The following is a 56,629-nucleotide window of genomic DNA, read 5'->3' as shown; positions in this document are numbered from 1 at the left end:
GCGCTGCGTCAGGTCTACCGTAGCCGCGCTGGGTTGCTTCTCGATGCTCAAGATGACGGCCGGCTTGCCGTTCACGCTGCCGTCGCCGCGCTTGAAACGGGCACCAAATTGCACCGTAGCTACCTGCGCCACCGTGATGGGCGAGCCTTCGCGGTAGCCGACCACAATGTTCTCGATTTCGTCGACGGAGCGTAGCCGACCCAGGTTGCGGATGAGCACCTCGGAGCCCTGTCGGTCGAAGAAGTTGCCGGTAGTGTTCAGGTTCGACTGCCGCAGCGCCTCTTCCACCTGGTTGATGGTCAGCCCCGTGGCGTTCAGGCGGTTCAGGTCCACCAGCACTTGGTACTGGCGCGTGTCGCCGCCGATGGGAATGACCTGAGCGACGCCCGGAATCGAGAGCAGGCGCTGGCGTACGGTGTAGTCGGCCAGGGTGCGCAGGTCGGCATTCGATGTCTGCCCGCCGCTGGTCATGCCGACGAGCATGATCTGGCCCATCACCGAGGAGATGGGGCCGAGCACCGGCGAGACGCCCTGGGGAAGTTGCTCGCCCACGGTCTGTAGCTTCTCCGACACGATTTGTCGGGCGGTGAAGATGTCGGTGCCGTAGTTGAACTCCACGAACACCATCCCGAGGCCGATAGCCGAGTTGGAGCGCACGGCGGCCACGCCAGTGGCTCCGTTGAGTGCGGTTTCGACCGGCAGCGTCACCAGCGCTTCCACTTCTTCCGGCGCCATACCGGGCGACTCCAGGAACACGGTCACGCGGGGCCGGTCCAGGTCGGGCAGCACGTCCACGGGCAGGTCGCGGGCGGTAAACAGGCCCGCCACGATGAGCGCTGCCGCAAAGGCCAACGCCAGCAGGCGGTTCTGCAGCGCAAAACGAATGATTTTATCGAGCATGGTCCGTAAGAGAGCGGCCACCGACCAGGGGCGGCGGGCTCACCTTATTGGTTGAGGTAGATGGACTTGAGTTGGTAAGTGCCCTGCGTGACGACCCGGTCGTTTTCGTTGATGCCGGCCAGGATGGTCGTTTGCTGGGCGTTGGCGGTGCCGGTCTGCACGTAGCGCACCTTGAAGACCTCGGGCGCCGTGTGCACGTACACCACGGGCTTGCCGTTGAGGTCGGTGACGGCCGAGGTGGGTACCATCAGTTGCTTGGCCCCACGGCTGCGGCTGATGACTTGCACGTTCACGGACTGACCGGGGCGCAGCAACGCACTGCCGGCCCCGTCCACGGCCAGGATCAGCTGCCGGGCCTGGTTCGTGGGGTTTACTATGTTGCTGTAAGACACCACTCGCGCCGACACGCTGCTCTGCTCGCCCTGCAGCCCTTCGATGCGAAACTGCGCGTCGGGCGTGACGCTGCCCAGGTCTTGGGGAAATACCTGCGCCTGCACCTGTAGCTTGCTGGGGTTGAGCACGCGCAGCAACTCGTCGCCTTGGTTTACTTGCTGGCCCACGGCCAGGGAGAAGTTATCGACGGTGCCGCTGATGGGCGAGGTGATGGTTACCCGGCGCTGCTGGCCCTGATTATTCAGGATGCCGGCGTTCTGACGCGCCTGCCGCAAGCGCAGCTCGGCGTTGATGACCTCTTTGCGGGCGGCAATGTCCTCGATGCTCTTGAGGCGGGCGTAGTCGCGCTCGGCAGCTCGTAGCTCCGCCTGCGCGTTGGCACGTTCGGTAGCCAACCCGATTTGGTCGGGTGCGGTGAGGGTCTGGTCGAGCACGGCCAGCACCTGACCGGCACGTACTTGCTGGCCCACCTGCACGGGTAGGCTCACCAGTCGACCGGTTTGCGGGGCTACCGCGCGTCCTTCGCCGCCGCTGGCCGGTGCCACCGTGCCGTAGAGCGTGGCTTGGGTAGTGAAATCAGAGAAGGCAGCCAGATTCGTGCGCACCTTGAACAGGAACTGGCTTTCCTTCGGCAGGGGCACCTCATCGGGTGCGGTAGCAGTGGCTGATGGTTTGGCGCCCGAGTCGCCGTGGTCTTCGCCGCCGTGTGCCCACACAGGCGCCGGGGGCGGTACAGCTACGGCCAGCACAGCAGTAGCCGCCGCTGCGAGGGCGAGGAGTTTACGCGGGGTTTTCATAAGCGAGGGAGTTTTGGGGGCCACGACGACGAACCAGGAGCATGGTGAGCAGCACGCCGGCCACGAAAGCACCGGCGACGAGCAGCCAGACTTTCCAGCCGCTCAACCAGCTGGTCGCGGCGGGGACGGCGGCTACGGGCAGCTCTTTGCCCACCTCGATACCTTCGAGTAGCAGCAAATCGGCCCGCTCGCCGGCCACGAGGTTGACGGTCAGGCTGTATTTCTGATTGGCGGGAAAGCGACCTTCGACCAGGTACACGCCCGGCCCTTGTCGGGTAGCGGTAAACTTCTCGTTGGGCGCTTCCGGCACGGTCAGCGTGAGTTGCGCGCTGTCGATGGGGGCATTGCTGGCGTAATCGGACACGAACAGCTGCAGATGGGCCGGTTCGCCCTTCTTCAAGGGCTGGAAGCGCAGCAGCAGCTCAAATTGCTCGGACAAAGCCGCGACAGAGAACGAGGTAGCTCCCGGCGCCGGCGCGGTGGTGCCGCCGCCGTGGTCTTCGCCGCCGTGTGCCCAGGCGCGGTTGGGCAGCAGAGGCAGCGACAACAGGAGGAAGAAAATCAGGCGCTGTATCATTGGCCCCGCAGGTAGTTGAGCTCGACCACCGCCTGCCCGTAGTCGCGCAGCGTGGTGAGGTAGGTGGTCTGAATGTCAAAAGCTTGGCGCAGGCTCTGGAACAACACCAGGTAGCTCACTTCGCCGGCTTGGAAGAGTCGTTGAGAGGCACCGATGATGGTGCGGGCCTGGGGCAGGCCGGTCTGCTGGTAGTAGTCCAGGCTGGCGTTGAACTTGCGCACGTCGGCCACGGCCTGCCGGTACTGAGCACTCAGCTCCAGGCGCTGCACGTCCAGCTCGGCTGAGGCAGCTTGTGAGCGAGCGGTAGCGGCCTGCAGCTGCGAGCGGTACGTCCAGAACCACAGCGGTACCGACACGCCCGCCTGAAAGCGGTAGCCGTACGGCGAGGTACGCTCGCCCTGGTTCATGTACCCGAGGGTAAGGGCTGGGGTGCGCTGAGCCCGTATCAGACTGATGCCCGACTGGCTGAGCCGTACGTTCTGCGCGTAGTAGCCCAGGGTTGGGCTGGCCGCTACGGCGCTGCTATCGGCGGTCGGCAGCTCTGCCAGCAGGGTAGCCCTTTCAGTGGTCAGCTGCTGACCCAGGGCGCGCAGGTCGATACCCGTAGCAATGAGCCGCGCGTCGGGCTGTCCGATGAGCAAGCCCAGCTGCTGCTGCGCGGCCTGCTGGTCGGTGCGGGCCTGCGCCAGCTGGTTGGCTACTTGTTTGGCTTCGGCTTCGGTGCTGATCTTTTGCAGCAGGTCGATTTCACCCGCGGCGTGCAGCCGACCTACGGCCGTGTACAGCCGCTGGTACAAGCTGTCCTGCTGGGTCAATTGACGCACCCGGGCCTCGGCGTACTCCAGGCTGAGGTACGCCTGCCGCACGTCGCGGCGAACCGTAGCCAGCTGCACGAGCTGATTGCGGCTGGCCAGTTCGATGCCGGCTTTTGCCTGCTGCGCCTGGCGGCGGTACACCGTCGGCGACTGAATGGTCTGCACCGCCCCGAACGTGTAGAAGTTGCCGGTCGGGGCTTCCATCAGCAGGTCGGGGTTGGTCAGGCTGAACGAGCCGCGTTTGAGCGCCCGTTGCTCATCAAGCTGGCGGGCCGCCTGGCGCAGTCGCGGGTGCTGACGCTCGGCCCGCGCGACGGCGCTGTCCAGGCTCAGCGGCAACACCGCCTGCGCGCGAGCCGACGGGGTAGCCAACGGCCACAAGCCGGTGAGTACGAGCAGCCAGCGGAAGTGTCGAAAGGCAGATGAATTCATGGGTTCTGAGACAACCGCAGCCGAAGCCGGCGCCACGTAGCAGCAGCGCCGGCCGGCAGCGGGGTGAGCGGCCGGCCATTCGGCCCGCCGCGTCGGTTACGCTTTCTTCACGAGGTCCATGCCGCAGGTGGGGCACTTGCCGGGCTTGGTGCTTTCGCTGCCCTTGCAGCCCATCGGGCACACGTAGCTGGTCGCCTTGGCTTTCGCGGCGGTGCTGGCCAGCTTGTCGAAACGGGCATTGATGGTTTCGCCGCCGCGACGCAGGGTCAGGATAGCCGTCGTCGGGGTAGCACCAGTCGGCAGCGCGCCGCGCAGCTGGTCGTCGCCGTAGGGCGTGAGCGTAACCGTCGTGGTCTTGCCGCCTTGCTGCACCATCGCCGTACCGGTCAGCCCTTTGTTGGCTAGCACCTGCTCTTTGCCGTCGAGCAGGTACGCCGTCATCTGGCCGTCTTTGAGCACCAGCTCTACGTGGTACTTGCCCGCCGTGCGCACGATGCCCCCGTGCGGAGCCGTATGGGCGTGGGTTTCGCCAGCAGCGTTGTGCCCTTGGCCGTGGCTGTGCTGGGCAGAGAGGGAAAACGGAGCGGTCAGCAACGCGGCTGCCACGAGCATTGAGAAGAACTTCATAAAAGGGGAGAAAGGGGAGAGGGTTACTTGCCGGCGCCGTGTTGGGACAGCCAGTCTTGGAGTTGCTTGATTTCCTGCTGTTGCGCGGTTATCATCTGCTGCGCCATTTCCTTCAGGCGCGTGTCGCGGCCGTGCTCCAGCTCCGCCTGCGCCATGTCGATGGCGCTTTGGTGGTGCGGAATCATCATGGCGGCGAAGTCCTGATCTACACTGCCGGACTCTTTAGGCATGTTTTTCATCATACCATCCATCGACGCCGTCATTTTGCGCTGGAAAGGGTCGTTGGGGTTGGTCGGCTGGTAGTTCGTGGGGGCATCATCCAGGCGGGTGGCTATCTGCTCCATCTCCTGAATTTCCTTCTGCTGGTCGGCGCTGATTTTCTCCGCCATCTGGCGAAGCGTGGCGTCTTTGCCTTCGCGCAGCTCTAAGGCAGCCATTTCCACGGCACCCCGGTGATGATCCATCATCATGTGGGCGAAGTCGTGGTCGGTGTTGCCCTTGGGCTTCGTCGCGTGCATCTGCGCCATCATGTTGTTCATGGTCAGCAGCATCGGGCCAGTGCTGACCTCGCCGTGGTTCATGGCCGAGTGGTCCATCCCGGCCATGTCACCACCGGCGCTGTCAGCCGATGTGGTTGAGGCTTCCGAGGTGGTAGACTCAGCGGGCTTGTTGTCGCAACCGGTCAGGGTCAATGCCCCCGACAGCAGCAGGGCAGTGAGCAGGTGAATGCGGGTTTTCATGAGGTTCTGGGTTCGGAGTCGAGGTGAATGGTGCGTTGCCGCGGGGCGCACGTTAGGCCGCTGCCGGGGCCACGTTGACGGTGAAATCGGCCGTCTGAATAGCACCTGCGTGGTTGAATTGCAGGAAGACGCGGTACAAGCCCGGCTTCTCGAAGGTGGTGTTGAAGCCCACGCGCGGCCCCTTGTCGGCCTGGTCCTGGGGGTGCACGTGCAGGTATTGCCCGCCATCTTCGCTCAGGATGACCATGTGGCCCAGCGCCCCGAGGTAGTTGTCGAGGTCGGTGACAGGCTTGCCGCCGCGGTTCACGGTCACGCTCACAGCCAGTGGTTGCCCTACTTGAGCGGGCTTGTCAAACGTGAGGTCGGCGGCGTAGCCGTTCTTCTCCCAGCGCATCTGGTCCTTGGTGAACTTCACCGCTGGTCGGCTCGGACCGCTTACTTGCAGGGTTTGCCGGCCGAGTTGGTGCGTGCCACCCTGGGGCTGGTAGTCTTGGTAAAGCAGGTAGGTGCCGCCGGTTTTGAACGTGAACGGCACGTCGTAGCGGCCCGAAGCTTTGAACTCGGGGTGCTCGTGGAAGAACTCCGAGAGGTCCTTCGAGACGATGATCAGGTGCATTTTCTTCTCGTGCACCACCGCCAGCGGTACCGGCGTTTTCTCGCTCCCAACCACTTGCGGTTGAAACGAGAGGGTCACGGGTTGGCCGGCAGCCGGCTGAGCGGGCGAAGCCGTCAGGTTCATCTGGTAGGTCTTGCCGTCCCCGGCAGCCCCGTCGGTGTGTTCCAGCTTCATGCCGCACTTGGGGCAGGTGCCAGGTTTGTCGCTCGTTACGTCAGGGTGCATCGGGCACGAATAGACGTGGCCGCCGCTGTGCTCGGCCCCAGCGGCGTGGTCGTGCTGCTCACCAGCTTCGTGCTGGTGCTCGGCGGTGACGTCGGTGGGCGTGTTGGTGGGAGAAGAGGAATCGTTGGACGAGCAGGAGGTCGTCCAGGCAAGGGTTGCCAATGCGAAGACCGGCAGCAGGTTGCGCTTCATGGGGTATGGTAAGAAGGGAGAGACGACGAGCGGGGTGGTTCAACCCCGAAATTGCTGCCACGCGACAAAGGCGAAAGCGACGGCGAGCAGGGCATAGAGCCCATAGGTGGCGAGTCGGCGCCACGGGGACGGCGGGGGAGTACCGCCGGGTTGGCAGCAGCTCTTCATGGCCGTACCAGCGAAAAAGGGGAGACGAAAGACGAGCAGGGGCCGCGAAGGGCACGCAAAAAGGTCCGGCCTCGCCACGGCATAACCGGGCGGGCGCGGACCTTACAGGGCGCGAAACGCTAAATCGTCAGGGAGCCGATGAAGATTCGGATGTCCGGTATCTTCGGCTTCAGGTGCGTGGGCGGCACCAGGGTAACGGCTTGGGTCAAGTCCCAAGTCACGAAACGGGGAACCACCACGTCATACACGGGCGGCAAGTCCAGCACCATTGGGGCGAACTTTTCCAGGCTCACCTTCGGTGGGGTACCCAATGCAGCCCACAGCGACTTCGCGTCGTCCTGGCAGCACTTCGGGTCGCTGTGCTTTTCAGCAGGCGTCGCCGCATGGGTGTGCGTGTGTTTCCCAGCAGTTGCGTGGTCGTGCTTGTGAGCATGACCGCTTGGGTGCTGATGCGGCTGCTTGCCAGCGGCCCCGTGCTGGTGCGGCGGGGTTCCAGGCGCGTGCTGATGCGGCTGGGCCTCGGCCGTCAGGTGCATTTGTGCGCAGGCAATCTGACCCACGAGTACGTGCAGAAACAGCGCTACAAACGTAGCGGCCGTAGTGCGACGGTATCGACGGATCAGTTGGAACATGGCGCGAAAGGAACGACGAAAGTAAAGTGAAAGTTTGGTGCGGTCGGTTTTGGGGACGACGCTTGAAAGCGGCTGTCAGACAGCTGTCTAGCTGAATTTGTGTAGAAAAAGTACTGTCAGACAGCTATTTGAAGCGATAAGGCTGCCGGGCTACGTCGGCCGGAGTGTACCCAAGGGGGAGAATTATATAACTCTCACGCATAATTGTGTAAGCACTTGCGCGGGCACTTACAGCCGCGACGCCCGCAGCCGCAGGCTGTTGCTCACCACCGATACCGAGCTGAGAGCCATAGCCGCGCCGGCAATCATGGGGTTGAGCAGGAAGCCATTGATGGGGTACAGCAGGCCGGCGGCGATGGGGATGCCGATCAGGTTGTAGATGAACGCCCAGAACAGGTTCTGGCGGATGGTCTGCACTGTCTTGCGCGAGAGGCGCAGGGCCTTGGGTACCAGGTTCAGGTCGGAGGTGATGAGCGTCATTTTGGCTACATCCATCGCAATGTCGGAGCCGTGGCCCATCGCAATGCTCACGTCGGCCTGAGCCAGCGCCTGCGAATCGTTGATGCCGTCGCCGACCATTGCTACCACCTTGCCCTCGGCTTGGAGCTGCTGCACGAAGGCCGCCTTGTCGGCGGGTAGCACCTCAGCGCGAAAGTGCGCCACGCCCACCTCGGCGGCCACGGCGCGGGCGGTGGCTTCGTTGTCGCCCGTGAGCATGTACACGGCAATGCCCTGCTTCTGCAACTGGGCCACGGCTTGGCGGGAGGTTTCCTTCACGCGGTCGGCAATGGCTACCACCGCCAGGACGCGCTGACTGTTGGCGAAGAAAACCACCGTCTTGGCCTGTTGCTGCAGCCCCGCTACCAGCTGCTGCACGGCGGCATCGACCGCGACATGGCTTTCTTGCAGCAGGCGCAGGTTGCCTACCAAGTATCGCTCACCCTCGAAACGGGCTTCGACACCCCGACCGGTGAGGCTGGTGAAGTCATTCAGAGCAGCGGCTTGAGCTACTGCGTTCGGCTGCAGGTAGCGCACTACGGCTTCCGCCAGTGGGTGCTCGGAGTGTGCTTCGATGGCCTGCAATACAGCCGCGTGGGCCAGCTGCTCAGCCGGTGTGCTGAGCCAGTGCAGGTCGGTTACGGCGGGCTTGCCCTCTGTGATGGTGCCGGTCTTATCGAGCACCACGGCGTTGACTTTGTAGCCCAGCTCCAGGCTTTCGGCGTCCTTGATGAGAATATTGTGCTCGGCACCCTTACCCACACCCACCATGATGGCGGTGGGGGTAGCCAGTCCGAGGGCGCAGGGACAGGCAATGACGAGCACCGTGACCAGTGCCAGCAAACCCTGCGTGAGGGCGTTGTCGCCGCCGAATACCAGCCAGGCCGCAAAGCTCAGCAGCGCAATGCCCATGACCACGGGCACGAAGATGCCGGCAATCTTGTCGACCAGCTTCTGCACCGGAGCTTTGCTGCCCTGCGCTTGCTGCACCATCTGGATGATCTGAGCCAGCACCGTGGCCCCACCGACTTTCTCAGCCCGGAAGCGGAAGGCGCCTTTTTGATTCACCGTGCCGGCAAACACCTGCGCGCCGGTCGCTTTTTCGACGGGCACCGGCTCCCCGCTGATCATGCTTTCGTTAACGAGCGAGCTGCCGCTGGTTACCACGCCGTCGACGGGTACTTTCTCGCCGGGGCGTACCACCACCTCGTGCCCGATGCGCACCTGCACCGCCGGAATTTCCTGCTCCTGCCCGTTCTCGATGATGCGTACGGTCTTGGGCTGCAGGCCCATCAGCTTCTTGATGGCCGACGAGGTGTTGGACTTAGCGCGCTCTTCCAGCAGCTTGCCCAGCAGGATGAACACGATGATAACCGTGGCCGCCTCGAAGTACACATGCGGGTGCACCCCGCGGTGGTGCCAGAACTCGGGGTAAATAGTATTGAACGTGCTGAACAGGAAGGCAATACTGGTGCTCAGGGCCACCAGCGTGTCCATGTTGGCGCGGCCGTGACGGGCTTGCTTGTAGGCACCCACGTAGAAGTTGCGGCCGAGCCAGAGTACCGGCAGCGACAACACGAGCATGATCCAGTTGGCGTAGGGCGCGTCCATCCAGAACATACCCAGCGCCACCACCGGTGCGGCCAGTACGGCCGCCCAGAGGGTCTTGCGCCGAAGCTCCTGGTAGTGCTGCTGTTGCAGCTCGGCCTGTTTGTCGGCCGCGTTGTCTTCGTCCACGATCATGTCGTAGCCGACCGACTGCAGGGCTTGCTGCAGCTGCGGTAGCTGCACCTGACTGGGGTCGAAGGCAATGGCGGCGGTTTGGGTGGCGAAGTTGACGCCCGCTTCGGCCACGCCGGGCTGCGCCTTGAGCATCGACTCGGCGCTGGCCGCGCAGGACGCGCAGCTCAGGCCGGTGATGGGAACGGTTATCTGCTTGAGCTGCCCACCTCGCGCGCCGGAAGGACGGCGGGTCGGCGAAAGGGTTTCAGTTGCCATAGTCGTAGGCGACGCGAGTCGCCGGTTGAACACTACAAAGGAAGCGCGGGGGGCAGCGCGGCTCTGTACGCAATTTTGGGTAAGAGTTGCAACATTCGGCCGGAGCGGTGCTCCCGCCGCTTACTGGGCGGTCTGCGGCGTCTCCCGTACCAGTTGGCGGTACTCCGAGGGCGTCATACCCGTCTCGCGCTTAAACTGGTTGGAGAAGTGCTGGCTGCTGCTGTAACCCAGGCGGTCGGCAATGGCGGCCAGCGTGTCTTGCGTAGCTGCGAGGTGCTCACGGGCCAGCTCGATGCGGCGGCTGATCAGGTAACGCTCCAGCGTCAGGCCCTGGGTATCGGAGAACAGCGTGCTCAGGGAGTGGTAGTTCTGGTGCAGTGCGTCGCTCACGTAAGCCGCCAGCGTCGTGTTGCGGGCCGAATCCTGCTGAATCCACGCCTCGACCAACTGTTTCAGGCGGGCAATGGTAAGGGACTGTTTGTCATCGAGCACCTCAAAGCCTTCCTCTTCCAGCTGCTCCCGGACCACGGTCAGGTCACGCGGGTACTCGTCGCCGATGCGGTACGTGAGCGAGCCAAGCTCGATGCCCATGACGGTAAAGCCTTGGTCCATGAACAGGGTCTTCACCGTTTGGATGCAGCGGGGGCATACCATGCCTTTGATGCGCACGAGGTGGTCCATAGGAGATAGGTCGACAGAACGGACTGGAAACCACAAACGCCTGAGCATTGCCCAAGCGTTTGCGTGAACGGTAGCTTCGGCGCGGTTACGCCTGGGCGGGTTCGGCTTTGAAGCCGGCTTTCTCCACCAACTCGACCACCTCGTCGGAGTTCAGGTCGCAGGTCACGGTCAGAATCTTGTCGGGGTTAGCAGTATCCACCTGCCAGTTCTCGATGGACTTCTCGCCGTTCAGGGTCGGGGTAACAGCTTTCACGCAGCCGCCGCAGTTGATGTTGGTCTTAAACTTCAGTGTGTTCATGGCTCGGGTAGTAAAAGGGATGGACCAGCGCTGAGTGCCGGTCGGGATTGAACCTATGCAAAAGTACGGCCGGGGTCGGCGGGCGGCTGTACACAATCATTGCTCGTTATTACAAGATTCGTCACCGGGGTAGCGCTGCGTCGCGGGCTTGCGTAGGTTTACCGAGAGCAGCCCTTCTTCGGGCGCTACCCGTTAGTAATGAAGTCTCCCGCCGTCACTCGTCTCATTGCTGCTCTTCCCACTTCAGTGCCTGCCGGTGCTACCCGTTTGCAGCTGCGGGGCGTCGTGTGCCCGCGTTGTGCCCGCTTGGTGCGCAACGAGTTGGAGCTCATGGGCCTGCAGGTGCTCAACGTAGCGCTGGGCGGCGCCGATGTGGTGCTTTCGCCCAGCGTGAAACTCGACGTGGCAGCCCTACGCGCTACCCTGGACCCGCTCGGCTTCGAGCTGCTGGAGAACCCGCAAGACCAGTTGGTGGAGCAGCTGAAGGCCACCGTGCTGGAGTTGATTCACTACACGCCCGTGGAGCAGTGGCCGGTGCTGAACTACTCGGTGTACCTGAGCGAACGGCTCGGACGTGACTACCACTACCTCTCGCAGCTGTTTTCGGCGCGCGAAGGCTTGACCGTAGAGAAGTACATCATCCGTCAGAAGGTAGAGCGCGCCAAGGAACTGCTGAGCTACCAGGACGATTCTGTGGCCGAAATTGCCCGCAAACTCGGCTACCGTAGCGCGGCTCACCTGACCAACCAGTTCAAGCAGGTCACGGGAATGTCGCCCACTGAGTTCCAGCGGCTCGACCCGGAGCACAGCCACCGCACGGGGCTGCACGAGGTAGCGTAGGCGGCGGCGAATCACGCAACCAGAGGCACTTAATTGTGCCAAGCGTGCGGGAAAGCGGTCCGTTAGAAGAAACACTTCGCCTACACCAAGCTGCATTCACCTTGCCGCACGTCATGGACCACTCCCATCACCATCCCGTTGCGGATTCGCACCCTGCCCCCATTTTGTCAAACGCACCAGCGGCACTGGCTTCCCACGCCCATTCGCACCAGACTGGGCACACCCACACCGACTCGGGTATGGGACACGCCGGGCACGACCACGGAGCCATGATTACCGACTTTTTATGGCGGTTTTGGGTTTGCCTGCTCTTGTCCGTCCTGATTGTTGCGCTGTCGACGATGTTTCAGCACCTGGTCGGCTATAAGTGGGCCTTCCCGGAAGCAGGTTGGGTGGTACTGGCTACTGTTATCTACCTGTACGGCGGCTGGCCGTTTCTCACCGAATTAGTCAGTGAGCTGCTGATACTGCGTCCGGGAGCAGCTTGGAGTAGTTGTGCCCCCCAAATCGAGCGTCATGTGTGCAATAGAGCGGGCGGCGGATATATGAACCAGAGTGGTTTGAGTTAAGATGTGGTACGCGTCTTTCCGAAGCACAGATGCCAGTCTGGTTTCCCCTGCTGTGCTTCAGTCTGCGGAATTTCAGTTCGTCTATCCACAAATCCCAATCTTTGCACTGCCGTCGTTCGGCTTGGTCAATAACGCCCGGTTTCCGAACCTGCCCGCAATATGGACTTTCATAAATGAGCGGTTTAACATGCAGGTGGACCGAAGCAATGAGCACAACCCATCGGTATGACGCATTCTGATCTGCAGCGACCTGGCAAAACAGCCACCGCCCGTTTTCGCCAGTGGCTGCCGGCTCTCTACGTGCTGATACCCGCTACGCTGTACTTTACTGGGCTGCACACCGAAGCTATTGGTCGCGTACAGCAACTCGGCTTGGCCACAGGACTTTTTGCGCACGCGGCTACGCGACCCACTACCCCAGTGCCTAAAGCGGACTACTCGCTACCGCTACGCACACTCGACGGGCGTCCGACAACACTCGCCGCATTGCGTGGAAAGGTTGTCGTGCTCAATATCTGGGCGACATGGTGCCCCCCCTGTGTGGCAGAGATGCCCGGCTTGCAGAAGCTCCACGACAAGACCAAGTCGGACAACATTGCTCTGGTACTGGTTTCAGTAGACGAGCAGCCGGAGAAAGCGCGTCGTTTCATAGCCCGACGCGGGTTTACCATGCCCATTTACACGTTGAATGGTGACCTGCCGGCTGTGTTCAACACCGAATCCATCCCGACGACCTTCATCATTGCTCCGAATGGGGATATTGTCGACCGGCACGAAGGGATGGGCGACTACGATAACGAACAGATGGTGCGCTTCCTCCGGCAACTGCAACGGTAATCAGAAGGTGGCTCCTGCACTGCAGATGTTCCTTGCTCTCTGCCGAGGTGCAAAGCTTGTGGAAGGCGTCCCAGGAAACGTTGATGATCGTGACAGCTCTGTTTGAAAACTCTTCTCTGCGAAAGGGGGGGTAGGTCGGTTGAGAGAAAAGGCGGGGGGATGGTTATAAAGGTACCCCTACCTCGCGTGCACATGCAGCAACTGTACCCCAGCAAAGAGCAGCGAGTCACTCAACCGGCCGGCAATAGAAGGTGAGCCTGTATGTGTCTTTCAGACCATTCCGGCCAGCCTTGTCAGTTATCCAGTCGAGGTTGAGTGACTTGTTGCCTGAGACCGTGGAGCGCCAGATAACGCTGGGTTGGCTCTGGTTTCGTACCTCTGCCGATGGTGGGCCTATCTGCCCTGTGTAGATGGCACCACCGTATGTCTCCGTCACGATGTCATCGTACGCGTGTCTGAACGGATTCGCCAGATAATCGAGCCTGTAAGACGGCGCTCCAACAGCCGTCCGGTAAGTTCCGCTGCCGGTCGTATGGTACACGAGTACTCTCGAACGACCGGTCTTCATCAGCAAGTCGACTTTCCACGTCTTCAGGTCTCGATAACCCTCGTCGAAGGAAACGAAGCGGCTTAGTGCGATTTTATACACGTGGTACTTCGCTGGGTATAACAGTTCTTGGGCCACCGAGGAGCCTGCCAGCAGCGCACAGACAGCAGTCAATATCAATTTCTTCATCGCGAAGCTGAACCGTATAGCTACCGACCCATTTTCAGGGTCAGACTGATTCCTTCGGACCCGATTGCCGCGTTCAGCTGCTCCGTCGTGGGTATGATATCGGCAGTAAACCGGCTCAGCCCTTGTCGAAGCAGGTATAGTTCAGCGTCGGCAAAAATGTGGAATCGCGCCACTACATTTCCCCCCTCCGCAGTATCACGCCAGCCGATAGAGTGAAAAACAGGCATGAAGGTGTGGTCATCTTCTTCTACATCGACGACGTGTATCGTCATGCGGCAAACCTCGTCCGTGATGCGTTGGAGCTGCTCGTAGTTGGGTGCCAGGTCAGCGAATACCTCATTCACCGGAACGATGTGGTATTCGCCAGCTTCCTTCGGTGGTTGGCGGAGGAGCGTCATAACCAGCTTCCAGGCATATTCCCTGGCAGCGAACTTCTTTGCGACAAGAACGGAACTCGACATGGCACCGACGATAATAGGGGCGGGGTGCGAAGTTAGTTATAATGACAAATATGTCATTGTGTGCGCCTTCGTAGAGACGTGACTTTGTCGCCTCATGGCGCGCAAGCACGAATCACCTTTCTTGTCAGAACTTGCTCGTCGCCTGAAGGCGCTGCGAGAAGACAGAAAGCTGACGCTGCAGGAAGTGTACGACGCCACTGGGGTGCATATCGGACGCATCGAGTCGAGTAAGGCCAACGTGACTCTCACAACGCTGCTCACGCTGTGTCGACACTACGGTGTTCGACTTGTCGATGTCGTGGAAGGACTCGATGAGTTTGCGTGACCGACATCAGGTGTAGGCGCGCAGAATGTCGATGAGTGAGTCACAAATTTTGTCGCTGTGTGTCCCAGACGCTATCTGACGTCGGGCCAAGGACAACGGAGTTTGCTATCAATAGATCATCAGTGCCCGTCTTGTGAACGGACACTTGAAAGTCTGTTTCTGAGGGTATGCGAGTACGTGCTCTTGCTCGTGCTCACGCCAAGAGCTTGGTAACCCGAGTTGAGCAACGCACGCCAAACTTGAGAACCACAGTGGCAGTCAAGTAACAAGGTGCTTCCTGGTCAACCCGACAACAGACACGACCAATTTCGCTCGCGGCTCAAGAGTTGACTTACGGTAGCCAACACGAACGTTCAGGTCGTCAAGTTTGGTAAAACGTTCAGTTGTTTTACCTATGTTTTACCTGTAAACGAAAACACCCTGTAAACGCTTGGTTTACAGGGTGTTGTACGAATTGGATGTGGTCACGTAGGGAGTCGAACCCCAAACCTCCTGGTTCGTAGCCAGGTGCTCTATCCAGTTGAGCTACGTGACCGTTTTTCCGTGTTGGTGGTGCAAAGATAACAGCCGCTTTTTGGCTTCTGCAAATGTTATCCGAATATTTCCGGGAAGGTAGTGCCGGTAGTGAGTGCAAGCCGCTGAACGTCAGGCGACATTTTTTTGCGATTTTTTTAGCGCCCGGTTCAGGGCCCGGTTGAAAAGGTAGTAGAGCCCGAATACCGACACGGCAATCAGCCCGGCCACCAGCAGCTTGCCGGCCGTGCCGCTGTCCGGGTCGCGCACGAGGTCGAATACGTCTTGCGCTTTGGTGCCAAGCCAGTAGAAAAACAGGCTGCGCGGGAGCATGCCCACCACTGAAGCGGCCAAAAAGCGCTTTTTCTCGACCCGCATCACCGCCAGCACGAAGGTCATCAGGGCGAAGGGGAGCACCGGCGAGATGCGCGTGAGCAGGATGAGCTGCCAGCTTTCCTTTTTCAGCTCCTGCATCACGGCCTCGGCCTTGGGGAAATGGTGGAGGAAGGCGAGCATCTTGCCGTGGTCGAGGGAAGTGGCTACCAGGTAGCCCACCATGGCGGCCAGCGCGTAGCTGAGCACCATGCCGGGGAAGCCCCACCAGCCCAGGTAAAAGCCCGTCACCAGCGCCACGAAGGTGGTGGGCGTCAGGGCAAAGGCCATGGTGAAGGCAATCAGTGCGAAATACACCAGCGTCTGCGCGTTGGTCAGGTTCTGCAGCAGCTGCTGGTTTTGATAAAGCACGCCACTCAGCGTGGCGCTGCCGAGCACGGGCAGGGCCACCAGCAGGCCCATTGAGAGCAGCGTAGAGGCATTGTGACGAAGTAGGTCGCGGAGAAAGCGCATGGGCAGGCGGCAAAAGAAAGCGGGCCGGCCAACCGACCGGCCCGCTACCCAGGCTCAAACGTAAAACCGGGCGCCGAAGCTACACTTCCGGCGCCGGAGTAACCCCAGGGGTGGGGCCTTCATCGGTCGGCTGCTCGTCTTCGAACGCTACGGCGCGGCCGGTGAAAAAGCGGCGCAGGGCCGTGAAGCCCGCGGCTAGCACGGCGAGAATGACCTTCCAGAACTTGGCCAGCAGGGCAAAAGCCCCCACTTTCGCCAGCACCTTGCCCGCTACCAGCCCGCCGAGCGAATAGGCTGCTACCTCGTCGAGGTCGGGGTTGAAGTCGGTGTAGCGCTGGCCGGCCGCGAAGTCGGCAGCCTTGACCACGGCCGGAATCTGGGCCTGCACCAGGGCCAGCTGCGAGGGGTCGGCCACGGCGTTGAGGCTGAGCACGCCCTTGCGGCCAAGCACGCGCACGTCGTAGTTGAGCGTGGGGCCGTCGGAGCCCTCAAACTGCAGCTTTTTGGCCCAGTGCAGGGCGTGCGTGGCTTGGTCGTAGTGCGGGGGCAAGGCCCAGCCGAGCAGCTCGCGCGTGGGGTAGCCGGCAGCTTTGCGTTCGGGGTTGCTGTCGCGGATTTCCTGCTGCATGTCGGTCAGCAGCTCGTCGTAGTCGATGTCGGCCGCGTCGTCGTCCTTGACGTAGCCCATGGCTTCGTAGCTGACCACGAACGTCCAGCTTTTTTCGTCGGCCGGGCCCAGCTTGGCCGGGAACAGCATGCCCTCCACGTCTTCGGCGGCGGTGGCGGGGTTGCCCCAGAGGTCGACGAGGACGCGGCGGCTCTGGGCCGCGTCGAGAAAGCGCATGCCGGCAGGCACGGTGAGCGTGCCAAGCCCGTTGCCGAGCGCCACGCGGCCCGTCTGGTAACGGAAGCTGGCGTTGACGGAGTCGAGGCGCGCCTGGAAGAGCGCGGCCGAATCGACGGGGGTGGGGGCCGCTTGGGCGGCGAAGGCTGGGACGAGGGCCCAGCATAGCAGGCGTAAAAGTTGTTTCACGCGGTAACAGAGAAGGTTGGGGAATAAATACAGTCGGGAACAAGTTAAGGCGCCGACCGGAGCCGGCCATGAGGAAGGCGGAAGAAAATCAGCCTGCTACCTTTGGGCCCCCTAACTTGCCCAGACCCTAAGACCCCAAGTTCCTGCTATGAAATTCGGCACCAAAGCCATTCACGCCGGCGTCCACCCGGACCCCACCACGGGCGCCATCATGACGCCCATCTACCAGACCTCGACCTACGTGCAACGCTCGCCGGGCGACCATAAAGGCTACGAGTACTCGCGCACGCACAACCCTACCCGCACCCAGCTGCAAAATGCCCTGGCGGCCCTCGAAAATGGGACGCACGGCCTGTGCTTCGCCACCGGCATGGCCGCCATCGACTGCATGGTGAAGCTGCTGGAGCCCGGCGACGAGGTGGTGGCCACCAACGACCTGTACGGCGGCTCGTACCGCATCTTCACGAAAGTTTTCGCCAAGTACGGCATCAAGTTCACCTTCGTGCCGATGCACGACGTGGCCGCCGTGCGCGCCGCCGTGACCGAGCGCACCAAGCTGGTGTGGGCCGAAACGCCCACGAACCCGCTGCTGCACATCATCGACATCAAGGCCATTGCCGAGGCGGCCCACGCCGGCGGCGCCCTGCTGGTGGTCGACAACACCTTCGCCACGCCTTACCTGCAAACCCCGCTCGACCTCGGCGCCGACGTGGTGATGCACTCCCTGACCAAGTACATGGGCGGCCACTCCGACGTGGTGATGGGCGCCCTCATCGTGAAAGACGACGAGCTGCACCAGCGCCTCTCGTTTATCCAGAATGCCTGCGGCGGCACGCCCGGTCCCCAGGACTGCTTCCTGGTGCTGCGCGGCCTCAAGACGCTGCACATCCGCATGCAGCGCCACTGCGAAAACGGCCGCGCCGTGGCCGAGTACCTGCGCCAGCACCCCAAAGTGGGCCAGGTGTTCTGGCCCGGTTTCGAGTCGCACCCCAACCACCAGGTAGCCCGCCAGCAGATGCGCGACTTCGGCGGCATGATCAGCTTCGTGCTGAAGGAAGACAAGGTGGAGGACGCGGTGGCCGTGCTGGAGAAATTCCAGCTGTTTTCGCTGGCCGAAAGCCTCGGCGGCGTGGAAAGCCTCTCGGGCCACCCCGCCACCATGACGCACGCCAGCATTCCGGCCGAAGAGCGCCGCAAAGCCGGCCTGTCAGACTCGCTGATTCGTCTCTCGGTGGGCATCGAAGACGCCGAAGACCTGATTGAGGATCTGGCCCAAGCCCTGGGCTAAGCCAGCTACAGCCTGTGAAGCCGTCATTCTGCGCCCATGCGGAGGATGACGGCTTACTTGTATCCCATTCATCCAACTGCTTATTCTACAACGATGCGTCACACTTTCTACCTCTGGCTATTAGCCGCCACGCTGGCCGGCGCGGCCACCACGGCCGCGGCCCAAACCGCCGCGCCGCGCCCCCGCACGCTGGCCGTGCGCGGCACCGCCTTTGCCGACGTGGAGCCGGAGCGCGTGGAGCTGCTCGTGACCTACCGCGTGGCCGACAATGTGAAGGACGCCGACAAGGCCAAAGCCCAGGAACAGGCCTTGCTGGTGGCGCTGCAGAGCTTCGGCGTGCCGCGCGAGAAGCTGGTGCTCGACAACCTGACGGCCTACGGCTACGGCGGCTTCTCGAAAACCTACAACGCCAACGTCTCCCTCACCAAGGTGTACCGCCTCACCCTCGACAAGCCGGCGGTGCTCAACGAGCTGATTCCGCGGCTGGTGCAAACCGGGGCTGATAACGTGCAGGTGGCCCGCCTGGAAAGCTCGCAGCTGGAGGCGCGCAAGCAGGAAGTGTTGTCCCGCGCCCTCGACAACGCCCGGCAGAAGGCCGCCCAGATGGCCCGGCAGCTCGGCCAGCAGCTCGGCGCCCCGCTAGCCGTGGCCGAGGTGGTGCCCGGCCTGACGCTGCCGGCAGCGGAGGATACCCGCTCGAATTACAAGCTGCGCGGCGCGAGCCTGGAGGAGCAGGCCGACGCAGCCGGCAGCGCGCCGCCCAACCTGCGCACCATCCGCGTGAGCAGCGCCGTCGACGCCGAGTTTGAGCTGAAATAACTCTGAGGCGTGCCCGAATCCGCTCCCTCCAACCCAAACCCGGCTTGGTGGCGCCGCTGGCCGCTGGGGCCGTATGCGGTGCCTTATCTGCTGCTGCTTGGGCTGCTGACGGTGCTGCTGCCCGAGGCCGGCTTCAAGGACGACTTCTGGCTCTGGGTACGGTGGGCGCAGTACAGCACGGCCCACGGGCTGGGCAACGTGTACGCCGTGCACGGCAACAACTATAACCCGCTCTACCACTACGTGCTGTGGCTATACGGGCAGCTGGCTGGCAGCGCGGCGGCCATCGAGGCGCACCGCTACTGGCTGAAGCTGCTCACCCTGCCCTTCGACGTGGCCGGGGCGCTGCTGGCCGCGTCATTGGCCGGCACCGACCGGCGGCGCTTCGTCGGTTCCCTGCTGCTGCTGCTCAACGTCGGTTACCTGTACAACACGCTGATCTGGGGCCAGGTCGATGCCATCTACACTGGTCTGAGTTTCGCGGCCGTGCTGCTGGCCCTGCACGGGCGAGGCACCTGGAGCGCGGTGTGCTTTGCGCTGGCCTTGACGGCCAAGCTGCAGGCGCTGATATTTCTGCCGGGGCTGCTGCTGCTCTGGGCGCCGCAGTGGTGGCAGCAGCCGCGCCGCTTCGGGGCCGCGCTGCTGGCCGGGCTGGGCACGGTGGCGCTGGTGCTGTTGCCTTTTGCCATTGGGGGCGAAAGAAGCTACCTCGACGTTATCTGGCGCATCAACCGGCAGGCTGTGGGCTACTACCCGGTGCTGTCGATGAACGCCTACAACTGGTGGCACCTCGCGGCCGACGGCCACTTGCTCACCCGCCTCGACACGGACCTCTGGCGTGGCCTGACGTTCCGGCATTGGGGTATGCTGCTGTTTGCCGGGGCAGCCACGGTGGTCTTGCTGCCGCTGCTACTGCACACGCTTGGGCGGCTCCGGCAGCCACGCCCCGCCGACCGGCCGCTGGTGCTGCTCGCGTTTGCCCTGGTGCCGCTGATCTTCTGCTTTTTCAACACCCAGATGCACGAACGGTACTGGCACAGCGCCGTCTTGTTCGCAGCCGCGTACGCCTTTGTATTGGGGCGCTACCTGGTCTTTGGCCTGAGCTGCCTGGGCTACCTGCTGAACCTGGAGGCCGTGCTGGGCTACCTGCAGCTGCGGGCGCTATGGCCCGGGTTGCTGCATCCGCCGCTGGTGGCGCTGCTGTTCGCGGCGGCCATCGGGGCTGGCATCGTGGAGCTGTACGGGCTGCTTGGCAGGCAACGCCGGGCATGGACGGCGGACCGCGTTGCGTAGCTTTGAGGCGATGAACAGGCCCTGGTTTGGACGCTACGCGCTGCTGCGGCGCCTCAGCCCGCTGCGCTACGCAGGGCTATACTTGCTGCTGTTCGGGCTGCTGCTCGCCCTGGCCGGCCGCACGGCCCACGAAGGCGACCGGGGCGCCTGGCAGGCGTGGACGGCTCACATCTTCCGCCGCGGCCTGGGCAATACATACGAAGACCTGGCCATCGACTACAACCCGCTCTACCACTACGTGCTGTGGCTCTATGGGCAGTTGCTGGGGAGCGTATCGGCTATTTACGCCTACTCGCACGGACTGAAAGCCGTCACCCTGCTCTTCGACTTTGCCGGGGCCCTGCTGGCCGCGTCGTGGCTGCGCGGCAGCTGGCGCCGCTTCGTGGGCGCGTTGTGGCTGCTGCTGAACGCCGGCTACCTCTACAACACGCTCATCTGGCAGCAGGTCGACGCCATTTTTACCACCCTCACCTTCGCGGCGGTGCTGCTGGCGGTGCGCGGCCGGCTGGTGCTGAGCGTGGTGCTCTACGTGCTGGCCCTGAACGCCAAGCTGCAGGCCATTGTATTTCTGCCGCCGCTGTTGCTGCTGTGGCTGCCCCTGGCCCGGCGCTCGGGCCGGCAGCTGCTGCTGGGGGTGGGGGCGGCGGCCGCGGTGCAGGTGCTACTGCTGGCGCCCTTCGTGTGGGGCGGCGAGCGAAGCTACCTCGGGCGCATCCTGCAAATCAACTTTACGGCCGTCAGCATTTACCCCTACACCACCGTCAACGCTTTCAACCTCTGGGTGCTGCTGATGCCCGACGCACTGTTCTGGGTGCCCGATACCCTGCGCAAGTTCGGCCTGAGCTACCGGCAGTGGGGGCTGCTGGCCTTCGGCGCGGGCTCGGCGGCGGCGCTGCTGCCCTTGCTCCAAGCCTCGTGGCTGCGGCTGCGGGCGCGTGTCATTTTCCGCCCGGCCGATGCGCCGCTGGTGCTGCTGGTCTGCGGGTTGATTCCCTTGGTGTTCTGCTTTTTCAACACCGAAATGCACGAGCGGTACTGGCACCCGGCGGTAGTGTTCCTGGGCGCCTACGCCCTGTGTACCCGCCGCTGGCTGCCCTACGCGCTGGTGTCGCTGGGCTATTTTCTGAACCTGCACACCATGTTCAGCCACTATCACCACCGGCCCACCTGGCTGGTACACCACCCGCAGATTGTGGCCGCGTTGTTTGCCCTGGCCCTGCTGGCGGGCTTCCGCTGCCTGTACCGTGAGGTCCGGGCATCGGGCCACCCAACAGCCCCGGCAGCTCCGCTGTAGAGCAGCCGCGGCAGCCGTCGGGGGGGCTACAGGGCAGCAAGCGGCTAATGGGCCTTCACCAGCCGCAGTACCTGTGCGCCGTCGAGGGTGCGGGCAAAGTACAGGCCGGCCGGCAGCGCGTCCGGCCGCCAACTCACGGAGCCGTCGGCGGCGCTCTGCAAGCGGGCCACCAGGCGGCCCAGCCCGTCGGTTATCAGCACAGGCTGCGGCTGCTGGCCCGTCAACTGAAAGCTCACCTGCTGATTAAACGGCGTTGGGTAAGCGCTGAGCACGCGCAGGTTGCGCACCGCCGCGGCAGCCGTGGGCCGCAAACCGGCCACGCGCAGCAGCACGGTGCGGTTGTCGCTGCCTTTCAGCGGGCAGGAGTTGTCGGTGGCGCGTACGCTGAAGGCGTACTGCCGCCCGGCGGCCGCGGGGGGCACCGTCCAGCCAAACTGCGCCGTGGGCGTCACCAGATTGGGCTGGAACGTGGCCCCGGGCAGCAGGTTGGCTACGTTGCTGGTAAGTAGCACCGTCTGGCCCGCGTCGGGGTCGGTGGCCGCGAAGGTGAGGTCCAGGGTCTGGCCGGGCAATACGCTGATGGCGCCGTCGAGGGAAACCGCCACGCTTCCCTGCCGGGCCGTCAGCGTGGGATTGGCATTGGGGGTGGCCCGCACGAAGTAGGTTACTTCCCGCGTCGCGCTGCCCAGGTGTATAAGCTGCCCACCCACCCGGCGGTACGAGTCGACGCGGGCGGCCACGGCGTAGAGCCCCAGCTGGGTAGGAGCGGCCAGCAGCAGGCCGGTAGCGGGGTTTAGCTCGACCCAGGGCGTGGCCACTCCGCCGCTAACGCGAAACGAGGGCAGCGGAAAGGCGCCCGAGAATTGTCCGGCCGGGTAGCTGCCCGTTTGTCCGCTGCCGGCATCGGTGACGGTACCCGCCGGGTAGGACAGGTACAGCATTGCCACGGGGCACTCGTACACGGAAGGGTTGGCGCGCGGGCTCCACTGGGCGGGCACCAGCGAATAAGCCAGCGAGTCGCCGTCGGCATCGAAGGCGGCGAAGCTGTAGCGGTTCAGGGCGTGGGCCGTGGCGTAAGGCAGCTCCGCCTCGGTGAAGCGCGGCGAATGGTCCGCCAGCGTCACCGTATTGTCCAGCGTGGTTTGCACGTGCATATCCCGCTGGTCGGGCTGAACCAGGTTGTTGCTCGAGAACGAGCGGTTTTCCTCGTCGATGCTGAGCGTCCACCGGTCGGCCGGCAGCGTTACGTCGGTTTCGGCCACCTGCACCTGGTAGGGCGCACCGGCGCCGCAGGGCGATGGTGCCGGCGTCGTGGCGGCGGTGGCCTGGAGTGGCACCGTGAAGCTGCCCGCGCCCGCAGAGGTACAGCCGGCGCCCTTGCAGACCAGGATGGTCTGGAGGTTGGTGGAAGCGCTGGACGTGGGGTCCACGTACCGCTCGACGCGTACCCGGTATTGATTGCCGCCCAAATGACGGTAGCTGATCTGCCCACCCAGGATGTGGGTAGCACGGGCGGAAAAGGACCCCGCAAGGCCCAGCAGCAGGGCCAACCCGAGGCGGCGAAAGTAGCAGTGGGTCATAATAAAGGCAGGAATCGTAGACGGTCAGGATCCAGTCCCAAACCTAACGATTCCTGCCTGTCGGTGTTGCCCGAACGGGTTATTTGCCCGCCTGCGAGTTGGCGTCCAGGATCTGGAACAGCTCGTCGAGCTTGGGCGTGAGGATAATCTCGGTGCGGCGGTTCATGGCTTTGTTCTGGGGCGAGTCATTTTGGGCCACCGGCACGTACTGCGAGCGGCCCGAGGCCGTCACGCGTTCGGGCTGCACCCCGCCCACGGTCAGCAGGCGGGCAATTTCGGTGGCGCGCAGCGCGCTCAGGTCCCAGTTGTCCTGCATGCCGGCGGTACCTTTCAGGATGGGAACGTTGTCGGTGTGGCCTTCCACCACCACGTTCACGTCGCGCTGCTCCTTGAGCACGGCGGCCAGCTTGGTCAACGCCTCCTGGCCTTTGGGGTCCACCTTCGTCGAGCCCGATTTGAACAGCAGCTGCTCCGAGAGGGACACATATACCTTGCCGTCCTTCACCTTCACCTGCAGGTCGCTGGCCTTGAAGGAGAGCAGGGCGTTGCTGACCTTGGCCCTAAGCGCATTGACGGCAGCATCCTTTTCGGCCAGGGCCTTTTCGAGCTCCGCCAGGCGCTGCTCGCGGCTTTTTACGTCGGCCGAGAGCTTGTCGATTTCGGTGCGGCTCTTGTTCAGGTTGGCCGACAGCTCGCCCAGCTCGGCCTCGCGGCGGGCCAGGTCCTGGGCTACTTTCTGGTAGTCGGCCGATTTGTTGGCCAGCACCTTCTCGTTGTTCTTGATGAGCTTCTCGTACGTATCGCTCAGCTCGCGGTACAGCGTCTGGGTGCGGCGCAGCACGTTGCCGGTCTGGGCCGAGTCACTGACGAGGCGGCGGTTGGTCAGGCGCAGTTCGTTCAGCTCATCGGTGGCCTTTTTCAGCTCGGCCACCGCCTCGCGGGCCTGCCGCTCCGCCGTGGTCTGGGCTTGCTCGGTGGCCGTCAGGCGGGCCTTCAGGTCGTCGTGTTTTTTGGCGGTTACGCAGCTTGTCAGGTTCAGGCTCACGGCGGCCAGGCCGGCCAGCAGCAGGGTAGGGGTTGACTTCTTCACAAGGCAAAATAAAGCAAAAGGACCCGGCGCACCCGTCGGGCACACGGCCCCGGCAAGGTAGCCCCGCGCGGCCGAATATGCCAGCGGAACGGCTCCGCCCGAACGGCATTTCGGTCTATATTTGGTTGCCTGCCACGCCTGCTCACCCTTTTCTCACCCCACGTCCCATGGCCTCTTCCTCCCTGCGCCTCACCGCCGACCACGAAGCCCTGCTGCAGCACGAGTGCCGCACCATTCCCAAGGAGCAGCTGCACCTGCCCGGTGCCGACTTCCTCGACCGCAGCTTCGTGCCCAGCTCCCGGGCGGCGCAGGTACTGCGCAGCCTCGGGCAGCTGTACCACCACGGCCGCCTGGGCGGCACCGGCTACCTGAGCATCCTGCCCGTCGACCAGGGCATCGAGCACACGGCCGGCGCCTCCTTCGGCCCGAACCCAATGTACTTCGACCCCGAAAACATTATCCGGCTGGCCGTGGAAGGCGGCTGCAACGCGGTGGCTACCACGTTCGGCACCTTCGGCACGGTGGCGCGCAAGTACGCCCACCGGATTCCCTTCCTCGTGAAAATCAACCACAACGAGCTGCTGACCTACCCCAATAAGTTCGATCAGATCATGTTCGGCTCGGTGGAAGAGGCCTGGAACCTGGGCGCGGCGGCCGTGGGCGCTACCATTTACTTCGGCTCCGAGGAGTCGGGGCGGCAGCTGCAGGAAGTGGCCGCGGCCTTCGAGCGGGCCCACGAGCTGGGGCTGGCCACGGTGCTCTGGTGCTACACCCGCAACAACGCCTTTAAAACCGCCGACAAGGATTACCACGTTTCGGCCGACCTCACCGGCCAGGCCAACCACCTGGGCGTGACCATTGGGGCCGACATCATCAAGCAGAAGCTGCCCGAAAACAACGGCGGCTTCAGCACCCTCAAGTTCGGCAAAACCCACCCGGCCATGTACGAGCAGCTCAGCTCCGAGCACCCCATCGACCTGACGCGCTACCAGGTGGCCAACTGCTACATGGGCCGCATCGGGCTCATCAACTCCGGCGGCGAAAGCAAAGGCGTTACCGACCGCGACGACGCCATTCGCACGGCCATCATCAACAAGCGCGCCGGCGGGCAGGGGCTCATTTCGGGCCGCAAAGCCTTCCAGCGCCCCTTCGCCGAAGGCGTGGAGCTGCTGCACGCCATTCAGGACGTGTACCTGGACGATTCCATCACGCTGGCCTGATCTTCCTTCGGTCGACTTACCTGCCGCCGAAATGCCCACGGCGGCTTTGTCGCCGCTAAATGTTTAAAGTAGCCGGGCCTACTTTACTTTTGTGCTCCGGTCCATTCGGTGGCAGGCAGCCGGCGGCGCCGTACCTTTCGGCGACGTAAGCTGGCCCGCCCCGCACCACGGACCGGCTGTGCACCCATCTTTGAACTAGTTCTTCAACCATAATGGCTTGGTTTAAACGGCAGGAAAAGGGCATCATCACGCCCACCGAGCAGAAAAAAGAAACGCCCGACGGCCTCTGGTACAAGTGCCCCGAATGCGGCACCGTGGCCGATATGGGCGAGCATCGGCGGCTGCTCTACACCTGCGCCTCCTGCAACCACCACGACCGCATCGACTCGGCCGAGTACTTTGAAATCCTGTTCGACGACAACCGCTTCACCGAACTGGATGCCAACCTCTCGTCCGGCGACCCGCTGCACTTCGTCGACACCAAGGCCTACCCGCAGCGCATTGCCTCCACGCAGCGTGCCACCGGCCTGAAGGACGCCGTGCGCACCGCCCACGGCCGCATGAACGGCGGCGAGTTGGTGGTGGCCTGCATGGACTTCCGCTTTATCGGCGGCTCCATGGGCTCGGTCGTCGGCGAAAAGATTGCCCGCGCCATCGACTACGCCCGCCAGCACCGCATTCCCTTCCTGATGATCAGCAAATCGGGCGGGGCGCGCATGATGGAGGCCGGCTACTCGCTGATGCAGATGGCCAAAACCTCCGCCAAGCTGGCCCTGCTGGCCGAAGCCGGCGTGCCCTATATTTCCCTGCTCACCGACCCCACCACCGGTGGCGTGACGGCCTCTTACGCCATGCTCGGCGACTTCAACATCTCCGAGCCGGGCGCACTGATCGGCTTCGCCGGGCCGCGCGTTATCAAGGAAACCATCGGTAAGGACCTGCCCAAGGGCTTCCAGAGCGCCGAATTTGTGCTGGAGCATGGCTTCCTGGATTTTATTGTCGACCGTAAGATGCTGAAGCAGAAGCTCAGCGACCTGCTGCTGATGCTGCGTCCGGCCCCTGTGGTGGCCGAGGCCCCCAGCCACTAAGCCGCTTCGGCATGCTTGTTGGATAACCCCGCTTGGCTACCGTCGTGGTAGTCGGGCGGGGTTGGTCGTTTTTGAACAGGCCGCCCGCCCCGGAATGTCTACTGGCTCAAGTACATGGTTCGATTAGCCCAACCTTTTCGGGCTGAACCGGGTAAAGGCCAACTGACTGTTTTCTCCCAACATTCACATACCACTGACCTCATGAAATCTTTCAAATCATTGTTTGCGCTGCTGCTGATGTTCACGGTGCTTTTTAGCTCCTGCAAAACGTCGCAGACCGCGGGCAGCAGCGACCTGCCTTCCAGCAACGGGTCGGGTGCCCGTAAAGACGGCATGAGCCGCACGGCCAAAGGCGGCGTGATCGGCGCGGGTGCCGGCGCGGCGGCCGGTGCCGTGCTGGGCCGCGTCATCGGCGGCAAATCGGGTACTGCTATCGGCGCCATCACCGGCGCGGCCGTGGGCGGTGCTACCGGGGCCGTTATCGGTCGCAAAATGGACAAGCAGGCCGAAGAGCTGCAGCGCGACATGAAGAACGCCCGCGTGGAGCGCGTCGGCGAAGGCATCAAAATCACGTTCGATGCCGGCATCCTGTTCGATACCAACAAATCGGACCTGCGCGCCGCTTCGCAGACGGAAATCCAGAAAATGGCCGAAGTGCTGAAGAAGTACCCCGACACCAACGTGCTGGTGGAAGGCCACACCGACAACACCGGTTCGGATGCCATCAACCAGCCGCTGTCGGAGCGCCGCGCCCAGGCTGTGGCCAATTACACCGTGCAGCAGGGCGTAGAGTCGGGTCGCATCACCACCAAGGGCTACGGCTCGACGCAGCCGGTGGCCGACAACACGACGGCGGAAGGCAAGCAGGCTAACCGCCGCGTGGAAATTGCCATCTACGCCAACGAGAAGATGAAGAAAGCCGCCGAGCGCGGCGACCTGTAAGCTGCTGTTGCTTCCGGTGTATCCGCTTGACGAGAGCCGCTCCTTGGGGGCGGCTCTTTTACGTTTGGCGTTCAGGATCAGGATAAAAACACGCAGCCGCGTAACCCCGGCGGTACGGCTTTACGTTTTTATCCAAGCAGCCCGCTATTGCCTCATTGCGTGGCGGGCTTTAACCAACCTGAACTGCCATGAACTTTCATAAAGGAATCGTTGCTGCCGTGCTTTCGGTAGCCTTGCTGGGCGGCGCCGCGGAGGCGCAGGCCCAATCGAAAATCACCAAGCCCCGCACTTGGAGCGGTAAGGCCAAAGGCGCCGCTATTGGTGGTACGGCCGGCGCTGCCACGGGTGCTGTCGTCGGTGGGGGTAAAGGGGCCCTGATCGGAGCTGCCGCCGGTACCGTCGGCGGGGCCGTTATCGGCCGCAAGAAGGATAAAAAGAAGGACCCTGTGCGCTACGAGCAGTATTCGCGCAAGGACTAAGCGCAGAATGTGATTTTTTTTGGACCACCAGCTCATTCGACAAGCTCAAGCTCCTCAGTGAGTTGTAAGCAAAAAGCCCTTTCGGATTCGGAAGGGCTTTTTTTTGGTGCTATATTTCGCCACAACATTCTTCGGCACCACATCGTTGAATGGGACGCTCCGCAGTCGGCAGGGTGCTAAGCAGTAGCTTAACCGGGCTGTTTTCAGCGCGGTTGCTCGGTCGCAGCAAACCGGGTAAACGGCCTAAGGTAATGGCCTCTTGCTATGCGGCGGAAAAAATTATTGCTTTGAAAGTCAGTAAATTGGTGTCGGCATGAGCCGCTCGGCACTCCTTTGGCAAGGTGGTTGCAAAACCTAGCTCAGACAGGGGCGTTCCACTGACCTACTCCTTCTCTTGCTCCTCTCTCACCATCATCAACCAGAAAACCAAGTCATGAACATGCTTCGTTCCCCCCTCGCTTTCCTGCTGGCCCTCGTGCTGCTGCTTACGTCGGTTGCCTCACAGGCCCAAACCACCACTACGACCCAGCGCAAGGGCATGAGCAAGACCGCTAAAGGCGGCATCATCGGGGGCTTGGGCGGCGCGGCCGGCGGGGCCGTGTTAGGCCGCGTCATCGGCGGCAAAAAGGGTACCGCTGCCGGTGCCATCATCGGCGCAGCCGTCGGCGGCGGCGCGGGGGCTCTTATTGGCCGCCGCATGGACAAGCAGGCCGAAGAGCTGCGCCGCGAAATGGCCGGCGCCAAAGTAGAGCGCGTGGGTGAGGGTATTAAAATTACGTTCGCCTCGGGCATCCTCTTCGCCACCAACTCCTCCTCGCTGACTTCCTCGGCCCAGGAAAACATCGGCACGCTGGCCGAAACCCTCAAGAAGTACGGCGACACGAACGTGCTGATCGAAGGCCACACCGACAACCGTGGCTCGGACGCTATTAATGATCCGCTCTCGCAGCGCCGGGCTCAGGCCGTGGCCAACTACATCATGAACCAGGGCGTGGAGCCGTCGCGCTTCGAAGTGAAAGGCCTGGGCTCGCGTGAGCCGGTGGCCGACAACACCACCGAAGCCGGCCGTAGCCAGAACCGCCGCGTGGAAGTGGCCATCTACGCCAACGAGAAGCTGAAGAAAGCTGCCGAGAAAGGCCAGATCTAAGCCGGGCCGGCCAACGCCGCTGTCCGTCGCTCATCCGGCGGCTCCCCTACTGGGGAGCCGCCGGATTTTTTTTGCCCCGGCGGCTACGCAACCCCGGCCGGGTGGCGGCGGTACACCTTTGCATGCCTATTCCCGCGCTGACCACCGCCTACGACCTGCCCGCCGCTGCCAAAACGCTCGAAGACCACCGCATTCTGCACGCTTTCTACGGGCCGGTGCCGCCGGGCCAGCGCCGTACGCCCATGCGCGAGCTGATCAGCACCGTTCTCTCGCACCGCACCACACACCGCGACGAGGAGTTGGCCTACGAGCGGATGCTGGAAGCTTTCGGCGACTGGCAGGGCGTGGTGGATGCGCCCACGGCCGAGCTGGCCCACGCCATTCGCACCACGCGCTGGCCCGACACGCAGGCGCCGCGCATCCAGGAAATCCTGCGCCGCATCCGGGCCGAATTCGGCGAGTATGCCCTCGACGCGCTGGCCCAGTGGCCAGTGGAGCGGGGCTTGGCCTGGCTTACCGACATGCCCGGCATCGGGCTCAAGACCGCGTCGCTGGTGCTGCTCTTCAACTTTCAGAAGCCCGTGCTGCCGGTGGATACGCACGTGCACCGCGTGGCTCAGCGCGTGGGCATGATCGGACCGAAAGTGTCGGTGGAAAAGGCGCACCAAGTGTTGCTGGCCCAGCTGCCGCCCGATGCTGACGTGCTGCTGAATTTTCACAAGCACAACTATTGGCTGGGGCAGCACATCTGTTTTTTTGCCAAGCCCAACTGCCCGGCCTGCCCGCTCAAGGGCCTCTGCAACTACTACCTAGAGCACTACGGCCCCGCCGACGCAGCCGCGCTGGCTGCCGTGGCGCCGGAGTGGACGGGCGAAAAGCTGCACTGACGGTTCGTTTTTCGTTGTTTTTTATTCGTTGTTCGTTGGGAGCGGCACATTGAAAACTTACAGCCGGGGCGGTGGTTAGTCCCGAAAAGTCGTTGGGCCTGAACGAAGGCCGTACCTTCGCTACCGTCTGTGGGCGCTGGTCAAGTTGCCGAACAACGAAAAACGAACAACGAACAACGAAAACGAACTCCATGCGCCTTGTTCGTCACCCGGTTCTGTGCAACTACTACGTCACCTACCGGTGCAATGCCAAGTGCTCGTTCTGCGACATCTGGGAGAAGCCGTCGCCGTACATTCAGCTGGCCGACGTAGAGCAGAACCTGCGCGACCTGAAGCGGCTGGGCGTGTCGGTGATTGACTTTACGGGCGGCGAGCCGCTGCTGCACCGGCAACTGCCCGAGTTTCTGGCCTTGGCCCACGACATGGGCTTTATCACCACGGTCACCACCAACGGCCTGCTGTATCCGAAGTATGCCGAGCGGCTGCGCGGCAAGGTGGACATGCTGCACTTCTCGCTCGACTCGTCGGAGAAGGAGCAGCACGACCGCGGCCGCGGCGTGGCCTGCTTTGATTTCGTGCTCGAAAGCATTCGGGTGGCCAAGGAGCTAGGCGAACGGCCCGACGTGCTTTTCACCGTCTTTCGCGAAAACCTGGCCCAGCTCGAGGCCGTGTACCGCGACATCACCCGGCCCAACGGGCTGATGCTGATCCTTAATCCCGCCTTTGAGTACAACGCTGTGGCTACGGGTGACCAGCTCACGGCCGAGGAGCTGGACTTTCTGTCGGCCTTTGGCAAGCGCCCGGGCGTGTACCTGAACGAGGCGTTCATTCAGCTGCGCCGCGACGGCGGCAACCACGTGGCGGCCCCCGTGTGCCGGGCCGCCAGCACCACGCTGGTGATTTCCCCGTCCAACGAGCTGGTGCTGCCCTGCTACCACCTGGGTACTAAAAGCTTCCCCATTGAAGGGCAGCTGCACGAGCTGTACCGCTCCGAGCCGGTGCAGCAACTGGCTGCCCTGGAAGGCCGGCTGCCCGCCTGCGAGGGTTGCACCATCAATTGCTACATGCAGCCCAGCTTCGCCGTGGAAACCAGCAAGTACTTCTGGCAGGCGCTGCCCAGTACGCTCAAGTACAACTGGTACAAGGGTACCTGGAAGCGGATGCTGGCGCGCTAGCCGGCGGGCGCGAGCCGGTCAAGCTCCACCAAGGCCTGCTCGACCCGGGCCGGCAGCTGCGTGCCGAGCAGCAGCTTGGTGCCATTGGTGAATTCCAGCTGCAGGCCCTGCGAACCGGCCACGGTAAGGGCGCGGTTACGGCGGAAAATCCCGCGCATGCCCCAGCCGCCGTATTCGGCCAGCGGGCGGTACTCGCGCAGGTAGGCGTAGCGGATATCGGCCCAGGAACGGTGGTGCCAGTTCAGATGGAGCGGGCTCATGCGGTAGCGCACGCCGTTTTCGTCCAGGCGTACGTCGAGCCGGATGCTCAGGACTAGGCCCACAACGAGCAAGGCAAGCGCCGGCCCCAGCCACGCCGCGAACTGCGAAGTGCCGGTGCGGTAAAGCTGGCTCAGCAGCGGCGCCACGGCCATGGCTACCACCAGCAACAACAGCCACCACCAGTGACGAACAAAGTATTGACGCTCGGTGAAAACGGCGGAATTCATGGCAGGGAGGCGGAATGGCGGGGCGAGTACGCTACTTTTGGGCCCCGCCGTAAACCTACCGGTTCCCGCTCACATCTGCCTGCCTATGCCTGCGCTCATTCTCCCCGTTCACGGCAAGCTGCCCGAAATTGGCCCCGACTGCTTTGTGGCCGACAATGCAACCCTCGTCGGTGACGTGGTGCTCGGAGCCGGCTGCACCGTGTGGTTTAATGCCGTGGTGCGCGGCGACGTGAACCGCATTCGGGTGGGGGAGAAGACCAACATTCAGGACGGAGCGGTGATTCACTGCACGTACGAGCGGGCCGCTACTACCATCGGGGCGCGCGTGAGCATCGGGCACCGGGCCATCGTGCATGGCTGCACGGTGGAGGACGATGTGCTCATCGGTATGGGCGCCATCGTGATGGACCACGCCGTGGTAGGCCGCGGCTGCATCGTTGCGGCCGGGGCCGTCGTGCTGGAGAACACGCAGTGCGAGCCGGGCTACCTATACGCCGGCGTGCCCGCCCGCAAGATCAAGCCGGTGAGCGAGGAACAAGCCCAAGGCCTGCGCCGCACCGCCGATAACTATATCATGTACGCCAGCTGGCTCCAGCCCGCGCAAGAGCAATAGGCTCAGCTGTAAAAGCCAAGCCTGCGCCCGCTGCGGCTGTAGTTCGATGGAAATCCTGAAGCACTCGACCAACCTTTCTTATACCTCCTGCCTCAAGCAGTCATGAACAAGCTTTATTCCCGCGTAGCCACGCTGTTGGTGGCTGCCGCCGCGCTGGCCTCCTGTGGCCGCTCGCAGTACGCCTTCAAATCCGGCGCCGCGTCTTACCACGAAACGGCCGCCCACCCGGCCGCACCCATCGGGGCGGAAGAGGCACCCGAGGCCCGGCCGGCCGCTGAGCTAACGGCTTCGGCGGCGCCCGTGACGGCTTCCAGCCCGGTCCGCCGGGTGGCAGCACCCGCCCCGCAACCCCGCACTGCCACGCGCGTGGCTGGCCCGGCGGAAGCAAAGGCGGCCCAGCCGCTCACGCCCGCAGCGCAGAAAGCCCTGCGACGGGAAGTCAAGCAAGCTGTAAAGCAGGCCGCCCGGCAGTCGGCCGCTGCGCCGGCCGCGGAGGGCAAAAGCCAGCTGACGGCCCTGCTGCTGTGCATCTTTCTGAGCTCCTTCGGGGTGCACCGCTTCTACCTGGGCTATACCGGCCGCGGGCTGCTGTACATCGCCCTGCTGCTCACCAGCTGGTTGATTATTCCGCTGCTGGTGCTAGCCGTCCTGACCACCATCGACCTGATTAAGATTATCACTGGCGACCTGAAGCCCAAAAACGGGGAGTACGCCAAGACGTTCAGCGACATGAATAAAGAGGCCAAGTAACGAAGGCCATTAACGGAAGACGGCCCCGCTGCGCATGCGCAGCGGGGCCGTCTTGCTTACCTAAGCGGGCAGCCTGCTTTATTCTTCCAGGTCCGGCAGCTCGTTGCCGGCGGCTTCGCGCTCGGCCGGTTCCAGCACCCGCAGCTGCACCAGCTCCACGGCGCGGCGCGAGCGGTTCAGGATGCGGAACTCGTAGTTCTCGAACACGGCCACGTCGCCAATTTCCGGGATGGTGCCGTAAATCACGTTGACCAGGCCGCCCACGGTTTCGTAGTCGTCGCCTTCGGGCAGGGGAAAGGGCAGGAACTCGTTGGCGTCGTTGATGGCCGTGGAGGCCGCCACGCGGTACTCCAGCTCCGAGACTTTTTCCACCACCGGTACCTCGTTGTCGTACTCGTCCTGGATTTCGCCCACGAGCTCCTCCATAATGTCTTCGATGGTGACGATGCCCGACACGCCGCCGAACTCATCCGAGACGATGGCCATGTGCAGGTGCTTGCGCTGAAACTGGCGCAGCAGGCGGTTGATTTTCTTGGTTTCGGGCACGAAGAAGGCCGGCCGCATGATTTGGGCGAGGTGAATAGGCTCCCCGCGCCGGATCAGGCTGAACATGTCCTTCACGTAGAGTATGCCCACGATGTTGTCGATATTCTCCTCGTACACCGGGATGCGCGAGTACCCTTCGTTGAAGGCCGCCTCCACGATTTCCTCCTCGGTGCTGTGCACGTCGATGGCCGAAATCCGGGTGCGCGGCACCATGATCTGCTTCACCATCCGGTCGTTGAACTGAAACACGTTTTCGATCAGCTCGTGCTGCGACTCCTGAATCTCGCCGCTCTGCTTGCTCTGGTCAATGAGCAGGCGCAGCTCCTCGGCGGTGTGCACTTCGTGCTCCGAAGCGGGCTGAATGCCGAACAGGCGCAGGATGGCGTTGCTCAGCGCGTTCATCAGCCGGATGATGGGCGAGAACAACGTATAGAAGTACTTCAGCGGACCGGCCACTACGAGGCTCACGGCCTCGGAGCGCTGAATGGCCAGTGACTTCGGCACCAGCTCGCCCAGCACGATGTGCATGACGGTAATCAGGGCGAAGGCGATGGGCACGGCGATGCTGTGGGCCAGGGCCGGCGTTAGCTTCATGTTGAACTGACCCAGCAACCATTCCACGCCGAGGTGCGGCAGCACCGTCAGCACAATTTCGGCCATCACTTTTTCGCCAACCCAACCCAGGGCCAGCGAGGCCAGCGTGATGCCCAGCTGCGTGGCCGAGAGATACGCATCGAGGTGCTGCACCAGGCCCAGTGTGAGCTTCGCCCATCGGTTGCCTTCCTGCACCCGCAATTCGAGCTGCGAGGCCCGCACTTTCACTAACGCAAATTCTGCGGCAACGAAGAAACCATTCGCCACGACCAACAGAAGCGTCCAAAGGATGTTTAAGCCCATATAGTCAGCGGCGGCCGGCACCCGCGGGTCCGACGCTGTATGTCACAAAAGTACGAGAATCCGCCTAAGCGGTTCGGGCGACGTGCCCAAGCGCGGGATGCAACGGTTAGCGTAACTTTGTTTCTTCTGCGGAAATTCCGAATCCCCTATGTTTTTGCGACTAATTCTGTGGCTTAGCCTGGTGCTGCCGCTGGCCGCCAGCAGCCCGGCCGCGGCCCAGCTGCTGGAGCCTACCAAGCTGACTGCCAGCGTAAACCCCGCCACCGGCAAAGTGGGCGACGAAGTGGAGCTGATCGTCAACGCCCGCATCGAGCCGACCTGGCACCTGTACGCCACCGACTTCGACCCCGACCTGGGGCCGACGGTATTTACGTTCACCTGGACCAAAAGCCCGGCCTACGAGTTGGTGGGTCCGCCAAAATCCGTCGGCGCCAAGAAGAAGTTCGACACCGTCTTTAAAGGAGACGTGACGTACTTCGAAACCACCGGGCAGATCCGCCAGCGCGTCCGCCTGTTGCAGCCCGGTGCCCTCACCATCAAGGCTACTGCGGAGTTTCAGAGCTGTACCGACGTCGACGGGCGCTGCATTCCCGGCGACGCGGCCCTGAGCTTCGGCCCGCTGACAGTTACCGGTACAGCCGCCGCAACCCCCGCAGCGGCGGCCGCAGTGCCGCCGGCCGCAAGCCAGCCCGCCACGGCTCCGGCCGGGGCCAAGGTTCCTGCCGCTTTGCCTGCCGTAGCCTCGGCCGATACTGCCGCGCCGGCAGCGGCTTCAGCCGCCACGGCCGCCGTGGATACCGCTGCGGCCGTAGCCGCGGCGCCTGTCCAAGCCCCTGAGGCAACCGGCCCGGCCACGGCTGCAGTGACCACCGCTCAGCCCGCCGGCACGGCCATGAGCCTGTGGAAGTACCTGTTGCTCGCGTTCGGCGCGGGCTTGGTGGCCGTGCTCATGCCCTGCGTGTACCCCATGCTGCCGATGACGGTGTCGTACTTCACCAACAACAGCCGCAGCCGGGCCGAGGCCATCAGCAAAGCCCTCGTGTACGGCCTCTCCATTATTGGCATCTACACCGGCGCCGGCGTGGTGCTGAGCTTGCTGTTCGGGGCCGATGCGGCCAACCTCATCAGCTCGCACTGGCTGCCCAACCTGCTGTCGTTCGTTATTTTCATCGTGTTCGGCATGTCCTTCCTGGGCCTGTTCGAAATCAATGCCCCCAGCAGCCTGATTAATAAGGTAGACGCCCGCGCCGACCAGGGCGGCTGGTCGGGCATGTTCTTCATGGCCGCTACGCTGGTGCTCGTGTCGTTTTCGTGCACGGTGCCCATCGTGGGCTCGGTGGCCATTGCGGCGGCCAATGGTGAACTGCTTCGGCCCACATTGGGTATGCTGGCCTTTTCGTCGGCTTTCGCGCTGCCCTTCGTGCTCTTTGCACTGTTCCCCACTTGGCTGAAATCCATGCCCCGCTCCGGCGGTTGGCTGAACACGCTGAAGGTGGTGCTGGGCTTCGTGGAGTTGGGCATGGCTTTCAAATTCCTGAGCTCGGCTGACCTGTCGTACCACTGGGGCCTGCTGCCGCGGCCGGTGTTCCTCGTTATCTGGATCGTGCTGGCCGGCCTGCTGGGTATGTACCTGCTTGGTAAGTTCCGTCTGTCGCACGACGGGGAGACCGTTCACGTGAGCGTGCCGCGCCTGCTGCTGGCGGCCGTGGCTTTTTCCTTTATGCTCTACATGGTGCCCGGCTTGTTCGGGGCTCCGCTCAACGCCCTTTCCGCATTGGCCCCGCCGGCCACGCGGCAGGATTACGCCTGGGTGGGCAGCAGCGGCACGCCGGCAGTGGCTACGGCGCAGGACGGTAGCACACTTTGCTCCACGCCCGCTTTCGAAGGTCGGCTGGAACTGCCGCTGAACCTGTCGGGCTACTTCACCCTGGAAGAGGCCCTGGCCTGCGCCCGGCAGCAGCAGAAGCCCGTTTTCGTGGACTTTACCGGTCACAACTGCGGCAACTGCCGTGTGATGGAAGCTACCGTCTGGAGCGACCCACGGGTACTCAAGCGCCTGCGCGAGGACTTTGTGGTGGTAGCCCTCTACGCCGACGACAAAACCGAGCTGCCGCAGGACAAGTGGTACACTTCGCCACGCGACCAGCGCGTGAAGCGCACTTTGGGCGAGCAAAACCTGGACTTCCAGATCCGCACGTTCAACATGAATGCCCAGCCGTACTATGTCATCCTCGATCCGGCCAGCACCGTGCAACAACCGCGCTCCTTGGCTCCGGCGGTGGCGTTTGAGTCGGACGTAGAGAAATTCATTGCTTTCCTGGATGCCGGCCTAGCCCAGTACAAGCGCCAACAAGCACCCGTGGCCGCCCGATAACCAGGCTTTGCTTACTTTTCCCGCCCCGCTCCCCGGCATTGCTTCCGGAGCGGGGCGTTCTGTTTTCCCCTCGCCTCATTCCTTGCCCGCGATGCAAAAACTCTTGTTTCTACTGCTGCCGGTGCTCCTGGGTACCACGGTGCCAGCAGCCCAGGCCCAGACCGCCGCCGCTCCCGACCCCTCCCGCATTACCTTGGTTATTCATGGCGGGGCCGGCACCATTACGCGTCAGAACATGACGCCTGAGAAGGAGAAAGCCTACACCGAAGCGCTGAACCAAGCTCTGCAAGCGGGCTACGCCGTGCTCAAACGCGGCGGCACTTCACTGGACGCGGTAGAGGCTTCGGTGCGCGTGATGGAAGACTCGCCCCTGTTCAATGCGGGCAAGGGAGCTGTGTTCACGCACGAAGGCCGTAATGAACTGGACGCAGCCGTAATGGATGGCCAAAGCCTTAAAGCAGGCTCGGTGGCGGGAGTCACCACCGTGCGCAACCCCATCAGTGCGGCGCGGGCCGTGATGGAAAAATCTGAGCACGTAATGATGGTTGGCCCCGGCGCTGAGCAGTTTGCCCGGGAAAAGGGGCTGGAAATAGTCGACCCGAGTTACTTCCGGACCGAAGCGCGCTACCAGCAGCTGCAAAAGGCACTGGTTACTGAAAAAGGCGCGGTGCCAGACCAGTTGAACACGCCTACCAAAGCGGTGCCGGCGGCTCCGGCCCCCAGCAAAGTGAAAGTGAAACGCAAAGCTGGTAAGCCCCAAGGCTACGCTGAGCCGCTCATCTTTACGGAAGGCCGCAAGTACGGTACTGTGGGCGCCGTAGCGCTCGATCAGTATGGCAACTTGGCCGCGGCCACCAGCACCGGCGGCATGACCAACAAACGATACGGGCGGGTGGGGGATGCGCCGATCATCGGGGCCGGCACGTACGCCGACAATCAATCCTGTGCGGTTTCGTGCACCGGCTGGGGTGAATTCTTCATCCGCAGCGCCGTTGCGCATGACATCGCGGCACGAATGGAATACGGAAAGGTACCATTGGTCCAGGCGGCCCAAGCAACGCTCGACAAAGTAGCCCGTCTAGGCGGCGACGGCGGTTTGATCGGGCTGGACCGCCAAGGCAACATCACGATGCCCTTTAACAGCGAGGGCATGTACCGGGGCTACATCAAAGCCAATGGGCAAAGCGAGGTTCTAATCTATAAACCATAAGGCAAGTCTGTGGCTCAAAGTGGCCTTCACTTGACTTATTTTATTGCGGTCATTCGGAGCACGTTACTGCCGAATTGGCAACAAAACGCTTGGACGCTCAACGGAGCTTGCAACAAAAGACGAAACAGCTTGTCATTGATGAAATGCTAGCCGCTCAAAACAGTTCAAAGCTTTCGTTGCACGCGTCCTTAAAATTGCCAACTTGCTGGCAAAAGGACACAAAAAAGGCGGCACCCACCCAGATGCCGCCTCTAATGAAGGACGCACCCACCCAGATACGTCCCGGTTTTTCCCTCCTCACAAGATCCACCCAAGTTGTAGATAAAGGAGTTGAACCTTCCCATAAGCCTTGAGCTGCTGCCGAAGCTTACAGCCGTCTTTCTACAAGATCCGCAACGCCGACTGCGTTGCTTTGAGACAAATGTAATAGCTTAAATCAAATGGTAAAATATTTTCAGTGATTATCTGGAATTATTGCATTTTTTTTCAAAAACGCCACTTTTTTTGCCACTTTCTTAAGCAACGACCTCAAAAATGTCTCGCAATTACGAACTTGACGACACCGATCGGAAAATCTTGGCTTTATTGCTCGAAGACGCCAAGATGCCTTACACCGAAATTGCCCGCCGGGTACACGTCTCGGGCGGGACGGTCCACGTCAGGATGGCCAGGCTCGAAGAACTGGGCATTGTAAAAGGGGCAACACTGAAAATTGACTATGCCAAATTGGGGTATGGCGTCAATGCTTTCTTGGGCATCTACCTGCTGAAAAGCTCTGTGTACGGTAGCGTAGCCGAACAGCTGCGCGACATTCCGGAGGTGGTGAGCATTCATTTTACTACTGGCGCGTACGGCGTATTTGCCCGCTTGGTATGCCGCGACACTCAGCACCTGCGTGACGTACTACACGACCGGATCCAACTCATCGAAGGCATCGAGCGCACAGAAACGCTCATCTCGCTGGAAGAAACCCTGAATCGGCCGATACAGCTGATGTAAGTACCAGTTATACAAGCCGTCAGTAATTCTTCGATGACGCCTTGCCTTAACCCGGCAAGGCGTTTTTTATTGTCCTTTTACAAGATAGTATGACATGTAAAAATAAATAGATGACATTCAACTTTGTTAATTTTATATAATGATAAATGGTACTATAATTACGTAAACTTGTGTTTTGGGATGCTCTACACCCCATTACACGCTTTAGGGCATCATCCGACCTGCTCGCCCTGCATTATTCCACCAACTCCACCAAGGTCATGAATCCCACCTCCATTTTTGTGCGCAACCGCTGGTTGCCTTCCCGTTATTGGTTTGGAACATTTTCGTTGTTGCTGTTGGCTACCCTGAGCCAAGCGCAAACCATAGGCGATTACCGCTCAGTAGCGGGCGGGTTGGTAAACTTTGTCAACCGGCCTAGTTGGGAGCGGTGGGATGGCAGCGCATGGGTAACCAATTCCGCGCCGCTGGACTATACCAAAACCTTCACTATAACGCACACCAAAACGATCAATGCTACTGGCATCACTTCTACTATTAATCGAATAATCGTAGAAACAGACAACGCCCAAGGAACGGCAGGTGTGCTGAACGTCAATGGACGTTTGGTGTGCAATAGCTTGGAAGTAAAGGGTGTAGGAGCTCAGGTGGTAGTAAAGAGCGACATTGTGTCGGTGGGTAGCACCAGCATTGGCGATAAAGGCAGCGTGAGTTTGCTTAGCGACGGCAACCTGGGAACCATTGCTATTGATAGCGACGCGAAGATGGACCTACTGCCGGGAGTAAGTACCGGAACAGTGGTTGGGCCCATTACCGTCAGCAACGGAGGACTGCTCACCGCTGCGGCCAATGGCCCTACCATTACCGGATTAACCCTGGCAGCTGGCGGGCAGTTGCAGATCAGCGCGCAGGTAAGGCTGGCAAAATGCTTAGTGGAAAATGGGGGCTTGCTAGTGCAGCGGCCCAGCGGCCAGCCCATGGTCATGCACGATGCCTCGCTTAGCGGCCCCGATCTGATCATGCTCGGCCAGTACCGCAACGAAAGCAATACCGCCAGCGTGACGTTTTCCGGCGGCGCCGAGATGCAAGTGGCCGCCGGAGCAGTGTATACGCACGCCGCCAATGGTGGGCAATTACCCTTGGGCACCTGGGACCCGGCTTCGACGTTAGAAATCAAAGGGGTGATAGATGCGTCTGCGTTTAGCAACGATGGACAAACCTTTGGCAACGTTATCTGGGACACACCCGATTACGGCACATCGGGTATGGGCAGCAACGTGTTCTACCTGAACGGTAGCGGTAATATGAAAGTCGCTGGCAAGCTGCTGGTGCGCAACACGGGCCTGGGCCGGCTACAGCTTACGCCAAACACAAGTGCCGGGCCGGTCACAACGCAATTGGGTTCCTACGAGCAGCAGGGCGGGCAAGTATGCGTAGCCCGTTTCGGCTCGTCGCTCACCCGAACCGTTTCCGTCAGCGGCAATTTTGTGCTGGGGAGCGGACGGTTTGAACTGAGTAATTCGTCCTCCTCGGGTGCAGGAATATTAGCGGTCGACGGGCACTTGCAATTGGACGGTGGTACCCTGCTGCTGAGCGGCGGCAGCGCCAGTGGCACCGTCAATCTGAGCGGTGACCTGTTGATGAACACTGGCAGCGACCTGCGCCGCGAGGTGACCGGCGGCGTGGCTACAGTGAATTTTGCCGGTACCCAGGTGCAGCACCTTAGCCGGGCTGGCGGCACCAGCATCAGCGGGGCCGTGGACTTTCAGGTGCTGCCCGGCGCCACCCTGGATCTGGGTACTCAAATTTTGGACGGCGAAGGGGACTTTGTGCTAAATGCGGGGGCTACGCTGCGCACCAGTCACAGCCAAGGCATTGCTGCCAAAACCCCCGTGGCATCGGCCTACACCGGCAACGTGCAGGTGACCGGAACACGTAGCTACAGTACCGCGGCTACGTACGTGTATAACGGAACTACCACGCAGCAAACCGGTACCGGCCTGCCTGCTTCCTTGGCCGCAGGCGCCGAACTGGTCATCGATAACGCAGGCAACCTCGTCGCGCTGAGCCGGGCTACTTCCCTGGCCGGTACCCTGCGGCTGCGCATGGGACGACTGCTCACCAGCACCAACCTGCTGACGCTGACACCCAGCGCAACCTGGACCGAAGCCAGCGACAACAGTTACGTGGACGGACCGCTGGCCCGTCAAACTAACAATGCCGGACTGGTGTACACTTTTCCGATAGGTGATGGAGGGCGGTTGAAGGTAGCAGGGGTGCGCCCGGGAACGGCCAGCAACGCCACGTTCCGCCTGCTTGCTTACAACGCGCCAGCCCCCAATGCTACGGCTTTGGCTGCCGGATCAGGCCTGTTCACGGTCAGCCGGCGCGAGTACTGGGAGCTGACACGCACGGCCGGCACGGCCAGCGCCGCCGTGCGCCTCTACTACACGGTTCCCTACAGCGACGTGCAGGAGACGCCCCAGGCCCGGCAGGATCTGCGCATCGCGGCCCAACTCGGTGGCGAATGGAATAACTACGGCCAGGCTGGGCTGCCCAATACTGTGGCCCGTTACCTGGATGCCGGGCTGGTGTTGGCCCTTACCAACGGTACCGCCGTCAATGTGACGTTCGGAACGACCTCGTCCCTGAACCCGCTGCCGGTTACGATGCTTTATTTCCGCGCGAAGCAGATGGGCAAAGACGTTCAACTCACTTGGCGCACGGCGCAGGAGCAAGACTGCGCCGGGTTTGAGGTGCAGGCTTCCAACAACGGAATTGATTATCAGGTATTGGATTATTACAATGGGAGGGGCACTACAGCCGTAGCCACCAACTACGCCCACCTCGATGCCAACGCCTTCCGCAGCGGTCAGCGCCTACGCTACTACCGGCTCCGGCAGCTTGATACCGACGGCAAATTTCATTACTCCATCATCGTTACCGTGGCTGCCGGTGCTGACGCAAGCGAGCCGCTTACCATCTGGCCGGTGCCAGCTACCAATTACCTGAATATAGCCTTGAAGGACAACGCACAAAACGACGTGACCATTCGCGTTGTTGATGCCCTTGGGCGAATATGCCGAACCCAACAGTATTCTGCCGCGGAGGCCCCGGATGTAGTCCGGTTACCCGTGGATCAATTGCACCGCGGGCTCTACTTCGTGCAGGTGGAGACGAAGCTGAGCCGCGTGCAGGTGCGCTTCCAAAAAGAGTGAGGCGCCCGACGCCGGCCGTGGGTGGCGCCACGGCCGGCGTTAATTTTTGTAAAAAACCGGGGTGATTGACTTTCCTTTTTCTTCGGCTGCCGTATATTTCGGAACGGGTCTTTTCATTCCGTAGCTCATGAAGGCTTGGTTGGCAGTATTATTACTTGGTGGCGCACCGGCAGCGGTGGCCCAAAGCCTGCCGGCCGTTTATCTAAACGAGCAGAACCAAACCACCGTGCCCGACAGCGCCACCCATTACCGCGTGGTGGAGCAACACCTCGAAGCTGGCCTTTACCCCATGCGCGAGTTTGCGATGAATGGCACGCTGCTGCTGCGGGGCTTCCTGGCCAGCATCGACCCGCCGCTGCGCAGCGGCACGTTTGTGGGATTTCACCCGAACGGGGCCAAAGCCAGCCAGGTGCACTTCCAGGACGATCAGCCCGAAGGCCTGTACGTGTCGTGGTACGAAGACGGCAAGGTTCAGGAGCGCGGAGAGTTTCACCGCGGCGAGCGTACCGGCCGCTGGCTGAGCGTACACCGCAACGGACAAAGACGTTCTACCGGCACCTACCTCGCCGACCGCCCCACTGGCGAGTGGCGCTACTACTATAGTTCGGGGCAGCCAGCGGCCGTCGAAGCCAGCCGGCCCGGGCAGCCCACCGCCCTCACGCTCTACAACGAGGACGGCAGCCGCTACGAGGGCATGCCCCGCCGCCGGCTGGCGCCCGAGTTTCCCGGGGGCGAGGCCGCTTTGCTAGAGTATTTGGCGCGGCACACCAACTATCCCAAGGAAGCCCGGCGCAAGGGCATTACCGGCAAAGTATACGTGAGCTACACGGTAGGCGAGGATGGCAAAGTAGGGCAGGTGCGCGTTCTGCGCGGCCTTTCGCCCGACATCGATTTGGAAGCCCGGCGCGTGGTAGCCAGCCTGCCACGCTTCCGTCCCGGCCGCGAGTACAACGTGCCGACCAGCTTTACCTACACCGTTCCTATTTACTTCGCGCCGCAGTTTCAGCTGTTCGGCGGGCCCAAGCCCCCGCCGACGCCGCCGGTGGAGGCCCGCGCCAACTGGTAGGCTTTACCTAAACACGATAAGCGGGTCCGCCGTCAAATAACTTGACGACGGACCCGCTTCTTATGTGTGTGAACGGCGACGAGCCGCTCGAACACGCTAGGCCGTTACCTGCGCGTCCAGCTTCTGAGCCAGCACGTGCTTGGGCACGGCGCCAACCTGCTTGTCAACCACCTGGCCGTTCTTGAATACCAGCAGCGTGGGGATGCTGCGGATGCCGAACTTCATCGAAGTTTGCGGGTTGGCGTCTACGTCAACTTTGCCAATCACGGCTTTGCCTTCGTACTCGCCGGCCAACTCTTCGACCACCGGGCCGACCATGCGGCACGGACCGCACCACTCGGCCCAAAAGTCCACCAACACGGGCTTATCCGAGTTGATGATTTCGTCGAAGTTGGCGTCGGTGATTTCAATGGCTTTATGTCCCATTGCAGTATGCGGTTTGTGAATGTGGATGTCGATGTTGAGTAATCTGCTTACACGGATTGGGCGTGCAAGGTAGCAGATTGGATGTCAAACATGCACCGCACCGTAAAGTTCAAGTATTCGGTGTGGGCTATGCAACAACTGGCTACGGTGGACTGAAGCCGGTACTGTACGCTGCGCAGCGCGGGATTTGCAAGCCGCGTACCGCAACCAATAGCCAGCCAAAACGGCAGCCTGAGGAATAGGCTTCCCGTAAAAGCAGCCGCCACCAAAGTTCCATGAATAACAATGGTGGCGACTTTGTATGGTCCGGATCTTTGTGGACGTAAGTGAGATGCCCGCGCCAGAATGACAGCCTGGATCTACTTTAAATCAGCTGGCAGGCGTCGATTTCCATTTCGCGCATCTTAAAGATAAACGACTTGGGTTCGATGCGGTACTTGCGGGAGTAGGTGTCCACGGTGAGGTGCTCGTGAGGCTCGGCAAACTTGATTTCCAGCTTCTTGGAGCCGGCGCATTCCTCCACCGCTTCCATGAAGCGGTCCATAAACGGCTCGGTGATGGTGCGCAGGTCCAGCTGAACCCGCACGCCGTTGGCCAGCTTCTCGGCCACGTTGAACAAGGGCTCCATGGTCATGATCTTGAACTCGAACTGGTCGGAGTCGCGGAAACGCTGGGCGTACTTGCCGCGGATAAACATGGGCGGCACCTGCTCCTTGTCGTAGTTGCGCGGGTTGATCAAGGCCGAGAACTTGCTGTAGTCGTCGCGGAACAAGGCCAGGTTGATGCTGGATTCGTAGTCTTCGATGTTGAAGGACACGAAGGGCTGCCCGGTCTTGGTGGTCTTGAACATCACGTTCGAAATCAGCCCGGCCACGTTGATGTCGCGGTTTTTGTAGGTCTCGATCTTGTCCAGCCCGCAGGTGCAGTACGAGTCGATTTCCAGCTTGAAGTCGTCCAGGGGGTGGCCCGAGAGGTAGAAGCCCACCACTTCCTTTTCGCGGCGCAGCTGCTCGGTGGCGGGCCAGGGCTCCATGTCGGCCACCTTGGGCAGGGGCATGGCCACCGCCCCGAAGGCCCCGCCGCCGAACAGGCTCTGCTGGGCCGAGTCCTGGTCGGCCTGGTACTGCTGGCCCATGCGCACGGCCTTGTCGATGAGGTTCTGGTCACCCGAGGGGGCTTCCACGAACTGCCGGCGGTGGTAGCGCTCAAACGAGTCGAAGGCCCCGGACAAGGCCAGGCTTTCGAAGGTTTTCTTGTTCACCGCCCGCAGGTTCACACGCTTGGCGAAGTCGAAGATGTCGGCGTACGGGCCTTTTTTGTCCCGCTCGGCCACGATGCTCTCGATGGCCGCTTCGCCGGCGCCCTTCACGGCGGCCATGCCGAAGCGGATCTGGCCTTTCTCGTTCACGTTGAACTTCAGCACCGATTCGTTCACGTCGGGCCCGAGCACGGCCACGCCCTGCCGGCGGGCTTCCTCAATGAAGAAGGTCACCTTCTTGATGTCCGACATGTTGTTGGTGAGCACGGCGGCCATGTACTCGGCCGGGTAGTTGGCCTTCAGGTAGCCCGTTTGGTAGGCCACCACCGAGTAGGCGGCGGAGTGGGAGCGGTTGAAGCCGTAGGCCGCAAACTTCTCCATCACGTCGAAGACTTCGTTGGCCTTCTTTTCCTTGATGCCGTGCAGCTCCGCGGCGCCTTTGCAGAATTTCTCCCGCTCCTGCGCCATCTTCTTCATGTCTTTCTTACCCATGGCGCGGCGCAGCAAGTCGGCGCCGCCCAGGGAGTAGCCGGCCAGGATCTGGGCGGCCTGCATGATCTGCTCCTGGTACACCATTATGCCCTGGGAGTAGTTCAGGATGGGCTCCAGCAGCTCGTGCGGGTATTCCACTTCCTCGCGCCCGTGCTTGCGGTTGATGAAGTTCGGAATGAACTGCATCGGGCCCGGGCGGTACAGGGCGTTCATGGCAATCAGGTCCTCGATGTTGGTGGGCTTGAGGTCCTTGAGGTACATGCGCATGCCCTCGGATTCGAACTGGAACGTGCCGATGGTGTCACCGCGCTGGTACAGCTCGTAGGTCTTCGGGTCGTCGAGCGGAATGTCGTCGATGTTGATGTCGACGCCGTGGTTTTTCTTGATGAGCGTGAGGGCGTCCACGATGATGGTGAGCGTCTTCAGCCCCAGAAAGTCCATCTTCAGCATGCCCGCCGACTCGATGACCTTGCCGTCGAACTGGGTTACGAGCAGGTCCGAGTCCTTGGACGTCGACACCGGAATGTACTTGGTGATGTCGTCCGGGGCGATGATGACGCCGGCGGCGTGGATGCCGGTGTTGCGCACCGAGCCCTCCAGCTTGTGGGCCAGGCGCAGGATGTGGCCGCGCAGGTTATCGGGCGAATCGTCGCGCACGATGTAGTCCAGCTCCGGGTTTTCGGCGAAGGCGCCGGCCAGCGTGGTGCCGGGCTTTTCGGGCACCATCTTGGCCAGCTCGTTGGTTTGCGGCAGGGGCAGCTCCATGGCCCGGGCCACGTCCTTGATGGAGGATTTGGCCGCCATCGTACCGAAGGTAATGATCTGGGCCACCTGGGTCTTGCCGTACTTGTCCACCACGTAGTCGATGACGCGCTGGCGGTTCACGTCGTCGAAGTCGATGTCGATATCGGGCATCGACACGCGCTCCGGGTTCAGGAAACGCTCGAACAGCAAGGAGTACTTGATCGGGTCGATGTTGGTGATGCCCACGCAGTAGGCCACCGCCGAGCCGGCGGCCGAGCCGCGGCCCGGGCCCACGGCCACGCCCATGTCGCGGCCCTTGTTAATGAAGTCCTGCACGATGAGGAAGTAGCCCGCGAAACCCATCGTCTGGATGATGCGCAGCTCGTATTCCAGCCGTTCCTCAATTTCGGGCATGCGCTCCGAGTAGCGGGGCGGCTTGGTCATCGTCACGATGCCCTTGCCCGCACTCGGCCCAAAAGCCCCGACGAAGGTCAGCTCGCGCAGGAACTCGTCGGCGTTGGCAAAGCCAGCCGGCAGCGGGAAGTTGGGCAACAGGATGTCCCGCGCCAACTTGGGCGGCGTGATTTTGTCGACGATTTCGTTCGTGTTGTCCAGGCTCTCGGGCACGTCGGCGAAGAGCACGCCCATTTCGGCCTGCGACTTAAAGTAGAACTGGTCGTTGGGAAAGCCGAAGCGGGAGCGAGGCTTGGGCATCTGCATTTCCTCGTCGATGCGCATGAGCTGCCGGCGCACCGCGTCGTCCTTGGCCGCGAGCGGCCGCAGCTGGTCGAGGTGGTCGTAGAGCACCTCGTTCTGGCCCGAAATCAGACGGAAGTACTTGGTCTGGAAGTCGCCGACCGGGATGCTGTATTCCTCGCCGGTGTTCACGCACAGCAGCAAATCGTGCGGCGCGAAGTCCTTTTGGTCGACGTAGTGCGAGTCGTTGGTGGCAATGACCTTGACGTTGTACTTCTTGGCCCAGCGCAGCAGCGTCTGGTTGAGGTCTTCCTGGCTTTTGCCGGTGTTGTCGATGTTCTCGATGCCGTGGCGCTGGATTTCGATGTAGTAATCCTCGCCGAATACGTCGAGCCACCACTTGAGCTTTTCCTCGGCCTCGGCTTCGGTTTTCCACAGCAGCGCCTGCGGAATTTCGGCGCCGATGCAGCAGGAAGTGGCAATCAGGCCCTCGTGGTACTGCAGCAGCAGCTCCTTGTCGATGCGCGGGTACTTGCTGTACACGCCCTCGATAAAGCTCATGGAGCAGAGCTTGGCCAGGTTGTGGTAGCCGGCTTGGTCCTTGGCCAGCAGCAGCTGGTGGTGGCGCACGTCCCGCTCGCCCTTTTCGCGGCTAAACGCTTTCTTGTGCCGGTCCTCCACCAGGTAAAACTCGCAGCCCACGATGGGCTTCACGTTGTACTTGTTGGCTTCGGCCACGAAGTTGAACGCCCCGAACATGTTGCCGTGGTCGGTGAGGGCCACGGCGGGCATGCCGTCGGCCTGGGCTTTCTTCATCAGCGCCGAAATGCTGGCCTGCCCGTCGAGCAGGGAGTATTGGGTGTGGCAGTGCAGGTGCGAGAACGTGGGCATGGGCAAGCGTGTTCGGCGGCGTTAGGGCGCCGAACAGAAGGTAAAGTTACCGCCGTCGCCGGCGAAAGGAAACGTTGCGGCGGCGGTTGTTTTTGCGTATCGGGTGAACAACGTCGACCGCGTACTTCGTGCACCCTTGGGGGTATTTCGGCTACTGCGCGGCTGCCGGTAGCAACTGCTCCAGCCGCGCCGCCGTGAAACGCTGCAGAGCCGTTTCCAGGGCCGGGTCGCGGCGGCAGCGCTCGGCCAGCTTGGCTGCGGCCGGACTGTTCAGGATGACTTGCTGCTCGTTGGTCCACTCGGGGCTCGGATGACCGGCCGTGAGGGCCTGCCACCGGGCGGGCGGCAGCGTGGGGCGGAGCTGCGCCAACTCCTGCCGCAAGGCCCGGCGCCGGGCTTCAAACTCCTCCGTAGCCGTGCTGAGCAGCGTAATGGCGCGTCCGTCGCTTGGGGCGAAGTAAATATCGCGCAGCCGCTGGTTGAGGTCGGCGTAGTATTGGCCCACGCGGGCCTCGGCGGTAGTGGCCACGGCCGCGCTGGCGGCGGGGCGGGTTTGGGCGGTCAGGGGGGCCGTAGCACCTAGGAGAAGGCCGAGCAGAAGCACTGGTTTCATTCGGAGCGGAAGGGGAGGGCGGATGCTATACAAGCCGGAGGCGCACGGCCGAAGTTCAACAAATCGAGCGGTTGTTAAACGATTCTCCCCGTGGCGACCGTTCAGCAAGAACGAAGCAAGGGCTTTTGCGCCCGACATGGCGCGCGGCAGCCGGCAACACCTGCTGGCCGGCGAGCTGCGTACAAGGGCTGCGGCCGTAACGCCCAGCTTAAAAGCCTTACCTTGTAGGCAAGCTGCCGCTTGCGGTGGCCCGGTCCCGGCCGTTGCGCGGGGTGCTTTCTCTCATCCGCTTTTGCTTCGCTGGTCCTGGTTCCGGCTGCGAATCCGATGCATTATTGATCAGCTCTGATTTACTGATGCCGGCTCGCAGAGGAGTCCGGATACAGCCCATGAAAACACTCCGTGCCCTTACCGACCCTGTATACCAGCCGTCCGAGCAGCTGTCGGCCTTCGATCAGTGGATGCTTAAGTACATCCACGACAAGCGCGACCTGCCTTTCGCGCGCCTGACGCTGCGCATCTCGCTTACGTTGCTGCCGCTGGCCGTGCTGCTGTACGTGCCGGGCCTGCCAGGCTGGGCATGGTGGCCGGCGGCCGTGGCGTCACTGTTTCTGAACAACATCAGGTTCAAAGGGCCGTTCGGGCTGATGCTGCACTGCACCAGTCACCGCATCCTCTTCAAAAAGCAGTACGGCTGGATGAACCACTACCTGCCGTGGGTGCTGGCGCCCCTGTTCGGGCAAACGCCGGAAACGTACTTCAGCCACCACATGGGCATGCACCACGCCGAAAACAACATGCCGGCGGATACCAGCTCGACCATGCACTACCAGCGCGACTCGGTGCGCGGCTTTTTGCACTACCTCGGCACGTTCCTTTTCGTGGGCATCTTCCAGCTGGCCCGCTATTTTATTCGCACGGGCAAAAGCCGGCTGCTGCTGCGCTCCGTGCGCGGCGAGGCGCTGTATTTTCTCCTGTGCATCGGCCTCTGGTTCGTCAACTGGCAGGCAACGCTGGTGGTGTTCGTGCTGCCGTTTCTGATTTCGCGCGTCATCATGATGCTCGGCAACTGGACGCAGCACGCCTTCGTCGATGCCGAGGACCCCACCAACGAGTACCGCAACAGCATCACTTGCATCAACACCAAGTACAACCACAAGTGCTGGAACGACGGCTACCACGCCAGCCACCACCTACGGCCCGCCCTGCACTGGACCGAGCACCCGCTGCAGTTCACCAAGAACGTGCACGAGTACGCCGCCAACGACGCCATCGTGTTCGACGGCATTCACTTCCTGCACACGTTCGCCTGGCTGATGACCAAGCGCTACGATTTGATGGCCAAGCACTTCGTCAACCTGGGCGGCCGCTACCAGTCCGATGCCGAAATCATTGAGCTGCTCAAGACACGCACCCGCAAGATTCCGCGCCTGCAGCAGCGGCTGGCTGCCGCCTGATCCAATTCAACATTCTTAAGAACACGCCGGGCCGCCCCAACGGGCGGCCTGGCGTGCTGAATAGCGAATTGTACGCGTCAGCCACCTACCCGGTCAAATCCGAAGGTGGCGGCGTAGCGGTGCGTACGGCCCGTCAGCGCGTCGCGGATGATTTCGGCGGCCAGCAGGCTGTAGGTGGTGCCGTTGCCGCCGTAGCCCAGCGCAAACTGCGTGCGGGGGAAGTCCTGGTGGGCACCGATGTAGGGCAGGCCGTCGGCGGTTTCGCCGTACACACCGGCCCATACAAAGTCGCGGGTGAAAGGTGTGGCGGATGCGAACAGTTCCTGAAACTGCTCTTCCAGCTTGGCCGTTTTGTGCTCCAGCATGGTATTCTGAAACGCAGCTTGCCGAACCACTTCGTCGCGGCCGCCGACCATGATGCGGCCGTCGGGCGTGGTGCGGGTGTAGAGGTAGGGGCGGGCCGTTTCCCAGATTTGGGCATTGCCGGTGGGCAGCGCGGCCGCTTCGCCCGGCTGGCTTACCACCACGTAAGTGGAGTGCAGGTTCACTAGGTCGCGGGGTACCAGGTTGTCGGCTTCGTAGCCGGTGCACACCACCACGTGCCGGGCCCGTAGCTGCCGCTCGCCCGCGTATACCGTCACGGACTCGCCGTCGGGGGCCAGGGCACAGCGCTGGGCCGGGCTGCGCTCGAATACCCGCAGCCCCTGCGCGGCGGCCTGCTGCAGCAGGGTGTGGGTAAGCTGGTAGGGGTTCACCTGGGCCGTGTCGCCGGAACGCAAGGCGGCGGGGGCCTGCAGCTGATAGCGGCGCAACAGATCCTCCCGGGCCAGAAACTCCACGTCGAGGCCGATGCCGCGGCGGGCCTCGCCTTCGTCGGCCAGGTGCTCCACGTCGCGGCGGCGGCTGGCCAGATAGAAGCTCGGGCAGTAAGTAAAGCCACAGTCGGTGGGTAGCTGCTCGCGGCACAGGCGGCCGAGCGCGTGGACGGCGTACACGTTGGCCAGGTATGCTGCATTGGCCCGGCTGATACCGATTTTGGGGCGCAGGTCGATAAGGTCCACGTCCAGCTCGTACTGGCACATGGCCGTGCTGGCCGACGTGCTGCCCGAGCCCGGGTAGCGCGCATCAAGCACGACTGCGCGCAGGCCCGCCTGGGTGAGGTAGTAGCCCAGAAAAGCCCCGGTGATGCCCCCGCCGATAATGACCACGTCGCAGTCCTGGTCTTCGGTGAGGGTGGGGTAGCGGACTAGGCCTTGCTCGGTAAGCCAGAACGGTTGGCCGGTGGTAAGAATCATAAACAAGCTCGGTAGTACGGCGGGCAGTAATAGCAGCCTTCTTGCAGGTACGACGAAGCCGCGCCGGCCGTTGAGCTTGGAGTAGAGCAAACAAAAAAGGGCGGCCCAGCGGGCCGCCCTTCTACGGGTGAGCGGTGGCAACGCCTATTTGGCGGGCTGCACCGTCAGTACTTCGCCCAACCGCACGCTCATGTCAGGCTTGCTGTTCCAGTCCTGCACCTGCTTCGGCGTCACGCCGTACTTGCGCGAAATGCTGTACAGCGTCTCACCGGCCACCACTGTGTGCTTAATAGTGCCCGCGGTGGGAGCCACGGTGGGCTTGGCGGGCGTGGCAGTCGCAGGCTTGGAAGCGGGTGCGGCGGGCGAAGCTGACGTCGGAGCCGCCGAAACGGTACCCGGTGCGGGCGCCGCCACGCGCAGCACCTGCCCAAGACGCAGGGCCGGGCTCGGCGGCAGGTTGTTCCATTGGATCAGATCGGCGGGGCGTAGGCCATAGCGGCGGGCCACGGCGTACAAGGTTTCGCCTTTCTGGACGGTATGCTGGCCGCTGGCCGGTACTGGCTCCACGGCAACGGAGGGCGCTGGGGCAGCTGGCGGCACCGGGCGCGCGGTGGCCGGGGCCGGGCTGGCCGCCGGCGGGGCGGTAGCCGTTGCGGGGGGGGGCACAGGTTTAGCAGTGGTCGACGGAGCGGCCGGAGCAGGCTTAGTGGTTACGGTTGCCGTTGCCGGGCCGGCCGGAACTGGGGCCAGCTTTTTCGGGACAGAAGCTGGCTTTACCGGCTCGTCCTCGTTTTCGGCGGCGTACGCCGGCTCGTCGGCTACGGGCGAAGACGCGGGTAGTTTTTTGGGCTCGGCTTCACTGTTATAAACGCCGCGGCTTGGCTGGGGTGCCGGCACCGGAGCGGCCGGCGGCGTGGCGTCGGCCGTGGCTTCGTTGATGTTGTCGACCGTGGCGTCCGTGGCACTCGAGTCGGTGGCTTCGCCAGCGGCGGGCCGGCGGCGCAGCTTGCCGAGCAGGCCCCCCACGCGGGAACTGTCCTCGTCGGCTTCCGGCGCGTCGTCGATGGTGCGCTGGGCGGCGGCGGTTCGCCCGGTGTACACGTCGGCCTCGGCGGCTTTGCGCTTGGGAGCAGCCGGGGCGGGCGTCGGCGTTGGCTCAGCAGCCGCGCCGCTCGGGCGCTCCAGACCGGCGGCCACGGAACCGGTCTTGTCCTGCACAAATTCCACCGCCACCGCCCGCGGGCGGGTGTGCTGCAGCCACAGCACGCGGCCGGGCTGCAGCGCTTCGCTGGCCACCATGCGGTTTTTGCTGCGGATGGCTTTGGCGCGCACGCCGTATTTCTGCGACACCGTCACGAGGCTTTCGCTGGGCTGGGCCACGTGGTATTCCACGGCGGCCTTGTCGCGCTTCTTTTGCGTGAAGTAGGGCTGGCCCGCCACCACGTTGTCGAAGGGCATCAGGTCGTTGAACTGCATAAACTTGCGCAGCTTCACGCCGGCCCGGCGCGCCAGGTCCTCCTTGGTTTCGCCGGGTAGCGCTACCACGGCCCGCAGGCCGTTCACCGTCACGAACGCCGCGTTTTTGGCGTCCGTTTCGGGAGCCGTGACGAGCTTCGTGGCCACCTGGCGCTGCTGCACGGCCATGGCCAGCACCTGGAGCGAATCGGTTACGGGCACCAGGGCGGTGTAGGTTTTGCCCGTGGCCGGCACTGCCGCCGCCAGCAGCCAGCGGTTGTGGCGGCTCAGCTCGGCCGGGTTGGTTTGCAAGGCTTGGGCCAGCGCCGGCAGCGACTGGCCGGGCATGGCCGGGTACTCGCGCAGGATCATGGCCGGCCGCGGGTTCGTGCCGATGGCCGATTCGTAGGCCAGCTTGTGGGCCAGGAAGGTCAGCACGTAGGGGTGCGTCTGCTCCGTGATTTGCATCTCGGTGGCATTCGCGTCGGTCGGCAGGGTGTAGGGCTTCACGCCGCCCGGCCCCAGGTTGTAGCTCAGCAGGGTGTGCAGCCAGTTCTGGTACATGCGCTGGCTGCGCAGCAGGTACTTGGCGGCGGCGTGGGTGGCGGCCACCAGGTGCTTCCGCTCGTCCACGTTGTCGCTCACTTCGATGCCGAAGTCGGAGGCCGCCTCGCGCTTGAACTGCCAGTAGCCCACCGCGTCGTGAATGCTCTGCGCGTCGCCCTGCAGGCCGCTTTCCTGGATGCAGAGGAAGCGGAAGTCGAGCGGTACGCCCTCCTGCTGAAACACGCGCTCGATCAGGGGAAAGGCCGCGTCGGCGGCGGCTACGCGGGTGTAAAAGGAGGCGGGGTGGCGCCGCAGCGCGTCCACTTTCTGCTGCACGGCGGCGCGGCCCCCGTCGCTGAAGCGCAGCCGCAGGCCGGCGAAGGGAAGCTGCGCGGGCACGGCCAAATACGGCAGGGCGGCGGCAGAAGCAGGGGCGGCAGGGGCCGCGGCGGGCTTGCGCTGGGCGTCTGCCAGCAGCGGCAGGGCCCCGAGCAGGACGAGCAACAGTCGTTTCATAAAGCAGGCAAAGCAGGCGGGGCCGGCCCGGCAATGCACCTTTGCCGACCCACTCAGCCTACAAAGTAGGCGAAAAATTCGCGGCGTTGGGGGCTTTTCTCAGCTGAATGCCAAGGGAAATAAGCCGCGGCGCCGTCTGACGTCCCGGGCCGGCAGGTGCAACTCGGGCGCGGCGAACGGCCGCCACAACGCGGCCGGGCGTTAACGGAAGCGGGCCGGCCCTTGGGTGGACCGGCCCGCTGCGGGCAAATCAGCTAGTAAGGGCCGCCGGGGCCACCCCCCGGAAAGCCGCCGGGAGGCGGGCCGCCCGGGAAACCGCCCGGCCGGCCGCCGGGGAAGTTGCCGCGGTTGTTGGGCTGCTCCAGGTCGGGGGCGCTGCCGCCCCCGCCGAAGTTGCGGATGTTGTAGGTAAACATCAGCATGAAGTAACGGGTGAGGATGTTGGTGCGCACGTCCTCGGTGTAGGCCGCCGTGTTGTTGGGCTGGATGCTGTTGTTCTGCTTGAGCAGGTCGAAGGCGTAGAGCTTGATTTCGCCTTGCTGCTTAGCAAACAGCTTCTTGCCCAGCGAGGCATTCCAGAGCACGAAATTCTGGTTGAATCCCGCCGTCAGACCGGTGTAGGCCACGTGGTTCACGTCCGACTGCAGGGTGACGCCCTTGGTCACGATCCAGCTGAAGCGCAGGCTGGTGTTTTGGCGGAAGTACTGGCGGTTCGAGGCCGGCAGCGCGCTGTTGCGCACGTAGGTCTGGTTGGAGTTCGAGGAGAGCGTGAAGTCCAGGTTCGGGCTGATGTTGCTGCTGAGCACCGCGCCCAGGCTGAAGCTCGGCGTGCGGCTGTAGTTGAGCTGCTGGCCTTCCACGCCGGTAATGGCCACCAGGCCCGGCGTCTGGGCGAAGGTGGCGCCGGCGTTCAGGTTCAGGTTCGACTTGACGAAGGTCAGCGGCACGGTGTAGTTGGCGAAGGAGCGCAGCGTGTACTGCTGGTTCAGGTTCACCGGGCGCGTAATCTGGGCGTTGGCCACGATGGGCACCCCGTTCAGCGTGTCGGGGCGCGTGAGCACGCGGGTGCTGTTGCTGATGTAGTTATCGGTGTACGAGCCGCCGATCAGCGCAAAGAACGAGGTGGACTTCTCCACGTTGGCCGCGGAGTAGCGCACAAACAGGTTGTGGGTGTTTTCCTGGCGCAGGTCGGGGTTGCCGGTCGTGATTTGCAGCGGGTTGGCGTTGTTGACCACCTCCTGCAGCTGGTTGATGCTCGGCGCGTTGGTGCGCATGCGGTAGTTCACGCGCAGGTTCTGCTGGCGCGAGAAGTTGTAGCGCAGCTGGGCCTCGGGCAGGATGTTGAGGAAGTTGCGGCGGGTGCTGGCCACCTGCGGAAATTCCTGCTCGTTGCGCAGCTGCGCGTTCTGCACCGACGCACCCACCGACCACTGCAAGTCCCGGTCGTTGTACCGGTAGCTCAGCCCGCCGGTGTTGGTCAGGTAGCGGCTTTGAAAGACGTTGCTCAGCGGCGCGTTGAACACCGTGTACTCCCCGGTCACGGGGTCGATGTTGCTGGTGCGCTTGTCCGAGTCGTTCGGCGTGTACGACACGGCGTAGGTGGCCTGCAGCTGGCTTTTCAGGCTCAGCGGCTCGGTGTAGTTCACGTTGCCCGTCCAGGCCCAGCCCACCTGGTCGAGGTCCGAAAACTGGTCGGTGCGGCTGGTGCGCGGCAGTGGACCCCGGGTGTAGTCCTCGTTCACCGAATTCAGGTAGTTCTCGGCGTCGCGGTTGTTGTAGCTCATGTTCAGGCCCAGCGAAAAGGTGCGGCCGCGCTTCTGGAAGCGGTGCCGGTACAGCAGCTGCTGGCCGAAGTTGATGCCCATGTTCTCCGCCTGGTAGCGGCTCAGGTTGGTGCTGCGTACCTCCCCGTTGACCTCGCTGTTGTTCTGCGCCCGGTAAGTGGCCCCGTTCAGGTCGTTGTTGCTGGCATTGTTCTGCACCGAGAGGCGCGGCTGCCACAGCAGCGAGTTCAGGGAGTCGAACTTGTGCTCCAGGCGCAGGTTGAAGCGATTGTTGGTGTTGGTGCTCCCCGTCAGCGAGTTTTCGTTGTAGCGCAGAAAGCGCCCGAGCGAGTCCTGGGCCGTGTAGGTGCGGTTGGTGAGGCTGCTAAGGGTGTTGGTGCTGCGGTTGAAGAAGTAGCTGGCCTGTACCTCGGTTTTCTTGCCCCAGGTGTCGGAGAAGTTCAGGCCGACGGCGTTGGTTCGGGAAATGCCGCCGCTCTGGCCCACCAGAAAGTCGCCGACGTTGTTGCCGCCCCCGCCGCCCTGATTGCCTCCCTGGCCGCCCGGCCGCCCGCCGCCGTTGCGGTTGTTGCCCCCGCCGCGGGCCGAGGTGCCCACCACGCCGAGCAGGTCTTCGGTGCCGAAGTTCTGCTCGTTCACGTTGTTCGACTGCGCGATGATGGACATGCGCTGCTTGCCCTTGAACGAGTTCAGGTTGCCGCTGGCCCGGTAGCGGTTCTGGCCGTCGTCGCCGCGGCCGGCGCCCGCCAGCACGCGCCCGAACTGCCCGTTGCGAAATTGTGGCTTGGTGACGATGTTGATGGTTTTCTGCTGGTTACCGTCGTCGAAGCCGGTAAACTGCGCCTGGTCGGAGGCCCGGTCGTACACCTGAATCTTGTCGATGGCCTCGGCCGGCAGGTTCTTGAGCACCGCGTCCGGGTCGTTGCCGAAAAACTCCTTGCCGTCGACGAGGATGCGCTGCACCTGCTCGCCCTGCGCCTGCACCTTGCCGGTGCCCGGGTCCACGGTCACGCCCGGCATCTTGGTGATGAGGTCCTGGGCGTTGGCGTCGGGGTTGGTTTTGAAGGCCCGCGAGTCGTATTGCGCCGTGTCGCCTTTCTGCACGGCAGCGGCGGCGCGCCCGGTCACCTCCACGCCCTTCAGCGTCACGCCGCCGGCCTGCAGGCTGAGGGTGCCCAGGTTCAGCGGCGCCCCGCTCACCGTCACGGCCCGCTTGATGGTCTGGTAGCCCAGAAACGACACCG

The 56,629-nt window shown here is 62.7% G+C and carries 48 protein-coding genes and 1 tRNA gene (2 of these 49 running past the window's edge); 23 read left to right on the top strand and 26 right to left on the bottom strand.

All coding sequences use genetic code 11. The features are described 5' to 3' along the window. The 11 genes from ACYVKQ_RS15295 to ACYVKQ_RS15245 form a co-directional block, all read right to left on the bottom strand. Window positions 1-900 carry the 5' end (the start) of an efflux RND transporter permease subunit gene (locus ACYVKQ_RS15295; protein WP_460676226.1) on the bottom strand. 2,328 nt of this gene lie to the left of the window's left edge, so 900 of the gene's 3,228 nt are visible here — the first part of the coding sequence; the start codon lies at window positions 898-900; the stop codon falls past the left edge of the window. Window positions 901-944: 44 nt separating this feature from the next. Beyond that, entirely contained in the window at window positions 945-2,090 is a 1,146-nt protein-coding gene (locus ACYVKQ_RS15290; RefSeq protein WP_460676225.1) for an efflux RND transporter periplasmic adaptor subunit, read from the bottom strand. After that, the gene (locus tag ACYVKQ_RS15285) at window positions 2,074-2,637 is read right to left on the bottom strand and encodes a hypothetical protein (protein WP_460676224.1); all 564 of its coding nucleotides are present in this window, start codon (window positions 2,635-2,637) and stop codon (window positions 2,074-2,076) included. Before ACYVKQ_RS15285 ends, ACYVKQ_RS15290 begins: the two co-directional genes overlap by 17 nt. A 26-nt stretch (window positions 2,638-2,663) precedes the next feature. Next, entirely contained in the window at window positions 2,664-3,914 is a 1,251-nt protein-coding gene (locus ACYVKQ_RS15280; RefSeq protein ID WP_460676223.1) for a TolC family protein, read from the bottom strand. Between the two features lie 96 nt (window positions 3,915-4,010). Continuing rightward, window positions 4,011-4,541, bottom strand: coding sequence for a heavy metal-binding domain-containing protein (locus ACYVKQ_RS15275; RefSeq protein ID WP_460676222.1), 531 nt, complete (start codon window positions 4,539-4,541; stop codon window positions 4,011-4,013). A 23-nt stretch (window positions 4,542-4,564) separates the two neighbouring features. Beyond that, window positions 4,565-5,281 (bottom strand): DUF305 domain-containing protein, encoded by a 717-nt coding sequence (locus tag ACYVKQ_RS15270; protein WP_460676221.1) that lies wholly within the window; start codon window positions 5,279-5,281, stop codon window positions 4,565-4,567. 52 nt (window positions 5,282-5,333) lie between these two features. Then, a complete protein-coding gene (locus ACYVKQ_RS15265) occupies window positions 5,334-6,314 on the bottom strand; it encodes a heavy metal-binding domain-containing protein (RefSeq protein WP_460676220.1) in 981 nt (326 codons plus the stop codon). A 287-nt stretch (window positions 6,315-6,601) separates the two neighbouring features. Then, window positions 6,602-7,114: a hypothetical protein gene (locus ACYVKQ_RS15260; RefSeq protein ID WP_460676219.1), complete on the bottom strand. Its 513-nt coding sequence runs from the start codon at window positions 7,112-7,114 to the stop codon at window positions 6,602-6,604. Window positions 7,115-7,342: 228 nt separating this feature from the next. Continuing rightward, entirely contained in the window at window positions 7,343-9,610 is a 2,268-nt protein-coding gene (locus ACYVKQ_RS15255) for a heavy metal translocating P-type ATPase (protein ID WP_460676218.1), read from the bottom strand. A 120-nt stretch (window positions 9,611-9,730) separates the two neighbouring features. Further along, entirely contained in the window at window positions 9,731-10,291 is a 561-nt protein-coding gene (locus ACYVKQ_RS15250; protein WP_460676217.1) for a helix-turn-helix domain-containing protein, read from the bottom strand. A gap of 85 nt (window positions 10,292-10,376) precedes the next feature. Beyond that, window positions 10,377-10,589: a heavy-metal-associated domain-containing protein gene (locus ACYVKQ_RS15245; RefSeq protein ID WP_138081657.1), complete on the bottom strand. Its 213-nt coding sequence runs from the start codon at window positions 10,587-10,589 to the stop codon at window positions 10,377-10,379. 198 nt (window positions 10,590-10,787) lie between these two features. Here ACYVKQ_RS15245 and ACYVKQ_RS15240 point away from each other — a divergent pair, with 198 nt between their 5' ends. The 3 genes from ACYVKQ_RS15240 to ACYVKQ_RS15230 all read left to right on the top strand — a co-directional run bounded on the left by ACYVKQ_RS15240 (window position 10,788) and on the right by ACYVKQ_RS15230 (window position 12,835). Then, window positions 10,788-11,429, top strand: a complete 642-nt coding sequence (locus ACYVKQ_RS15240) for a helix-turn-helix domain-containing protein (protein WP_460676216.1) — start codon at window positions 10,788-10,790, stop codon at window positions 11,427-11,429. Window positions 11,430-11,698: 269 nt separating this feature from the next. After that, the gene (locus tag ACYVKQ_RS15235; RefSeq protein ID WP_460676215.1) at window positions 11,699-11,998 is read left to right on the top strand and encodes a hypothetical protein; all 300 of its coding nucleotides are present in this window, start codon (window positions 11,699-11,701) and stop codon (window positions 11,996-11,998) included. 225 nt (window positions 11,999-12,223) lie between these two features. Further along, window positions 12,224-12,835, top strand: coding sequence for a TlpA family protein disulfide reductase (locus ACYVKQ_RS15230; RefSeq protein WP_460676214.1), 612 nt, complete (start codon window positions 12,224-12,226; stop codon window positions 12,833-12,835). A gap of 226 nt (window positions 12,836-13,061) precedes the next feature. Here ACYVKQ_RS15230 and ACYVKQ_RS15225 read toward each other — a convergent pair whose 3' ends face one another. Next, complete coding sequence (locus ACYVKQ_RS15225; RefSeq protein WP_460676213.1) at window positions 13,062-13,571, bottom strand: hypothetical protein; 510 nt, start codon at window positions 13,569-13,571, stop codon at window positions 13,062-13,064. A gap of 20 nt (window positions 13,572-13,591) precedes the next feature. Beyond that, on the bottom strand, window positions 13,592-14,032 hold the full coding sequence (locus ACYVKQ_RS15220) for a hypothetical protein (protein ID WP_460676212.1): 441 nt from the start codon (window positions 14,030-14,032) through the stop codon (window positions 13,592-13,594). A 94-nt stretch (window positions 14,033-14,126) separates the two neighbouring features. Between ACYVKQ_RS15220 and ACYVKQ_RS15215 the strand changes: the two genes are divergently transcribed. Further along, window positions 14,127-14,357 (top strand): helix-turn-helix domain-containing protein, encoded by a 231-nt coding sequence (locus ACYVKQ_RS15215; protein ID WP_460676211.1) that lies wholly within the window; start codon window positions 14,127-14,129, stop codon window positions 14,355-14,357. 461 nt (window positions 14,358-14,818) lie between these two features. Here the strand turns inward: ACYVKQ_RS15215 and ACYVKQ_RS15210 are convergent. The 3 genes from ACYVKQ_RS15210 to ACYVKQ_RS15200 form a co-directional block, all read right to left on the bottom strand. After that, window positions 14,819-14,892, bottom strand: a tRNA-Arg gene (locus tag ACYVKQ_RS15210). A 110-nt stretch (window positions 14,893-15,002) separates the two neighbouring features. Then, a complete protein-coding gene (locus tag ACYVKQ_RS15205) occupies window positions 15,003-15,716 on the bottom strand; it encodes a TVP38/TMEM64 family protein (protein ID WP_460676210.1) in 714 nt (237 codons plus the stop codon). 79 nt (window positions 15,717-15,795) lie between these two features. Then, window positions 15,796-16,749 carry a DUF2167 domain-containing protein gene (locus ACYVKQ_RS15200; RefSeq protein WP_460676209.1) on the bottom strand — a complete coding sequence of 318 codons (954 nt, stop codon included), beginning with the start codon at window positions 16,747-16,749 and terminating at the stop codon, window positions 15,796-15,798. Window positions 16,750-16,897: 148 nt separating this feature from the next. Between ACYVKQ_RS15200 and ACYVKQ_RS15195 the strand changes: the two genes are divergently transcribed. The 4 genes from ACYVKQ_RS15195 (at window position 16,898) to ACYVKQ_RS15180 (ending at window position 21,443) form a co-directional block, all read left to right on the top strand. Beyond that, the gene (locus ACYVKQ_RS15195; protein WP_460676208.1) at window positions 16,898-18,037 is read left to right on the top strand and encodes a cystathionine gamma-synthase; all 1,140 of its coding nucleotides are present in this window, start codon (window positions 16,898-16,900) and stop codon (window positions 18,035-18,037) included. A gap of 93 nt (window positions 18,038-18,130) precedes the next feature. Then, the gene (locus ACYVKQ_RS15190) at window positions 18,131-18,856 is read left to right on the top strand and encodes an SIMPL domain-containing protein (RefSeq protein WP_460676207.1); all 726 of its coding nucleotides are present in this window, start codon (window positions 18,131-18,133) and stop codon (window positions 18,854-18,856) included. Between the two features lie 9 nt (window positions 18,857-18,865). Beyond that, window positions 18,866-20,149 carry a glycosyltransferase 87 family protein gene (locus tag ACYVKQ_RS15185; RefSeq protein WP_460676206.1) on the top strand — a complete coding sequence of 428 codons (1,284 nt, stop codon included), beginning with the start codon at window positions 18,866-18,868 and terminating at the stop codon, window positions 20,147-20,149. A 10-nt stretch (window positions 20,150-20,159) separates the two neighbouring features. Further along, a complete protein-coding gene (locus tag ACYVKQ_RS15180) occupies window positions 20,160-21,443 on the top strand; it encodes a hypothetical protein (RefSeq protein ID WP_460676205.1) in 1,284 nt (427 codons plus the stop codon). A 44-nt stretch (window positions 21,444-21,487) separates the two neighbouring features. Here ACYVKQ_RS15180 and ACYVKQ_RS15175 read toward each other — a convergent pair whose 3' ends face one another. Both ACYVKQ_RS15175 and ACYVKQ_RS15170 read right to left on the bottom strand, forming a co-directional pair. After that, the gene (locus tag ACYVKQ_RS15175; protein WP_460676204.1) at window positions 21,488-23,023 is read right to left on the bottom strand and encodes a hypothetical protein; all 1,536 of its coding nucleotides are present in this window, start codon (window positions 23,021-23,023) and stop codon (window positions 21,488-21,490) included. Between the two features lie 79 nt (window positions 23,024-23,102). Further along, window positions 23,103-24,113 carry an OmpA/MotB family protein gene (locus tag ACYVKQ_RS15170; RefSeq protein WP_460676203.1) on the bottom strand — a complete coding sequence of 337 codons (1,011 nt, stop codon included), beginning with the start codon at window positions 24,111-24,113 and terminating at the stop codon, window positions 23,103-23,105. Between the two features lie 167 nt (window positions 24,114-24,280). Between ACYVKQ_RS15170 and ACYVKQ_RS15165 the strand changes: the two genes are divergently transcribed. From ACYVKQ_RS15165 to ACYVKQ_RS15135, 7 genes are all read left to right on the top strand, one after another. After that, window positions 24,281-25,333, top strand: a complete 1,053-nt coding sequence (locus ACYVKQ_RS15165) for a class I fructose-bisphosphate aldolase (RefSeq protein ID WP_460676202.1) — start codon at window positions 24,281-24,283, stop codon at window positions 25,331-25,333. Window positions 25,334-25,545: 212 nt separating this feature from the next. Then, window positions 25,546-26,421, top strand: coding sequence for an acetyl-CoA carboxylase, carboxyltransferase subunit beta (accD, locus tag ACYVKQ_RS15160; RefSeq protein WP_460676201.1), 876 nt, complete (start codon window positions 25,546-25,548; stop codon window positions 26,419-26,421). Between the two features lie 201 nt (window positions 26,422-26,622). Continuing rightward, window positions 26,623-27,363, top strand: a complete 741-nt coding sequence (locus ACYVKQ_RS15155; protein WP_460676200.1) for an OmpA family protein — start codon at window positions 26,623-26,625, stop codon at window positions 27,361-27,363. 188 nt (window positions 27,364-27,551) lie between these two features. Beyond that, window positions 27,552-27,842 (top strand): glycine zipper domain-containing protein, encoded by a 291-nt coding sequence (locus ACYVKQ_RS15150; protein WP_460676199.1) that lies wholly within the window; start codon window positions 27,552-27,554, stop codon window positions 27,840-27,842. A gap of 433 nt (window positions 27,843-28,275) precedes the next feature. Beyond that, window positions 28,276-28,989 carry an OmpA family protein gene (locus ACYVKQ_RS15145; protein WP_460676198.1) on the top strand — a complete coding sequence of 238 codons (714 nt, stop codon included), beginning with the start codon at window positions 28,276-28,278 and terminating at the stop codon, window positions 28,987-28,989. 122 nt (window positions 28,990-29,111) lie between these two features. Further along, complete coding sequence (locus tag ACYVKQ_RS15140; protein WP_460676197.1) at window positions 29,112-29,876, top strand: endonuclease III domain-containing protein; 765 nt, start codon at window positions 29,112-29,114, stop codon at window positions 29,874-29,876. Between the two features lie 191 nt (window positions 29,877-30,067). Next, window positions 30,068-31,051 (top strand): radical SAM protein, encoded by a 984-nt coding sequence (locus tag ACYVKQ_RS15135; protein WP_460676196.1) that lies wholly within the window; start codon window positions 30,068-30,070, stop codon window positions 31,049-31,051. Here the strand turns inward: ACYVKQ_RS15135 and ACYVKQ_RS15130 are convergent. Further along, a complete protein-coding gene (locus ACYVKQ_RS15130) occupies window positions 31,048-31,539 on the bottom strand; it encodes a hypothetical protein (protein WP_460676195.1) in 492 nt (163 codons plus the stop codon). The genes ACYVKQ_RS15135 and ACYVKQ_RS15130 overlap by 4 nt on opposite strands. Before the next feature lie 85 nt (window positions 31,540-31,624). Between ACYVKQ_RS15130 and ACYVKQ_RS15125 the strand changes: the two genes are divergently transcribed. Both ACYVKQ_RS15125 and ACYVKQ_RS15120 read left to right on the top strand, forming a co-directional pair. Then, entirely contained in the window at window positions 31,625-32,152 is a 528-nt protein-coding gene (locus ACYVKQ_RS15125; protein ID WP_460676194.1) for a gamma carbonic anhydrase family protein, read from the top strand. A 102-nt stretch (window positions 32,153-32,254) separates the two neighbouring features. Then, entirely contained in the window at window positions 32,255-32,902 is a 648-nt protein-coding gene (locus tag ACYVKQ_RS15120; RefSeq protein WP_460676193.1) for a TM2 domain-containing protein, read from the top strand. Window positions 32,903-32,980: 78 nt separating this feature from the next. On the opposite strand, the gene ACYVKQ_RS15115 is transcribed toward ACYVKQ_RS15120, so the two are convergent. Beyond that, window positions 32,981-34,345: a hemolysin family protein gene (locus tag ACYVKQ_RS15115; RefSeq protein WP_460676192.1), complete on the bottom strand. Its 1,365-nt coding sequence runs from the start codon at window positions 34,343-34,345 to the stop codon at window positions 32,981-32,983. 154 nt (window positions 34,346-34,499) lie between these two features. Here ACYVKQ_RS15115 and ACYVKQ_RS15110 point away from each other — a divergent pair, with 154 nt between their 5' ends. The 5 genes from ACYVKQ_RS15110 to ACYVKQ_RS15090 all read left to right on the top strand — a co-directional run bounded on the left by ACYVKQ_RS15110 (window position 34,500) and on the right by ACYVKQ_RS15090 (window position 43,212). Then, window positions 34,500-36,719, top strand: coding sequence for a protein-disulfide reductase DsbD family protein (locus tag ACYVKQ_RS15110; RefSeq protein ID WP_460676191.1), 2,220 nt, complete (start codon window positions 34,500-34,502; stop codon window positions 36,717-36,719). A 91-nt stretch (window positions 36,720-36,810) separates the two neighbouring features. Continuing rightward, a complete protein-coding gene (locus ACYVKQ_RS15105) occupies window positions 36,811-37,929 on the top strand; it encodes an isoaspartyl peptidase/L-asparaginase family protein (RefSeq protein WP_460676190.1) in 1,119 nt (372 codons plus the stop codon). Window positions 37,930-38,463: 534 nt separating this feature from the next. Further along, window positions 38,464-38,928, top strand: coding sequence for an Lrp/AsnC ligand binding domain-containing protein (locus ACYVKQ_RS15100; protein WP_460676189.1), 465 nt, complete (start codon window positions 38,464-38,466; stop codon window positions 38,926-38,928). Between the two features lie 260 nt (window positions 38,929-39,188). Next, window positions 39,189-42,146: a T9SS type A sorting domain-containing protein gene (locus ACYVKQ_RS15095; protein ID WP_460676188.1), complete on the top strand. Its 2,958-nt coding sequence runs from the start codon at window positions 39,189-39,191 to the stop codon at window positions 42,144-42,146. A gap of 127 nt (window positions 42,147-42,273) precedes the next feature. Further along, on the top strand, window positions 42,274-43,212 hold the full coding sequence (locus tag ACYVKQ_RS15090; RefSeq protein WP_460676187.1) for a TonB family protein: 939 nt from the start codon (window positions 42,274-42,276) through the stop codon (window positions 43,210-43,212). Window positions 43,213-43,308: 96 nt separating this feature from the next. Here ACYVKQ_RS15090 and trxA read toward each other — a convergent pair whose 3' ends face one another. From trxA to ACYVKQ_RS15075, 3 genes are all read right to left on the bottom strand, one after another. Beyond that, a complete protein-coding gene (trxA, locus tag ACYVKQ_RS15085) occupies window positions 43,309-43,638 on the bottom strand; it encodes a thioredoxin (RefSeq protein ID WP_111478462.1) in 330 nt (109 codons plus the stop codon). A gap of 364 nt (window positions 43,639-44,002) precedes the next feature. After that, on the bottom strand, window positions 44,003-47,719 hold the full coding sequence (gene dnaE, locus ACYVKQ_RS15080) for a DNA polymerase III subunit alpha (RefSeq protein ID WP_460676186.1): 3,717 nt from the start codon (window positions 47,717-47,719) through the stop codon (window positions 44,003-44,005). 151 nt (window positions 47,720-47,870) lie between these two features. Continuing rightward, window positions 47,871-48,332: a hypothetical protein gene (locus tag ACYVKQ_RS15075; protein WP_460676185.1), complete on the bottom strand. Its 462-nt coding sequence runs from the start codon at window positions 48,330-48,332 to the stop codon at window positions 47,871-47,873. A gap of 389 nt (window positions 48,333-48,721) precedes the next feature. Here ACYVKQ_RS15075 and ACYVKQ_RS15070 point away from each other — a divergent pair, with 389 nt between their 5' ends. After that, entirely contained in the window at window positions 48,722-49,789 is a 1,068-nt protein-coding gene (locus ACYVKQ_RS15070) for a fatty acid desaturase family protein (protein ID WP_460676184.1), read from the top strand. 77 nt (window positions 49,790-49,866) lie between these two features. Here ACYVKQ_RS15070 and ACYVKQ_RS15065 read toward each other — a convergent pair whose 3' ends face one another. The 3 genes from ACYVKQ_RS15065 to ACYVKQ_RS15055 form a co-directional block, all read right to left on the bottom strand. After that, window positions 49,867-51,084, bottom strand: coding sequence for an NAD(P)/FAD-dependent oxidoreductase (locus ACYVKQ_RS15065; RefSeq protein ID WP_460676183.1), 1,218 nt, complete (start codon window positions 51,082-51,084; stop codon window positions 49,867-49,869). A 144-nt stretch (window positions 51,085-51,228) separates the two neighbouring features. Then, on the bottom strand, window positions 51,229-53,601 hold the full coding sequence (locus ACYVKQ_RS15060; protein ID WP_460676182.1) for a LysM peptidoglycan-binding domain-containing protein: 2,373 nt from the start codon (window positions 53,599-53,601) through the stop codon (window positions 51,229-51,231). A gap of 254 nt (window positions 53,602-53,855) precedes the next feature. Next, window positions 53,856-56,629, bottom strand: partial view of an outer membrane beta-barrel protein gene (locus ACYVKQ_RS15055; protein ID WP_460676181.1) — the 3' portion only. It continues 232 nt past the right edge of the window; 2,774 of the gene's 3,006 nt are visible here — the last part of the coding sequence; the start codon falls outside the window, past its right edge; its stop codon occupies window positions 53,856-53,858.

The sequence above is a fragment of the Hymenobacter coalescens genome (assembly GCF_054783195.1).
This window is presented reverse-complemented; position numbering and strand designations above follow the sequence as displayed.

What these genes read in the sequence shown, in the direction of transcription:
- ACYVKQ_RS15280 (WP_460676223.1), bottom strand. Translation starts at nt 3,914, where the DNA reads ATGAATTCATCTGCCTTTCGACACTTCCGCTGGCTGCTCGTACTCACC.
- ACYVKQ_RS15120 (WP_460676193.1), top strand. Translation starts at nt 32,255, where the DNA reads ATGAACAAGCTTTATTCCCGCGTAGCCACGCTGTTGGTGGCTGCCGCC.
- ACYVKQ_RS15265 (WP_460676220.1), bottom strand. Translation starts at nt 6,314, where the DNA reads ATGAAGCGCAACCTGCTGCCGGTCTTCGCATTGGCAACCCTTGCCTGG.
- ACYVKQ_RS15260 (WP_460676219.1), bottom strand. Translation starts at nt 7,114, where the DNA reads ATGTTCCAACTGATCCGTCGATACCGTCGCACTACGGCCGCTACGTTT.
- ACYVKQ_RS15245 (WP_138081657.1), bottom strand. Translation starts at nt 10,589, where the DNA reads ATGAACACACTGAAGTTTAAGACCAACATCAACTGCGGCGGCTGCGTG.
- ACYVKQ_RS15145 (WP_460676198.1), top strand. Translation starts at nt 28,276, where the DNA reads ATGAACATGCTTCGTTCCCCCCTCGCTTTCCTGCTGGCCCTCGTGCTG.
- ACYVKQ_RS15115 (WP_460676192.1), bottom strand. Translation starts at nt 34,345, where the DNA reads ATGGGCTTAAACATCCTTTGGACGCTTCTGTTGGTCGTGGCGAATGGT.
- ACYVKQ_RS15100 (WP_460676189.1), top strand. Translation starts at nt 38,464, where the DNA reads ATGTCTCGCAATTACGAACTTGACGACACCGATCGGAAAATCTTGGCT.
- ACYVKQ_RS15275 (WP_460676222.1), bottom strand. Translation starts at nt 4,541, where the DNA reads ATGAAGTTCTTCTCAATGCTCGTGGCAGCCGCGTTGCTGACCGCTCCG.
- ACYVKQ_RS15270 (WP_460676221.1), bottom strand. Translation starts at nt 5,281, where the DNA reads ATGAAAACCCGCATTCACCTGCTCACTGCCCTGCTGCTGTCGGGGGCA.
- ACYVKQ_RS15215 (WP_460676211.1), top strand. Translation starts at nt 14,127, where the DNA reads ATGGCGCGCAAGCACGAATCACCTTTCTTGTCAGAACTTGCTCGTCGC.
- ACYVKQ_RS15095 (WP_460676188.1), top strand. Translation starts at nt 39,189, where the DNA reads ATGAATCCCACCTCCATTTTTGTGCGCAACCGCTGGTTGCCTTCCCGT.
- ACYVKQ_RS15140 (WP_460676197.1), top strand. Translation starts at nt 29,112, where the DNA reads ATGCCTATTCCCGCGCTGACCACCGCCTACGACCTGCCCGCCGCTGCC.
- ACYVKQ_RS15205 (WP_460676210.1), bottom strand. Translation starts at nt 15,716, where the DNA reads ATGCGCTTTCTCCGCGACCTACTTCGTCACAATGCCTCTACGCTGCTC.
- ACYVKQ_RS15135 (WP_460676196.1), top strand. Translation starts at nt 30,068, where the DNA reads ATGCGCCTTGTTCGTCACCCGGTTCTGTGCAACTACTACGTCACCTAC.
- ACYVKQ_RS15125 (WP_460676194.1), top strand. Translation starts at nt 31,625, where the DNA reads ATGCCTGCGCTCATTCTCCCCGTTCACGGCAAGCTGCCCGAAATTGGC.
- ACYVKQ_RS15180 (WP_460676205.1), top strand. Translation starts at nt 20,160, where the DNA reads ATGAACAGGCCCTGGTTTGGACGCTACGCGCTGCTGCGGCGCCTCAGC.
- ACYVKQ_RS15235 (WP_460676215.1), top strand. Translation starts at nt 11,699, where the DNA reads ATGATTACCGACTTTTTATGGCGGTTTTGGGTTTGCCTGCTCTTGTCC.
- ACYVKQ_RS15290 (WP_460676225.1), bottom strand. Translation starts at nt 2,090, where the DNA reads ATGAAAACCCCGCGTAAACTCCTCGCCCTCGCAGCGGCGGCTACTGCT.
- ACYVKQ_RS15190 (WP_460676207.1), top strand. Translation starts at nt 18,131, where the DNA reads ATGCGTCACACTTTCTACCTCTGGCTATTAGCCGCCACGCTGGCCGGC.
- ACYVKQ_RS15155 (WP_460676200.1), top strand. Translation starts at nt 26,623, where the DNA reads ATGAAATCTTTCAAATCATTGTTTGCGCTGCTGCTGATGTTCACGGTG.
- ACYVKQ_RS15075 (WP_460676185.1), bottom strand. Translation starts at nt 48,332, where the DNA reads ATGAAACCAGTGCTTCTGCTCGGCCTTCTCCTAGGTGCTACGGCCCCC.
- ACYVKQ_RS15240 (WP_460676216.1), top strand. Translation starts at nt 10,788, where the DNA reads ATGAAGTCTCCCGCCGTCACTCGTCTCATTGCTGCTCTTCCCACTTCA.
- ACYVKQ_RS15065 (WP_460676183.1), bottom strand. Translation starts at nt 51,084, where the DNA reads ATGATTCTTACCACCGGCCAACCGTTCTGGCTTACCGAGCAAGGCCTA.
- ACYVKQ_RS15150 (WP_460676199.1), top strand. Translation starts at nt 27,552, where the DNA reads ATGAACTTTCATAAAGGAATCGTTGCTGCCGTGCTTTCGGTAGCCTTG.
- trxA (WP_111478462.1), bottom strand. Translation starts at nt 43,638, where the DNA reads ATGGGACATAAAGCCATTGAAATCACCGACGCCAACTTCGACGAAATC.
- ACYVKQ_RS15130 (WP_460676195.1), bottom strand. Translation starts at nt 31,539, where the DNA reads ATGAATTCCGCCGTTTTCACCGAGCGTCAATACTTTGTTCGTCACTGG.
- ACYVKQ_RS15175 (WP_460676204.1), bottom strand. Translation starts at nt 23,023, where the DNA reads ATGACCCACTGCTACTTTCGCCGCCTCGGGTTGGCCCTGCTGCTGGGC.
- ACYVKQ_RS15105 (WP_460676190.1), top strand. Translation starts at nt 36,811, where the DNA reads ATGCAAAAACTCTTGTTTCTACTGCTGCCGGTGCTCCTGGGTACCACG.
- ACYVKQ_RS15250 (WP_460676217.1), bottom strand. Translation starts at nt 10,291, where the DNA reads ATGGACCACCTCGTGCGCATCAAAGGCATGGTATGCCCCCGCTGCATC.
- ACYVKQ_RS15225 (WP_460676213.1), bottom strand. Translation starts at nt 13,571, where the DNA reads ATGAAGAAATTGATATTGACTGCTGTCTGTGCGCTGCTGGCAGGCTCC.
- dnaE (WP_460676186.1), bottom strand. Translation starts at nt 47,719, where the DNA reads ATGCCCACGTTCTCGCACCTGCACTGCCACACCCAATACTCCCTGCTC.
- ACYVKQ_RS15165 (WP_460676202.1), top strand. Translation starts at nt 24,281, where the DNA reads ATGGCCTCTTCCTCCCTGCGCCTCACCGCCGACCACGAAGCCCTGCTG.
- ACYVKQ_RS15195 (WP_460676208.1), top strand. Translation starts at nt 16,898, where the DNA reads ATGAAATTCGGCACCAAAGCCATTCACGCCGGCGTCCACCCGGACCCC.
- ACYVKQ_RS15230 (WP_460676214.1), top strand. Translation starts at nt 12,224, where the DNA reads ATGACGCATTCTGATCTGCAGCGACCTGGCAAAACAGCCACCGCCCGT.
- ACYVKQ_RS15255 (WP_460676218.1), bottom strand. Translation starts at nt 9,610, where the DNA reads ATGGCAACTGAAACCCTTTCGCCGACCCGCCGTCCTTCCGGCGCGCGA.
- ACYVKQ_RS15060 (WP_460676182.1), bottom strand. Translation starts at nt 53,601, where the DNA reads ATGAAACGACTGTTGCTCGTCCTGCTCGGGGCCCTGCCGCTGCTGGCA.
- accD (WP_460676201.1), top strand. Translation starts at nt 25,546, where the DNA reads ATGGCTTGGTTTAAACGGCAGGAAAAGGGCATCATCACGCCCACCGAG.
- ACYVKQ_RS15220 (WP_460676212.1), bottom strand. Translation starts at nt 14,032, where the DNA reads ATGTCGAGTTCCGTTCTTGTCGCAAAGAAGTTCGCTGCCAGGGAATAT.
- ACYVKQ_RS15070 (WP_460676184.1), top strand. Translation starts at nt 48,722, where the DNA reads ATGAAAACACTCCGTGCCCTTACCGACCCTGTATACCAGCCGTCCGAG.
- ACYVKQ_RS15090 (WP_460676187.1), top strand. Translation starts at nt 42,274, where the DNA reads ATGAAGGCTTGGTTGGCAGTATTATTACTTGGTGGCGCACCGGCAGCG.